The organism is Agrobacterium sp. ES01 (assembly GCF_050320885.1).
In the GTDB taxonomy this organism is placed as follows: Bacteria; Pseudomonadota; Alphaproteobacteria; order Rhizobiales; family Rhizobiaceae; genus Allorhizobium.
In genome coordinates, this window is the sequence record NZ_JBNQTH010000008.1 from 115343 (window position 1) to 173013 (window position 57671).

Genomic DNA, 57671 nt, shown 5'->3' on the forward strand with positions numbered 1-57671 from the left:
AGGCCGTCCTTGCAGACCGCGCTCATCCTGCGTGTCGTGCTGGCCTTCGAAGTCTTCGCTGTGGTCGCAGCCCTCGGGGGCACACTCTTTCCCGTGCTCATGGGTGAGATCTATTCCTACCAGTTCAGTCTCCAGAACAATGGCGCGGCGGCGGCCCTGGCCCTGATCGTACTTGCCATCTCGATCGCCTTCACGCTGATCATTCTGCGCGTCTTGCGCGTGCCGAAGGGAGCCTCGATATGACCGCTTCCGTTGCGACCCCCGCGCAGGTTGCCTCGACCCGCAGAACCGGGCGCACTGTCTATGTCGCCTCGGTCATTCTGCTGTGTGCCTGGGTGATCGTTCCGCTCTATCTGCTGTTCATCAACACGCTGTCCTCACCGGAAACGGTCAACAGCTTTCCCAAATCCTTCATTCCTGAATTCGATCTTGGCAGCCTGACCTTCTTTGCCAGTTTCAACGGCATGCTCACTGCCTTGAAGAATTCGATTCTCGTCGCCGGAATGACAATGGTGCTGTCGATCGCCATCGGCGCGCCGGCAGGCTATGCCCTGTCGCGGTTCGATTTTCGTGGCAAGGAAGTGTTCCGTATGTTGATCCTTCTCACCCGTGCCTTTCCGCTGCCGCTACTGGCGCTTCCGCTTGCGGTCCTCTTCATCCGCACCGGTCTCGACGACACGGCCTTCGGGCTTGCCCTCGTACACACGACATTGGCAATCCCCTTTGCCGTCCTGATCACCTTTTCGCTGTTTTCCGGAATTCCGGTTGAGCTGGAGGAAGCCGCCTGGACGCTTGGATGTACGCGGTTTACCGCCTTCACCAAGGTGGTCCTGCCTCTCATCCTGCCCGGTATCACGGCGTCTGCGATCTTCGCCTTTGTAATCTCGTGGAACGAGGTTTTTGCCGCAGCCGTTCTGACCATCGAAAACCGCACCTTGCCCGCCTTTTTGCTGCAAACGCTCGGCGAAGCACCGCTGCATCTGAAATTCGCAGGCGGCTTCATCCTCGTTGTCCCGGCGCTGATCTTTATTTTCGCCGTGCGCAAATACCTCTTCGCCATGTGGGGCATCGCCAACCGCTGAGCGGAGCGCGCCTAGACAAAGGAACCAGTCAAATGGCTGAAATTCGTATCAAGAACGTCGCCAAGACCTTCGGCGCTTACCAAGCGCTTCATGATATCAACCTGACCATTGCCGATCAGGAATTCATGGTCCTGCTCGGTGCCTCAGGCTGCGGAAAGACAACGCTTTTACGCATTGTAGCGGGACTTGCGACGGCCAGCACCGGCGAAGTCTGGATCGGGGGCAGGCGCGTGGACCATCTACCGCCGAAAGACCGGGGCATTGCCATGGTGTTCCAGAACTATGCGGTTTTTCCCCACCTCACGGTGTTCGAAAACATCGCCTTTGGTCTGCGCATGAAGAAGATGCCGAATGATGAGGTCACGCGGCGGGTCGAGCGTACCGCGACGCTCATGCATATCGAACAGCTGCTGAAGCGCTATTCAGGCGAATTGTCGGGCGGGCAGCGGCAGCGTGTTGCCGTCGCCCGAGCGCTCGCAATGGAGCCGGACGTTATCCTGATGGACGAGCCGCTGTCCAATCTCGATGCGCTTCTGAGGCTCGAAATGCGCGCCGAACTCAAAGGCGTACTCGCCGACAGCAAGACGACGGCGATCTATGTCACGCATGACCAGGTGGAGGCCATGAGCCTTGCCGATCGCATCAGTGTCATGCACCAGGGCAAGATCGTACAGGCGGCGACGCCAATTGAGGTCTATCGCAGTCCTGCCGCAGAATTCGTCGGCAGTTTCATTGGCAACCCGCCGATGAATTTCATCAAGGCGACACCCGCCGGTGACGGAAAATGGCGTGTTGCCGGTGAAATCATCGATGGTCCGCGCACCGATAGGCCGGCATTGCAATTTGCAATCCGTCCGGAAGATATCCGCCCTGCCGAACACGGATTGACCGCAACGGCAAAGGTGGTGGAGCCGCTGGGTGCGCATCTTCTGGTCACCTGCGACGTGGACGGCAGACCCTTCCGCGCGGTGCTGGACAGCGATCTGACCGTGCGCCCGGGCGATACTTTGACCTTGGCGCCGCAAGCCGATCGTATACGCTGGTTCGATCCTGAAACCACCCTAGCCTTGGCCTGAGATACAGATGAGAGATGCATTGATCGAACAGGCGGTGCAGGTGCTGCGCCGCAACGACCGGGGTACGTATACGGTGCCGACCCACGGCCTCTATCCGTTCCAATGGAACTGGGATAGTGCGCTCAGCGCCCTCGGCTTCGCCCATTTCGACGAGGTTCGGGCCTGGACCGAGATCGACACGCTTTTTGCCCATCAATGGGAAGACGGCATGGTGCCGCATATCATCTTTCATGAACGCGACGAGGGCTATTTTCCCGGACCCGATGTCTGGGCAACTAGCCGAAAGGTTCCCACGTCCGGCATCACCCAGCCCCCGGTGGCTGCCTTTACGGTTCGTCGCCTGTTCGACCGGGCAAAGGACAAGACCCTGGCCAGAGAGAGAGCCAAGGCCCTGCTGCCTCAGCTTCATGCCTGGCATCAATGGTTCTTCCGTGCCCGCGACCCCAAGGGGAGTGGTCTGGTCGCTATCATTCACCCGTGGGAGTCCGGTCGCGACAACTCGGTGGACTGGGATATCGCGCTTTTGCGCGTACCGACGGACGGTGTCGAACCCTTCACACGCCGGGACATCCAGCATGCCGATCCGGCACATAGACCGACCCGGGCGCAATATGAGCGCTATATCTGGTTGGTGCAGACCTTCCGCAGCCTTGGGTGGGATAACACCAGACTGCATGATGCCTCGCCGTTTCAGGTCGTCGATCCCGGCTTCAACGCCATCCTGATCCGCTCTTGTGCGGACCTCGCGGATCTCGCGGATCAACTGGATGAACCGGATATCGCTCGGCAGTCTCGCGACTTGGCAGAGCGTGGCAGTGCCGCCATGGAGACGCTTTGGAGCAGGGCGCATGGACAGTATCTCTGTCTCGACCGGACTACCGGCAGCCTGATCGACAGCCCCTCGGTCGGCGGACTTCTGGCCGCTTTCGCGGCGATTCCGGCGGACAGGGCCGCGAGCATTTCCCGACGTATCGAAAAACTGGGTGAAGCCGCACAATTCCTGATCCCCAGTCATGATCCTACGACGGCCGAATTCGATGACCTGCGCTACTGGCGTGGCCCGGCCTGGCTGATCGTCAACTACATGATCGCCGACGGACTTCTCGCTGCTGGCCAGAGTGACATGGTCGATCGCATCATCGCCGACAGTATCCGCTTGATCGAACTCAGCGGCTTTGCCGAATATTACAGTCCGATCACCGCCGCGCCCTGCGGCGGCGCGCATTTTACCTGGACAGCCGCCATGGTTCTCGAATTCCTGGCCAGTCCGACGACCGGTCCATCTTTGCCGCAGTTATCAGGCAGCGCGATGGGCTAGCACTGCCGTCGCATCATGGCAGCTTATGAATTCTCACATCCGGTACCACTGACTGGGCGATTTCGCACAGGTGCCAGTGATGGGTAAGATAAATGACCTGACCGACCTTCGACATGTCGCCCAGCAGACGAAACACCTCTTCAGAACGGGGATTGTCGAAGCTTTCCATGATGTCGTCGGCAATGAAGGGAACGGCGGGACGGACGGCTGCGAACTCCTCATAGCCGGCCAGACGCAAGGCGAGATATAGCTGGAACTGCGTGCCGGTCGACATGTCTTCCGCAAGCTTGGAGCTTCCGTCCCGGGCAACGCCGATCAGGATTTCCTTGTCTTTGTCAACCTGTGTGGCAAGGCCGGAATAATTGCCTCCGGTAATGAGGCTGAAGGCTTCCGAGGCCCTGTTCATCATCGAGCTACGGTGCTTGTCACGATAGATATGCAGGGCCTTTTCAGCTGCCAATATGCCGGTTTTAAGCGTCAGGTAACGGGTGGCCAGATCCTCTATCTCGAGAAAGATGGTCTTTCGCTTGGCTTCGATCCTGGCCACAGCGTCGTCTCCACCGACGGCGTCGAGCTTGTCCTTGGCGCGCGTCATGTCCGCATAGAGTTCTCGCGCCCGTTCGGTTAGGTCATCGATGCGGGTGGCAAGCTCCATTGCTTCTTGCTCTGTCGCTTCTGCGTCAATGTCTTGCAGGTGCTGCTGAGCCGCTTCAAAGCTTGGTACTCGCAAGCTTTGCGCGATCTGCTCGCGAAGTTCGGCCATGCGGGCCTCAACCCGTTCGCGCTCTCTGGCCTGATCCAGAAATCCTGCAACGGAGGCCAGAGTGTCCGTTCCGAAATAAGCCGTCAGTTCACCCTTGCGGGCGTTATGGACTGCAAGTTCTGCTGAAAGGTCTGCGCGCTCGGACAGCAGTTTTTCAAGATCCAGCTGGCGGTCAGATTTTATCTGTTGTTGACGGCGCGCGGCGTTTTGTCTTTCGAGCAATCGATTGGCGAGCGCCAGCGGGTCATCGATATCACGATCCTCATCAAGCTTGCCAAGCAGGTTTTCGAGATCGTGGCGAAATCTCGCCTGATCACGCTCCATGGCTGTGACGCGTTGCGTCAATTCCTGGCAGTCTTTCAAAATGGCGGGCAGCTTGGCAAGCTCTTGGAGAATATCGCGAATGGCGGCAATCGATCCGGCCTTGTCGGAAAGCCAGGTCTTTGACAGCGCCTGTTGCCAGGCCTCCTGCCATTTGTCGGCATCTTCCTGCGCCTCACTCAGGTCGCGCTCGCGCTCTGCGACGTCGCGCGCCAGATCGGCCATCGTTTTGGCGTGACCTGCCTTGGCAGCAGCTCCGGATTTGAGTCGCGTCACCAGTGCCGAGGCGGCCCGGCTCAGTTCCTGGGGCGTTGTCTCGTCACGATTATCCGCTCCAGCCGCAACCAGCGCAGTCTCCAACTCGGCGCAAACGCTTGTCAGCTCTGCGCTCAAGTCAGCAATGGTCGCTTCTACCTGCCCCAGATCGGTCCAGACCGACAGGGTGTCAGCACGTCTGCTGGACCAGCTTTCCAGCGTCGCCAGCCTCTGCAGCGCATCGGGTTCCGTCACAAGCTCGTCCGGCAACTGAGCGGCGATGCGCTCGCCAAGTGCGGACTGCTCGGTCGATGCCTCGTCCAGCAACTCCCGCTCTCGCTCGATTGCGGCCCTCGTCTCCGCAATCTTCTGATTGAGGTGGCGTAATTCTGCCAGTTCGTGGGCCCGTGCCAGGCGGTTGTGAGACAGAACATCGTCGCGGCGCAACGCCTCTTCGAAAGTCAATGCTGACGCTCTGTCCAGCGTCACGATATGGGCTTGCCATGCCGCATCCCGGTCTGCCCGTACCGATTGCGCTTCCGCATCGCCAATCGCGCCGCCAGCGGTGAAGGCGGCAAATCGTGCCTCTAAAGTCACCAGTTCGGTCGTGACAGCGCGGTGACGATCTCGGTGATCGGTCACACGTCGATCAATCGACGTCGCCAGATTGCGCCATAGCTCGATCTGCCGCGCGTCGACTGTCGGAGTAGCGGCAAGCTCTTCCCTGTTGCCAGACCATGGCGCGAGCATCAGCGCGTGGCTTTCCAGCTTGCGCTGCAATTGCGTGCGGGCACGCTCTTCGATGGCAAAACGCGAGACAAGATCCGATGCAGTCAGGCGTGCAAGCCCGGACTCCAGTTTGGCCAAAATGCCTTCGTCAAGTGTGTTGCCGATATCGTGGTCCGCGTCGTGGTCTTCCTCAATACGCCTGAGACTGTCGTGACTGCGCTGCAATTCACGCTTGGCGGCGGCAAGCCGTGCCTCAACGCCTGAACGTTTCTCCAGCAGGTCATGAATGATCGCCGTGACCGAAGTCGGCAGCAGCAGGCTTTCCGGGCTCTCGTCTGCCGGACGTTCGAGATCCACGAGCAGACGCGAAAGCGCCCCCTGTTGTTCAAAGAGAGACTGACGCCGTTTTGGCAGGTCGTTTTCGGCAGACCGAAACCGGGCAATGCCATCGCCGAGCATGTCCATCGCAGAGGCAATGGCGAGGCCCTTCTCGTCGATGACGATGGCATCGATTTCGCCTGAAAGCTGTTCGATGCCACGGTCCTTTTCCTGCAGCAGAGCCTGCAGCCGTGTCTCGTCGCGCGATAGCTGCGGCAGGAGCGCAAACCACTCGGATGGCGGTCGCGGCAGTTCGATCTGGTTCGCGGGGTCGTTTGCGAGCCGGGCCAGATCCAGGGCGAGCGGGAGGGCGGCCAGGATCCTTGTTAGCTCGGCATGCCGTGTTTTCGCGGCGGCCAGTTCAACCGCTGCGGCATCGTATGCGGATGTCGCCTGCAGATGCGTTGCAGAGAGCGCCGCATGTGCAGCTGCAAATGTGTCGATTGCGTTGCGCTCGGTCTTCAGCGTTTCAAGTGCACGCCTCAGTTCGGCAAGCCTGGTGCTCGACGACCGCTTCTTGTAGACGGATGCCGCCTCTTCTGTAGCCGCGGCGAGCGACTTGCTGAGGCCGGCAAGACCGGAGCTTGCGGAAAACAAAAGCTCACCCAACTCACCCTTGCTTTGGATGATCGCATTGCCACCTTCCTTGAGCGACTGGTCATCCAGCGAAAACATGGTGCGATAGGCGTCGCGCGTAATTCCGCCGAGAGCAGCGACGAGCAGCGCATCGTTGACTGGCGTTCCCCGCGCATCCACGAGACTTCCTGTCCGCTGTTTCAGCCGGGCAAGCTCGTGGACCGCGCCGTCGATATCCAGCTGCGCGCCGATGCGCATCGAACCGTAGGGATGCAGAAAATTGTACGGTGTCTGCTGGTGCATGCCAAACAGCAGGTCGAGATAGGCCGCAAAGGTCGTCGACTTTCCAGCCTCGTTGAGACCGTAGACGATGTGAAAATCCGGCTGCCCATTCTCGGCCTTGCCGAAATCGATCACATGATCGGTGAACTTCCCATAACGTGTGAGGTCAAGACGATTGAGGCGCATCAGTTGTCGTCTCTTTCGGCTGCGCTCATGCGTGCTGTAATATCATCGGTCCCTTGGGCCAGCAGGTGATCTATGAAGCGGTCAAACGCTGCTTCGTCATCACCGGCAAAGGTCCGGCTTTCCGGCGGCAGATCGGACATCATTTCCCGCACCATGTCTCGAATCTCAGTGCGAAAGCCGTCACCTGCAATCACGTCGTCACGCATCAGGTGACCGAGTTCGATGACGGGATCGGCACTTTCCTTGGCCGCTTCGCCGGGCGGGCGTACATCAAGTTCCAGTTTTTCAATCCATGTATTGCCAATCCGTTCGCCGCGCTGCTCAGCCTCGGCGGTCATCAGATCGATGTCGCGGCGAAGCTTGAAGGAAAGCAGTGTCTCGCCGGACATCCGCAAGCGGGCGACAAGATGGGGGGAAACGGTATGGTCGCGTTGCCTGGCAAGCGCCGTCTCGATTGCCTGGGCCGCTTGCGCCCAATCCGTCACCTCAGACAGATCGACATTCACGCGCTCGAACTGGGCGATGCCGGTCAGCCGTTCTTCCACGGTGACCTTGCGATCGTCGGCAATCGTCACCAGCGACACGGTTTTCGCACCGGCTTCGTTGATGTCGCGGCCCTGTGGCATGCCCGGCATGATCACGGTGCGGGCACCGAGATGATCGCTGCGTTGATGGATATGGCCGAGAGCCCAATAGTCGAAACCGGAGCCGTGCAAATCTGCAACATTGCAGGGGGCGTAAACATCGTGGCCAGGCGCGCCGGCGAGGCTCGTGTGCATGATGCCGATGTTGACCGCGCCAGAGACCGGTGATTTGTATTTCGGCAGCAGAGACTCCGGAGCCTGCGGCTTTGCAAAACTCATGCCGTGAATAGCAACGGAAAGCCCGTTTGAATCCGTTTCGATTGCCTCGGCTCGTCCGCCAAAGACTTTCACGTTGGGTGGTAGAACCAGTTCCTGCGTGATCCTCGACAAGGCGTCGTGATTGCCGCGAATGATGTAAACGGCAATACCGGCCTGATGCAGCCGCTCCATCTGGCCGGCGAGAAAACGAGCCGTCTTCATCGATGTCTGGTCGCCATCATATAGATCACCGGCGATTACCAGCGCATCGACCTGTTCCTCAAGGCATATATCGACGATGGCAATCAATGCCTGCCGTGTGGAATCACCGACCAGTTCCGCCAGTTCACCATTGCGCATTGCCAGCGAACGGAGCGGTGAATCGAGATGAATGTCGGCAGTGTGAACGAAGCGAAATGGCATTTGGGATTCCGGTGATTGTTTGCCCTTATAGGGCAGATCAGCCGGCCAATGCTACCTCATGATGACGTGGACATTCTGGAGCATCAGGCACTCCGGCGGAACTGAGCGAGCCTCGATGTCTTGTCTGGCCGCGCACAGTCTTTGAATACAGTGACTCCGACCCTGAGGCAGTTTGCCTCAGAGTTCGCTGTGGAACACAGGGTTTGCATCAATGGTGCCGGTGACAGGCAAGGGACAACTCACGCTGGCAAAGCCGATGTAAATCAACAGGTTTGTGTTCGTCTCACGCCTTGGTATCGAGCGAGTACAGTTCCATGAATACCCGATAGCGGCCTTCGTGCATGTCTTTGCTGGCCGGGTCCGGAAGCAATATATCTTCACCCGGTGTCAATTGTCCGGCGATCGACAATAGATCACCATCCGACTGCGGCCCCAGCGCTGCCACCGCAGCACCGAGAAGGACCGGTTCAGGCGCTTGTGAGAGCACGACGCGGCATCCTGTTCCATCGGCATAGAGCTTGCGCAGAAGCGGGGAACGGTTGTGTCCGCCACTTAAATGCAGAGTATCGATGGCGTAGCCGTTTGCATTCATCCGATCGATAATGAGCTTTGTGCCATAGACCAACGCTGTGGCGGCCGCCCAATAGACCTTGATGAAGCTCTCTTTGGGATCGTCCAAGGAAAGACCGGCAATCACGCCTCGAATGTCGGGATCGGCATAGGGAGAGCGATTGCCAATGAAGTCCGGCAGCACATGGGTGCGCGGCGCTGGATCATTACCATTTTCAAGACGTTCCAACAGCAGCGTCGACAGAGCATCATGCGGGTTGTCGCCAAATTCCTTGCCAGCAGAAAATAGTGCCACCAGATGGTCCAGCAAGGCGCCGCTGATACTTTGGCCACCCTCGTTTGCAACATAACCGTCGCATAGCGCACCGGGGTAAGGACCCCATACGCCGGGGACTTCCTGACGCTCCGGCTGGGCTGCAATATGGCATGTCGATGTCCCGGCGATAACGGCAACCCGTCTTGCGGGGGCATCTGTCAGGCTGCGTCCAAGCGTGCCCAATGCACCCGCATAGGCGTCGATCATGCCCACAGCGAAAATGCAATTGGTGGTCAGGCCAAGATCGTCTGCCGCCTCTTCGGTCAGCGGTCCAAGCGTTGCACCCACGGGCAAAGCCTGTTCGGGTAGTCCGGCCCGAACGATCACGTCTTCCATCGAGATCTGACGCAGAAAGTCACGATCCCAACCCTGGCCGGGACGCGGATCGAAAGTCCACTTGCAGGCCAGCATGCAGACCGAGCGTTCCCGCGAGCCGGTGCACTTGAAGCCGACCCAGTCACCGAGATCGCCAGCATAACCGATCTGCTGATAGAGATCAGGACGGTTGCGCTTCAGCCACATGAGCTTGGGCATCTCCATTTCCGGTGACATCACGCCACCCAGATTGGCAAGCGGTTTGGCGCCTGTTGCTGTGCATTCCGCCGCTTCCGCTGTGGATCGGTGATCCATCCAAACGATGATGTCCCATTTTTCATCACCATCGGACAGGCAAAGTGGCTGGTCATCCTTGTTCAGCAACACAAGCGAGCATGTGGCGCTGACGGAGACGCCCGAAACGCTCTCAGGCGCAATACCGGCATTGGTGACAGCCGTTCGAACCGAATAGCAGATTGATCGCCATATATCCGTGGAACTCTGCTCTACATGATGCTCTTGCGGGCGATTGAGGGCGATCGGCATCTTTGCCTCCGCCAGCATATTTCCTGCCCGGTCGAACACGCCGGCACGGGCGCTGCCGGTGCCGATGTCAATGCCGACGACGTAATCTTGAGTGCTCATGCTGCCGCTCCGCCTGTTAGGATTTCTTCAAGAAGGGTGCGCGCACGATCATGACAATGATCAGGAAGCCGCCCCAGACTGCGGTTGCGAGATGTTGACTGGCACCCATCAGGTTCATGCCCGACGCGATGACCTGCAGGCTCATCAGTCCAAGCACCAATGGCAGCACACGCCCAAATCCGCCGAACGGGTTTGAACCCGCCAGAAAGCAGGCAAGCACCGTGATCAACAGATAGCTTTCGCCATGCCCGATGCGGACCGAGTTGAAACGCGCAAGCATGACCATTCCGGCAAGTGCCGACAGCAGGCCGGAGATCATGTAGAGAATGATCAGAACCTTCTTCACGTTGATTGCGGAGTATTCCGTGGCCTTCAGGTTCGATCCCAGCATGTGAATGGAAAAGCCTGCTCGGGTGAACTGCATGAAGTAGGCAAGGGCTGCGGCGGCGCCGAGGAAGATCAGCATTGGTATCGGAATGCCGAACACGCTGCCGCTACCCATCGCCTGGAACGCATCCGGCATGCCGGAAATGCCGCCACCACGGGTTACAAATTCTCCGAGCCCGCGCAGAAAGATCATAGCCCCAAGCGTGACGAGGATCGGATGCGCGCCGACATAGGCGACGATCACACCGATCGTCAGGCCGGCAAGCGCACCGGCGACAAGCCCGCCGGCAATGGCCACTGGCATGGCCGCAATGCCGGCACCCACAAGTGCGCCCTTGACCAGCCATGCAGTCGTCAAGCCGGCAATATTGGCCGTGTAGGTGACGGACAAATTGAGGCCACCTGAAATGATCGGCACGAACATGGCCAGAGACAGAATACCAAGTTCAGGCAACTGGACCGCCATGGAGGAGAAGTTTCCGGCGCTCAGAAATCCAGGCGCCATGAGCGAAAACACGGTGATGCTGACGATCAGCAAAGCCAGCATGACCAGAAGCTCGACCGTATCCTTGCCGAGCCTGGGAGCAGGCTTGGTCGAGAGAGTGGTGTTCTTGACGTTGTCGGTTGCCATGATCAGACCTCCCTGCCCTTGGACTTGAACGGCAGGATATTGCCGAGATTGCTGGCGGTGATCGCGATCAGAATGATCAGGCCGACAATCATGCGGAAAGCGTAAGGGGTGACGCCCAGGAGATTGAGACCGTTCTGCACCACGGCAAGCAGCAGCACGCCGAGAATTGCGCCTGCAACGGTTCCGCGGCCACCGCCGAGCGTTGCCCCACCGAGGACAACGGAGGCGAGGATCGGAAGCTCTTCACCATTGAGTGCGTTGGGCACGGCTTCTTGAACGATATGCGCCTGCATAAGGCCCGCAACACCGGCACATATTCCGAGCCAGCCATAGGCAAAGGCAATCACCTGCCAGTCGCGCACGCCGGAACGACGGGCCGCTTCCGGGCTGGAGCCGAAACCATAGACAGCGCGGCCGAAGCCCGTGCGGTTCAGGATCAACCAGGTCACTGCGGCCATCACGATCATCACGGCGACGGGCAGATAAAGTGTTGCCGTGCCACGGTCGGCTGGAAGCGAAACGAGGGGAACGGCATCGTAGAGCCAGTCGGGAATGTCGTAGATCGACACCCCTTCCGTGAAATACATCAACAGGCCGAAATAGAGGTTGAACGTACCAATCGTCGCGATGATGGAAACAATGCGGAAGCGCTGGATGAGGAAGGCGTTGAACAATCCCAAAAGACCGCCAAAGAGAATGGCAAGCACAAACCCGAAAAACCAGTTTCCGCCCCCGATGGGCAAAAGCAGGCTGAGCACGACGTATTGAACGACAGAGGCCGCCACCGCGAACGAGATATCGATGCCGCCGGCGATCAGAACCACCACCAGACCAACGGCAAAGATGATATTGACCGATTGGTTGTTGAGAAGGTCGAAGAGGTTTTGCACGGTTGCAAAACTGTCTGTCGTCAGCCCCAGAACGATACAGAGGCCTGCGATCAAAAGGGCGAGCACACCTTCGGTGCCGAGCCTGACACTACGCATTGATCATCTCCTCCAATGCCTGTTCCGTGATGTCTGCAGGCCGGACTTCCGCCGCCATGCGGCCTTCGCGCAAGAGAATGACGCGATCGCAATTCTGCCAGACTTCACCGGCCTCGTCAGAGATGAGGATGATCGCCATGCCCTGTGCGGCCAGTTCCCGCACGATCTGGAAAATGCCCTCCTTGGCACCGACATCGACACCGACCGTCGGGCAGTCGAGGATCAGCACATCGGGCCTTGTGGCAAGCCACTTTGCCAGGACGACGCGTTGCTGATTGCCGCCCGAAAGCGATGACACCGGCAAGTCTGCATCCGAAACCTTGGTCTTCAGACGCTCGATCCAATCCGCCGTCAGTTGCCGAATACGTCGCGGCGACAGGTAGAAGCGCGGCTTTTCCAGTTCGGGCAGCACGGTCGCGACAGTATTCATATTGATCGACTGGCTCTGAACCAGACCGAGATTAAGCCGGTCTTCCGACACATAAGCAATTCCGGCATCCACAGCGTCGCGGTTGGACGACAGCTGCAGTGGCTTGCCGTCTTTCAGCATCTGCCCCGCAGTCGGCTGGGTCATGCCGAAGATGACATGGGCAAGCTCGGTGCGTCCTGCGCCCAAAAGTCCTGCCATGCCGAGGATTTCGCCGCGACGCAGATCGAATGAGACGTTCTCGAACTCGCCATGACGGCTCAAACTCTTCAACTCAAGCACTGTCTCGCCAAAGGTCGCGTCGGCAGCGCGTGGCTCCAGGTTCAGTTGGCGACCGGTCATCAGCTCCGAGAGCCTGGACTGGGTCATGCCTTCGGTTGGAAAAGTACCAACGAGCTTGCCATTGCGCAGCACCGTCACGCGGCTGCACACATCTAGCACTTCCGAAAGCCGGTGGCTGACGAAGACGATGGAAATGCCCTGCTCGGACAAGGAACGGGCAATCTTCAGGAGTACATCGACTTCGCGGCTTGTCAGCGAGGCGGTCGGCTCGTCCATGAATATGATTTTTGCGTCGGCGCGCATCACGCGGGCGATGGCAACGAGCTGACGTTTGGCAATCGTCAGATCCTGCACCAGGGCGTCAGGGTCGAGATCGACGCCAAGCCTGGAAATCACCTTGTGCGCTTCCGCGCGCGCGGCTTTTCGCGACAGCGGACGCAGCGGATGGGTGACATAGTCGTCGAATACAATGTTTTCTGCCACGGTCAGATGGGGAAAGACCGCAAGGTCCTGCCAGATGACGTGGATGCCGCGCGCGCGCGCATCATGCGGCGACATGGACTTCACCTGCTCGTCGCCGAACGTGAATTCCGCGCCGGCTTCAGGTGTGTAAACGCCGTTGATGATCTTGATCAGCGTGCTCTTGCCGCAGCCGTTCTCGCCGGCGAGGCATAGAACCTCGCCGCGGCGCAATTCGAACTCGACGTCTTCGAGAACACGCGCCTGACCGAAGACCTTGCTTATATGTCTGGCGTGGATTGCAATTTCTGTCATTGAATTCATGTCCTTGCCGGGACCTTATCGGTCAATCGCCCGGCATCGGGGATGCCGGGCGACCTGGATACAAAGAGATAGATCAGAGGCCAAGCTTGGCCAGATCGTCCACCGTGTCCTTGTTCAGCTCAAGGGGCTTGGAGGCGAAGAGAACCCTGCCTTCCATCTTGACCGGGCCGAGAACCGGCAGATCGGCGCCGTCCGTGACCTTGCCGCCCTTGACGAGCATGTCGCCGAGCGCAACGAAGGCCTTGCCGGCCTCAAGCGGGCTCCACTGGAAACCACCCGTGATGACGCCTTCGTGAACCAGACGCTTGCCCTGGCCCGGGGAGAAGAGACCGAGAACCGCAACCTTGCCGGCCAGGCCACGTTCCTTGACGGCGCGCGCCGCACCGATGGTGCCCTGGCTGCCGAAAGACATGATGCCTGTCAGGTCCTTGTGCGCACGGATCAGGTCGAGCGCAGTGTCGCGGCTGTCGTCAACACTTTCGGCAACACCGAAACGGTCTGCCGCCTGCTTCATGTCAGGGCAATTTGCCTTGAGCCAATCAACAGCTGCATCAGCCCAGGCGTTGTGTGCCGGAACGTTGAGGCCGCCGACGAAAATAGCGTAGGAGCCATTGCAACCGGTGGTTTTTGCCAGCAGTTTTGCATGTTCTTCGCCAAGCTGTTTGGCCGAGATCATTTCAAAGTCATAATCGATATTTTCAGAGTTCGGGCTTTCATGCGTGAGGACCACGATGCCCTTGTCTCGTGCCTTCTTCAGGACGGGCTCGAGGACCTTGGCATCGTTGGGTACGACGCCGATGACGTCGACGCCGCGTGCGATGAGATCCTCGACTGCGCGGACCTGAAGTGCCGGGTCAGCACTTGTCGGACCCACCATGAAGGCATTGACGCCCAGAGCGTCGCCTTCTTCCTTGATGCCTTTTTCCATGGCGTTGAACCACGGGATACCGCCCACTTTGGCAACGACGGCAATCGTCGGCTTGTCGGCCGCAAGGCTTGCGCCCGCGCTGATCATGGTACCCGCAATTGCGGCGGCCAAAATGAATGCTCTGCGTTTCATGGCGTCCTCCCAGACGTCGCCGACTTCTCATCTGTCGGCCAGGTTGCAAATTATTGCACCATCCTTTGTGCAAGGTTGCGCAATCGGTTGTGCATTATCTTCTTGCAGGTTTCGTTGTCAATGGTAATTTCCCGATTCACGTCAGGAGCCCTGTTTTGCGCGTAAACACCCCGAAACGTCTTACCATCTATGATTTAGCCAAACTTGCCGGGTCATCGCCCAGCACGGTTAGCGCGGTTTTGAACGGCACATGGCAGCGCCGTCGGATCAGCGAAAAGCTGGCCACGCGCATCCTCACGCTTGCCGAAAAAGAAGGCTTTTCGTTGAATATGCAGGCACGCGCGCTGCGCAGCGAGCGGTCCGGGATCATCGGGATGATCGTGCCGATGTATGACAACCGTTATTTCAGTGCCATCGCACAGCACTTTGAGACAGAGGCGAGAAAGCGGGGCCTCTTCGCAATCGTTTCCTGCACAAATCGCGACCCGGCACAGGAGCAGGCAGCAGCCCAGATGATGCTGTCCTATCGGGTCGAAAAACTCGTCTGCACCGGGACAACCGATCCCGACAGCATCGCGGAAATGTGCCGTGCCCACGGTGTCGATACACTCAATCTCGACCTGCCCGGAGAGTTGGCGCCATCGGTGATCTCGGCCAATCGTCAGGGTGCTCACGCTCTGACCGATGCGATTATCAAGCGGCTTGACGATGCAGGCAACAAGGGAAAACCGATCCTTTTTATTGGCGGGCGCAGCAGCGATCACAATACCCGCGAGCGTATAGCCGGCTTCGAGGACGCTCTGCGCGCACATGATCTGGTGGCATCGCCGAGTGACATATTGCCGTGTGGATATGCCGGCGAAAAGGCACAGGCGGCTCTGGAGGAATATGTCAGCAAACGCGGCGCGCTTCCGGCCGCCATGTTCGTCAATTCCACGATTTCGCTTGAAGGTATCGGCTCCTGGTTCCACCAGAGCGGGCATCAAATGGATGAAGTTATCTTCGGCTGTTTCGACTGGGATCCGCTGGTTTCGGTTTTCAGCCCCAAGCTTGTAATGGCACGCCAGAACGTGCCTGAGATGATCGCCGAGCTCTTTACATTGATCGGCGCGCCCTCACCTGATCCGAAGACCTTCATCGAGATCCCGCCAGAAATCGTCGGCCTTTGACCCGTTGGAGAGGCTGATCGTCAGATCCGCGTGCCTCAAGCTACCCGATGACATTCAAGGTCAGCGCGGCGACGGCCATATAGCGGACGAATTTGGCGATGGTCACAAGTACGACAAATGTCGCAAGTGGCTCGCGCAGCACGCCGGCAACGACGGTCAGAGGATCACCGACGACGGGTACCCAGCTCAAAAGCAGTGACCATTTGCCATAGCGCCGATACCAGTCTTTGGCCCTTTCGAGCATTTCTTCGCTGACTGGAAACCACTTGCGATCGCTGAAGCGCTCGACGCCTCTGCCGAGGAACCAGTTGACGATGGAACCCGCGACATTGCCGGCGGTTGCGACAAGCACCAAAGACCACGCCGAAAGGCCGCTCACCGTGATCAATCCGGCGAGAGCTGCTTCCGACTGCATCGGGAGGATAGAGCCCGCGGCAAGTGCGGTCAGGAACAAGCCTCCATAGGTCAGCAGACTTGTGATCACGGGCGGGTATCCTGGCGAAAGGAAGACAGAGGGTCCTTTACGCCTCGAAACGGCTGGGCACCAGTGCGCTTTGAAACCAGCGCACGAATGTTTCTATTGAAAATACTGGTAGTCCGGTTGCAGCGCGGATGTCTGCCGCATAGGGCACCATATTGGTGCATTCCAGCACGAGGGCGCCAAGGTCTGGATGTGCAGCCACGAGCGCGCGCGCCGCATCGATATTGTCGGCGCGGGCTGCCTCTACGTCCAGCTCGATCTCGTTGCCGAGAATGGCGCGCGTGAATTCCCGCCCGCCTTCCGTCGTTCCAATAGGGGTGCCGTCGGGCACGCCCGCCGTCTTCAGATGGGCAGGCGTCAATGTCGAGGCGGAGATCGTGAGAATTCCGGCACGGCGGCCGGGTGCCAGCAGCCGGTTGACCATGGCGACCTGCATCAAGGACGAGGTCGCGACCGGCACGGATAGGGCGGCGGCGAGCTCCTCCTGGAACAGCGACAGAAATCCGCAATTGGTGGTGACGCCATCGACCCCGTCATCCACCAGCTCGCGGGCTGCCGTGATGAACGTCTGCAGCAGGCCTTGCGCGCCCTTGCGCACCACGCGATCCGGTGAAGCGCCACGCACGACCTTGTAATGCACCGGGAACGGCCAGCTCGTGGCATTGCCCATATCGCCCGGAATGCGCGGAAACTGCGCCTCCAGCATCAGGATACCGACCGATGCGCCGTAAACCGCCTTGCCGCCCTTTACTTTCATTCCACACATTCCTCGTTCTGGAGACGACGCTCGAACAGTTCCTCGGGCCCGGCGACATAGATATTCGAATAGCCCTCGCGGACAGAGGCTATGATCTGATCCATGCGTTTGACGATATGGCCGCGCATGAGAAGTACTGCCGCATCCATGTCGCGGCGCTGAATGGCATCCATGATACGGCCGTGTTCTCCCTTGGTGCGTGTCACGGCGGCGGCCATATCGACCCAGCGGATGAAGCGGATCCTCTCGTTGATCTGCGCCAGTTGACGGTGAAGCTCACGGTTTCCCGACAGTCTGGCAATCGCCAGATGAAAGGCTTCATCGGCAGCACTGGCCTCGCCGATAGTGCGCCCCGCATAGAGCAGGCCGTCCTGATATTCGTTGTCGCGGAGGATGGAAATGTCAGCGTCACTGGCGCGTTCGCACAACAGGCGCACCGCTGTTTCCTCCAGCACCGCGCGGATTTCGTAAAGTTCGAAAATCGACTGGGCGTCGAGCTCGCGACAGAAGAAGCCCTTACCCGGCTGGAAATCGATCAACTGCTCGGCCACTAACCGGTTCAACGCCTCACGCAAGGGCGTACGACTGGCGTCAAGCTCACGCGCCAGCGCGACCTCGTTCAGGCGCTCGCCGGGACGAATGCGGAAGTTGACCGTCATTTCCTTCAGCTGCGCGTAGAGAGCCTCGACCCGTCCCTCGCTCATTCCCGCTCCTGCCTAATTTCATCGGGCCTTCTTGACACATGTCCCGTACATACTCAACATGCAGATCTGTATACAGTTCAGAATGCAAATATTTCGACGATCATTTCGCAAGGACCATCTCCAACATGACAGACCAGAGCCGCCCCAATACGCTGACAGCCGCCGAAGCGATGGTGCGCATGCTCGAGGCCCATGGGGTGACCCACATGTTCGGTCTGTGCGGCGACACCACGCTGCCCTTCTACGATGCCTTGGCGACTGTCGATCACGGCATTACCCATATCCTGACACGCGACGAGCGCCATGCCGGATACATGGCCGACGGATATGCTCGTGTCACCGGAAGGCCGGGCGTCTGCGAAGGACCGTCAGGCGGCGGTGCGACCTATATCCTGCCCGGTCTGGTGGAGGCCAATGAAAGCTCCATCTCGATCCTTGCGATCACCAGTGATGTGTCGACCAATTCGCGCGGGCGCTATCCCTTGACCGAGCTGGACCAGTTAGCGCTGATGCGACCGCTGACAAAATGGAATGCCTCGATTGACGATCCGTCCCGACTTCCGGCCATGGTGCGGGCAGCATTTCGGGCCATGACCACGGGCAGGCCGGGTTCGGCTCATATCGCCCTGCCCTTCGACACCCAGAAGGGCGCATCCGATCCAGGCGAGATCTGGGCCGATCCGCATCATCAGCTCTTTCCGACCGAACGGGCAGCGCCCGACCCACAGGCCATCACCGACGCCGCCGATGCGCTGCTGTCGGCCAAAACTGCCGTCGCCATTTGCGGCGGCGGCCCGGTCATTGCCGGCGCAGAGGCCGAACTCTTGCGTCTGGCCCGCCTGCTGGACCTGCCGGTTGCCACCACGGTTTCCGGCCAGGGTTCGATTGCAGAAACCGATCCGCTGGCAGTGGGCGTCGTGGGCTCTAACGGCGGCGTGCCGTCCACCCGCGCTGTCGTCGATGAGGCCGATCTCGTGCTGTTCATCGGCTGCCGTGCCGGCTCGGTAACAACCGAACGCTGGCGCTCTCCAAAGAAGCAGGCCCGCATCATCCATATCGACAGCGATCCGCTGGTGATCGGCGCCAATTATCAGACCGAAGTGGCCATCTGTGCCGATGCCAAACTGGCACTGGCAGCACTCTGCGAGGAACTGGAAGGCAGAATGCCTTCCGTCTCGCAAAATGGCGCAGCACGTGCCAAGCGCGCCTGGGATCTGAAACTGGCGGCCTTCACGCCGTTGGCCCAATCCAGTGACACACCCATCAAGCCGGAGCGAGTGGTTGCAGCCCTCAGTTCGCTGCTGGATGACGACGCGATCATCGTGGCTGATCCCGGTACGCCCTGCCCCTATTTTTCCGCCCATTATCGCTGGCGCAAATCGGGGCGTAATTTCATTACCAACCGCGCTCACGGCGCGCTTGGCTATGCCCTTGCCGCGTCGATGGGTGCCCATGTCGGCCGACCCGACGTCAAAACGGTTGCCGTCATGGGCGACGGTTCCTTCGGTTTTTGTTGCGGCGAATTCGAAACCATCGTGCGCGAGAATATGCCGATTACCGCCATTGTCTTTTCCAACGCCACCTATGGCTGGATCAAGGCGGGCCAGAACACCGGCTTTGGCAAACGGTTCTACAATGTCGACTTCAACCGCACCGACCATGCCGCTGTCGCCAGCGCCTTCGGCGTCAAGTCCTTTCGCGTCGAGGACCCCGAAATGCTGATCCCGGTTTTGACGGAAGCACTCAACCATGACGGACCGACACTGATCGATATCATTTCCCAGCCGCTGCATGAGGCCGCGGCTCCTGTCAGCGAGTGGGTTGCGTAATGACACCATCCGAACCAAAGCATGTCGTCGTCGTGGGGGCCGGCATCGTCGGAGTCTCGGCCGCCATCTGGCTGCAGCGGGCTGGACACACGGTAACGCTCGTCGATCGCCTGGGTGTTGGCGAGGGCACAAGCTACGGCAATGGCGGGGTGCTTGCCTCCTGCGCCTGTGTACCGGTGACGGTGCCCGGCCTGTTGCGCAAGGCGCCGCGCATGTTGTTCGACCCCAATCAACCGCTCTTCCTGCGCTGGCCCTATCTGCCGAAGCTCGCGCCATGGCTGATCCGCTATCTCAGCCACTGCAACAAGACGGATGTCGAGCGCATAGCATCCGCCATCCACGGCGTGGTTGGCGACAGCCTTGCCGACCATCAGGCACTGTCTCAAGGCACAGGTGCCGAACGCTATGTGGTCCCGTCTGACTATGTCTTCGCCTATCAGGACCGTGCCCATTTCGAGGGGGACGCCTATGGCTGGTCGATCCGCAAGGCGCATGGCTTCGGCTGGGATGAACTGGAGGGCGCCGCATTTCAAGAGTATGATCCCGGTCTGTCCAAGTCCCTCGGCCTCGGCATCCGGGTTGGCGGTCATGGCCTGATTGCCGACCCCGGTGCCTATGTGAAGGCACTGGCAGCCCACGCCCAGGCCGGCGGCGCGACATTCCGCAAGGGTGACGTCGATGACATCGTCCATGACCATGGCAAGGTGAGCGGCGTCCGCATGGGCGGCGAGACGCTTGCCTGCGACGACGTGGTGATTGCGACCGGTGTCTGGTCCAAGCCCCTTTCAAAGAAACTCGGCCTTGACGTGCCGCTCGAAAGCGAGCGCGGCTACCACATCGAACTGCTGGAACCCAATATCATGCCACGCTCTCCGGTCATGATCGCGTCTGGAAAATTCGTTGTGACGCCCATGGAGGGCCGTATCCGGCTCGCGGGCATGGTCGAATTTGGTGGACTGGATGCGCCGCCGTCTCGCGCGCCGTTCGCGCTTTTGATGCGCAATATCAAGGCGGCGATGCCCTCCCTGACATGGACAGAAACCCGGGAATGGATGGGCCATCGTCCGGCACCGGCGGATTCCATTCCGGTGATCGGCGCAGTGCCCAAGATAGCCGGTGCCTGGCTCGGCTTTGGTCATCATCATATCGGTCTGACCAGCGGACCGAAGACCGGTCAGCTCCTGGCACAGATGATCTCCGGGCAAAGATCGAATTTGGACCTTGCACCTTACGCACCGATCCGCTTTCAATAGCGGCACAATCAAAAAGGGGAATGACAATGAAAAAAACGATCGCTCTTCTCGCTGGCACCGCCTTCAGTCTGGCCTTTGCAACCTCGGCCTTCGCTGAAAAATGGGACATGCCGGTTGCTTATCCGGCCAGCAACTTCCACACCGAAAATGCGGTTGCCTTCACCAAATGTGTCGCCGACGGCACCAAGGGTGCGCTCGAGATCGTCGTCCATGCCAACGGCTCGCTGTTTGCCGGCAACGACATCAAACGCGCTGTGCAGACCGGGCAAGCCCCGATCGGCGAGCGCCTGCTTTCGGCGCATGCCAATGAGAACCCGCTCTTTGCGGTTGATTCCATTCCCTTCCTTGCCAGCTCGTTCGATGCATCTGACAAGCTTTGGGCCGCAGCCATCGACAAGGTGAGCGCCGCTCTGGAAGCGCAAGATCTGGTCTATGTCTATTCCGTCGCCTGGCCGCCACAGGGCCTCTATACGAAAAAGGAAGTCAATTCTGCAGCCGACCTCAAGGGCGTCAAGTTCCGCGCCTATAATGCGGCAACTGCCCGCATCGCCGAACTGGCCGGCATGGTTCCAGTGCAGATCGAAGCCGCTGAACTCAGCCAGGCGCTGGCAACAGGCGTTGCCGACAGCTTCATCTCGTCCGGTTCGACAGGCGTTGACTCCAAGGTCTGGGAGAGCCTGAAATACTTCTATGACGTGCAGGCCTGGTTGCCGCGCAATGTCATCTTCGTCAACAAGGGTGTCTATGACGGCCTCGACGATGCATCCAAAAAGGTCGTGATGGATTGCGGCGCCAAGGCAGCAGAAACAGGGGAAGCAACCTCGCGCGAACTCACTGCCAAATATCTCAAGGAGCTTGCCGAGAACGGCATGATCGTCGGCGATCCCGGTGAACAGCTGAAGAGCGATTTCGAAGGCTTTGGCGCAACCATGACCGAAGAGTGGCTCGCCAAGGCTGGTCCGGACGGCAAGGCCATCATCGACGCCTACAAGGCCAACTAACAAGATCTGACGGAACGACAGCCCGGCGTGACGCGTCTGGCTGTCGCTCACAATTCGCCGCGTTCAACCCAATGTGTCCGCTGCGCTTCCTCTCTGTTTTGGTGCATGCCATCGCCCCCGAAGATCACGCCCGATTTGGCGTGACATGCTTGAATGTCGAAGGGACGTCATGAACGGATCGATCCGCAAAAACCCGGTGCGCCTGGTTCTTGACCGCGTCTACGATGCAGCAGGTGTCCTTGCCGCCATGTGCATGATCGCCATACTGGTGGTGATCGTCGTTCAGATGGTGGCTCGCTGGTCGAGCATGACCTTTCCGGGCGGCGCTGAATATGCGGGCTATCTGATGGCTTCGGCCTCGTTTCTGGCCTTTGCCCACGCCCTCAACCATGGCGCTCATATCCGCGTCAACCTTCTGCTGACGGCCCTCGGTCGCAACAAGTTCTGGGCGGAACTATGGTGCCTGCTCATAGCCACGGCTGCCTCGACCTATGTCGCATGGTATGCCGTCAAGCTGGTCTACTGGTCGCGACGTTTGGGCGACATCAGCCAGGGTCAGGATCAGACCATGCTGTGGATCGTGCAATTGCCGATGGCGGTGGGTGCGATCCTGCTTGCCATCTGCTTTGCTGACAATCTTGTCACCCTGATCTTCACCGGCCGGGACAATATCGCATCGGATTTGGCCGAGCAGAGCCACGGCGAATAGGGGCACCATCATGATCGCAGAACTCGCCCCCATCGCCATATTCCTCTTTGTGCTTTTCCTTCTTCTGGGAACCGGTGTCTGGGTGGGGCTGGCCCTCCTGGGCGTTGCCTGGTTCGGTATGGAGATCTTCACCAGCCGTCCGGTGGGCGACGCCATGATGACCGTTCTCTGGCGCTCCTCCTCGTCCTGGACACTCACCGCCTTGCCGCTGTTCATCTGGATGGGCGAGATCCTGTTTCGCACCCGATTGTCGGAGGACATGTTCAAGGGCCTCTCCCCATGGATGGCCAGGCTGCCCGGTGGATTGCTGCATACCAATGTCGTCGGCTGTACCGTTTTTGCAGCCGTTTCCGGGTCGTCAGCGGCAACGCTCACCACGGTCGGCAAGATGTCGATTCCGGAACTTCGCCGCCGAAATTATCCCGAAACGATGGTGATCGGCACGCTTGCGGGCGCCGCAACGCTTGGCCTGATGATCCCGCCGTCGCTGACCCTGATCGTCTATGGCGTCACGATCAACGAATCCATCACCAAGCTTTTCATGGCCGGCATCGTGCCCGGGCTGGTCCTGGCGGTGCTGTTCATGGGCTATGTGGCGATCATGTCAAAGCTGTCCAAGAGCTATCGTCCGGATGCCGAGCCGGAGATGACGTTCAAGGAAAAGCTGATCAATTCACGCTTTCTGCTGCCGGTCATTTCGCTGATCCTGGTGGTCATCGGCTCCATGTATATGGGTTTTGCCACGGCCACCGAAGCTGCCGCCTTCGGCGTCATCGGATCGCTGTTGCTGGCGCTGGCGCAAGGATCGCTGAACCGCAAATCGCTGACGGAAAGCCTGATGGGGGCCACCCGGACTTCGGCCATGATTGCACTGATCCTCGCCGGAGCCTCCTTCCTGTCCTTGTCGATGGGGTTTACCGGCCTGCCGCGGGCACTGGCCGAATGGATCGCCTCACTGCAACTCAGCCGGTTCGAACTGCTGATGGCCCTTCTGGTCTTCTACGTCGTCATCGGCTGCTTTCTCGACGGTATTTCCTCGGTTGTTCTCACCATTGCCGTAGTAGAGCCGATGATCCGCCAGGCAGGAATCGATATCGTCTGGTTCGGTATCTTCATAGTGGTCGTCGTCGAGATGGCGCAGATCACCCCACCCATCGGCTTCAACCTGTTCGTCATGCAGGGCATGACCGGCCACGAGATGGGCTTCATCGCCAAGGCAGCCTTTCCCATGTTCCTCATCATGGTGGCGATGGTCTTCATCCTCATCCTGTTTCCCGATCTCGCCACCTGGCTTCCGGAAAACATGCGGCAGGGACCGGCAGGCTAGGACCGGATATTGACCCAGGACCTTCTTTCCTCGCCGCTTCTTCTGGCTGCGGTGTTTGCCATCGTGGTTGCCGCGGCAATCGTACAGGCGGGACTCGGCATGGGCTTCGGCCTCACGGCAGCACCGCTTTTGGCACTGATAGACCCGCAACTGGTGCCGGCCCCCACGCTCTTTCTCGGCATGATCACGGCAGTCTGGGGCGCATGGCGCGAGCGTGACGCAATTGTCTGGAGCGAAGTGGGCCTTGGAGTGACCGGCCGCCTCTGCGGCGTGTTTGCAGCCACCTTTGTGCTGGCAGCGCTGCCGAACCGCGACACCTTCACACTGTTGTTCGGTCTGATGATCGCAGCTGCGGTGCTGTTATCGGTAATCGGCTGGAAGCTTGTCTTCAACCGCACAACACTGCTGGCGATGTCTGTGATTTCAGGTCTGTTGGGAACGATCACCTCGGTGGGTGCGCCGCCGCTGGCGCTCATCTATCAGGATCGCTCGCCGGCGCAGGCGCGCCCCACTCTGTCCGCCTTCTTCGCCATCGGCTGTATCCTGTCGCTGGGCGGGCTCTATGTGAGCGGATGGGCCGGCCTGCATGACCTGATGCTGGCCGCACTCATGCTTCCGCCAATGTTGCTCGGCACCTTTATCGCCCGTCAATTTGGTGCCCGCTTCGATAAGCGCTTCCGACCTGCCTTGCTGGCCGTTTCGGCAGCAGCAGCGCTGATCCTGATCTTGCGAGGCGCTCTGTGACCCTGCTGTACCCGGCGCTTCATTTTTTCGCACGCCATGGCCGTTATGTCCTGGTCGCCGGATTGGTGGCGGGCATCGCCTTCCCCGCCCTCGCGGCACTCTTGCGACCCATGATCCCGGAAATGGTCGCCGTCATGCTGTTTGTCGCAGCCTTGCGGATCGGGCCGGCACAGGCCTTTGGCAAGCTGACCGAGATACGCGCGTCTCTCGCCATGGTGGTTCTTTACCAGATCGCTTTACCCTGCGGCCTGGGGCTTGTCTTTCTGGCCCTCGGCCTCAGCGGTCCGCTCGTCACAGCCGCCGTATTGGTCACCGCGGCATCGCCGATTTCCGGCAGCCCAAACCTCACGCTTCTGACAGGCAATGATCCGGCACCTGCTCTGAGACTGCTGATCGTCGGCACAGCGCTCCTGCCGCTCACGGTGCTGCCCGCCTTTGCCCTGTGGCCGGCATTCGGCACGGCCGGCACCGTCATCTTTGCCTCGCTGAAACTTGTGGGGTTGATCGGCCTTTCGGCAGCCCTTGCCTTCGCCATCAGGCATTTCGCCCTGCCGCGACCAAGCGCTGCGACAATGACGGCAATCGATGGCTTCTCGGCACTGGTGATGGCCGTCGCTGTCATCGGCCTGATGTCGGCGATAGGCCCGGCTTTTGCCAACCATCCGGGATCACTGATTACAAGCTTGGTTGCTGCTTTTGCTGTGAACTTCGGCCTGCAATTGCTGGTCTTCGGCGCCATGCGCGCACGCGGACCGTCTGCATCGCTTACGGCCTATTCCATCATCGCGGGGAACCGTAACGCAATGCTGTTCCTGACCGCGCTACCTGCCTCGGTTACCGAGCCCTTGCTGCTCTTCATCGCCTGTTATCAGGTGCCGATGTATCTGACGCCAATTCTGCTCGGGCGGCTTTATGCACCGGTCAGGCACTGAGTGAGTTGACCAGGGGCGGGCTGAGGTCAGTGCGGCAATTCAAGGGACGCCCGCCTCACTCATATCCCGTCATTTCCAGATATCCCTCGCCTGTCGAACTCCCGTCAAAGGTGATCGGCCCTTCCCAGTACGGCGTTCGAGTTGCCATCCAGGACTGGTCGTTCAACGGAGTCGTCGTCACGTCGAAACCCCGCTCGGGGATTTGCACCCGCCAGGCCACCGGGATATCTCGGTCCCCAACATGGGCCGAGCGTACGGGTGACATCTCAACCGATCCGGGTGGCAAAGATGTCGGCGTGCCATCGGCAGCGATCCAGGTCGCGGATGTGTAACCTTCACCACTATCCCGCAGGCGGAAGGCCATCAGTTTTTCGCCGCTGTCCAGATGCAGGGAGAACCAGTCCCATCCCGTCTGGTCTTTGGCCAGTGGTTGTGACGACCATTCTCGGTCGAGCCAGGCTTTTCCATGGACCCGAATGGTCCTGGCCCCAATGTTGAGCGACCCCGTGACCTCGTAAAAAGGCTGTGAATAGTAATAGCTCGCCTGTCCTTGGGCAGACTTGACCGAAAAACCGTGATCGCCCTGCAAGACCAACGGCCCCTTGGCTGACATGGCCAGTGTGTAGCTGAAGCCTTTGCCGGTTGCGTGCAGGCTCACATCATCCAACGGGTCGCCGCCGGATGGTGCCATGCCGTTCAATTGCCAGTCGTCGATCCAGGCCGAGAATGGCGCGACATCCACTCCCGCCTGACCAATGCCGCCACGGGCCAGTTTTTCCGCCACGAGATGCTGGTCCTTCGTGGTCAAGGCGGCATGGCCCATCCAAAGCTGAGGATCGGACCAACCCTCTTCGCTCTTGGGTGCAAGTGCAGAGCGAAAGAGTGTCCACTGCACCCCGTATTGCGCTCCGTCCTCGCCAGTCAGGTTGGCTGTCACGTACCACCACTCGATCCGGTAGTCAGTATGTGCGCCATGGTCGGCGGGAAACTGGATCGGGCTGTCCCGACGTGGAATGGCAAAGCCATTGGCCGTCGACCCCAGCCCGGCGAAGCCTTGTGCCATGGCAGTCATGGGCTGCGCGATGCTCAATGCAAGAGTTACAAGAACTGCCAATATCTGTTTAGCGTTCATTGGTGAAAACCCTCAGCAATTCCGCTGGACCGATTTTTGCCAGTCTGCGTATCGGGATAAAAACCGAAACCAGCGCCGCCAGGAGTGCAGCCAGGCCGAGTATCAGCCAGTCGAGGGGAAAGATCCTGAGCGGCAGGCGCCAACCGAATGCCTCGACATTGACGATCGCCAAAAGCACCCAGGCCAGTCCAAGGCCAACAGGCACTGCGGCGACGAAGGTTGCAAACCACAGTGCCAGAGTGCGCAGGACTTCGAGCAGAGCCAGATCGCGACGGCGGATACCCATGGCCCAGACGGGCGCAAGCTGTGGCAGACGAATGCCCGACAGCGTCAGAAGGCTCGAAAACATCGCAAAACCCGCAACACCCAGCGTGAAGACATTAAGCGCACCGGTCACGGCAAACGTCTGATCGAAGACCGCGCGCGATTGCCTCTTCAGCGCGGCCTGATCGATAATATTGTCGGCGGGAAGACCGAATTCAGAGGTCAGCAGGCCACGCAGGGTTGGTGCTTCGGCGGGATCAATGCGCACACCATATCTGAGCTTGGCAACATCGGGGTAATGGGCGGTCAAAGTGTCGATGCCGATAATGACCTGTCCCTTCGGATTGCCGTAGTCGGAATAGACGCCCACAATCGGAATGTCCCAATCTCCAGGCATGGCCAGCGTGTCGCCGACGGAAAGCCCCTTGCGACGCCAGAGCTGCTCATTGATCAGCGCGCCTTCGCCATCTGCCACGCGATCCCAGACATCGGCTGTGCCAGACAGAAGCGGCCAGTGGTCCCGGTAGGTCGCATCGCTGGCAGCAGCACCGTAGATCTGAAGCCGGTCGCCCAATATCTCGCCTTCCACGCTCCAGATCGGCAGCACGGATGTCGAATGGGACGGAAGCCACGCTCTTAGTCGCGCTGCCTCATTTTCATCGCGGGCTGTCACATAAAGCTCCGCTGCCAGGCGTTGATCCAGCCAGCCGACAAAAGTGAGGCGAAAACTGGAAACCATGGTTCCGACGCCCACATTGGCAGCAAGTGCCAGAAGCAGTGCCATCAGGGCGAGAGATAGACCCGGAAGCTGCTGGCGCGTATCAGCCCAGAACCAGGTGATGAGCGCGCCCGAAGAACGCTTTTGCATCGCGGCAAGTACCGCCGACAACAGGCCCGGCAACAGGAGCGCAGCCCCCAGAAGCAAGGCCCCCAACACCGCAAAGCCGATGACAAGCCCGTGTCCGAATACCGCCAGAACCACCGCGGCGGCCAGCAGCGCCAGACCGGACAGGACCTGAAGCTTCAAACCGAGGGCAGTCGCCCGTGCCCAGGCGCGTGGTTGCGCAGCGGCCAGCAATGGCATTTTGTGCAGCCGCCACAGGCTTTGCACGGACGAGACAAATGTTCCGCAAACTGCAATGCCAATACCGGTTGCCCACCATTCGGGCCGAATGGACAAGGTGCCCGGAACACTTGCACCATAAAGCCCTTGCAGGGTTGCCGCCACGCCTGGAAGAAGCAGCGAGGCGACAAAATACCCGGCAGTCACACCGACAAGTCCGGCCAGCAATGACAGAACCAGGAGTTCGCCGATGACCAGTAAAATCAGCGATGACAAAGGCAGGCCGAGTGCACGCAAGGTCCTGAAGGTCGCTCTTCGCTGATCAAAGGCAAGGCCGATTGCGGCGTAAACGATGAACAGGCCAACGGCAAAGGCAAGGAAACCAAAGGCCGTCAGATTGAGATGAAAGCTGTCAGTCAACTGGGCGACGTCGGGTCGCTCGCCGGCAGGCCTGGTAACGATCTCTGGCGCAAGCGTTTCAAGCGAAGGCAGATCGGGACGTTGGTCCGGTGAGACCACCAGCCGGCTGAGCTCGCCAGGTCTGTTGAGTATGCGCTCGGCGATGCCGATATCGACAAAGGCGGCACCGTCCGGCATATCGGGCGAGACCTGAACGGCCATCTCGGTTTCGCCTTTGAGCCGCACCGCAGTCGCCGGAGACACCATCAAGATTCCCGGCTCGCTTATGAATGCGGTCCGCTTGTCTGCACCGCCAGTCTCAAACCCGCTTTCCCTGGCAGGCATGGTCAGTGGGTCCATCCCGATGATGCGTACGCGCCGGGTGCCAAAGCGATGATCACCCTCAAGGACTGGCGACACATTCCATCCCGCCCGCCGCAATTTGGCGTAGGTGCTGAGCGGTATTGTCTCACCGTCCCGGGGTACCAGTTGGGTCAACGCGTTTTGATCCAGCACCGAGGCAGCGCGCGCATAACTTGCCCTTGCCTCTGCATTGATTGCCTGGACGCCGGACCAAAGCGCGGTCGCCAGAGAAAGCCCGAGCAGAAGCGTGGCAAGCTGTAACGGGCGACGTCGCCAATGCGCCAGAAGGGCCGTGGCTGCGGTCCAGAGCATCAGGCAATCTTTCCGCGGTGCAGGTGAACCCGGCGATCGAGCTTCCCCGCCAACCGCAAGGAATGGGTCACCATCAGCAATGCGGCACCTGCACTCTTCGTCAGGGACAGCATGACCGAGAGGACAGCATCGCCCGTTGCCTCATCCAGATTCCCGGTCGGTTCGTCGGCCAGCACCAGCGGCGGCTTTGCAGCCAGCGTTCGGCCAATCGCCACCCGCTGCTGCTGTCCCCCGGAAAGTTGCTCCGGGTAGCGCGAAAGAAGTGTCTCGACCCCCAGAAGCGCAACGAGCTCGCTTTCCCATGCCGGATCATGCCTGCCGGCGAGCTTTGCATGGAAGGAGATATTGGCCGCGACATCGAGCGATGGAATGAGGTTGAACTGCTGAAACACAAGGCCGACGGAGCGGCGCCTATATTCGGCCCGTCCTTTGTCATCGAGTCTGGCAAGCGAAAGCCCGCTGGAAACGATTTCGCCGGCATCGGCCCGGTCCAGTCCGGCGGCAAGGTGCAGCAGGGTACTCTTGCCGCTCCCGGATTCGCCGGTCAGTGCCACGCTTTCCCCGGCATCGAGATCGAGGTCGATGCCCCTCAGGATCTCTAACCGTCCCTCGACGGTGGTGTAGGATTTCGTGACATCGCGAAGAGTGAGCAGCATGGGGCCCGGATCAAGCTATGAAGGATGCGAGCATATGTAGGCCCCGCGTGCGCTATTGTAACCCGAAGAGAAAGGATTTTGGCCGCCCGGTTCAACAGGGACGGGCGTGCCCTTCGCCTTTGCTATTCCATCGCCAGGATCATGTTGCGCACCACCGGATAGATTTCCGTCTCCCAACGCCTGCCGTTGAAGACGCCGTAATGGCCGACATTTGCCTGCAGATGATGTCGCTTCAAGTGAGGGCGCAGCGAACGGCACAATTCGTGGGCGGACGATGTCTGACCCAGTGCGCAGATATCGTCGCGTCCCCCTTCCACGGTCAACAAGGCCGTGTTGCGGATATGCGCCGGATCGACCTTGCGGCCATGATGGGTAAAGTGGCCGGTTGCCAGTTCCGCTTTCTGGAAGACCCGATCAATCGTCTCGATGTAGAACTCCTCGGTCATGTCCAGAACGGCAAAATACTCGTCATAGAAGGTTTTGATTTTCTCCGCCTTCTCGACCTCGCCCTTTCCCAGATGCTCGAACAGGTTCCGATGGGCCTGAAGGTGGCGTTCCATATTCATGGACATGAAGGCGACCAGTTGCAGGAAGCCCGGATAAACCCGTCTGCCGCCGCCGCCATGGCGGTGGGGCACCGTGCTGATGAGGGTGCGTTGGAACCAGGAGAGCGGCTTGGATACGGCAAGCTCGTTGACCTTGGTCGGGCTTTCGCGCGGATCGATCGGTCCGGCCATCAGTGTCATGGTGCGTGGTGTTGCCGGATGATTGTCCTCAGACATCACCGCGACCGCGGCCAGCGCCTGCACGCAGGGCTGACAAACGGCCAGCACATGTGCGCCCGGCCCTATTTCCTCCAGAAAACGCACGACATAATCAACGTAATCATCGATGCCGAAGCGCCCGGCGGAGACCGGAACGTCACGGGCATTGGCCCAGTCCGTAATATAGACATCATGATCTTTAAGCAGGGTCTGGACTGTTCCCCTGAGAAGTGTCGCGAAATGTCCGGACAGAGGAGCAACCACGAGGACCCGAGGTCGCGGCGTGTCGACATCCACGGCAAAGTGCAGCAGCTTGCCGAAGGGAAGGTCCAGGACTGTCTCGATCGTCACCGGCGCATCCTGATTGCCGATCAGAACTGATGAAATTTCAAAGGGCGGTGCTGTATGGATGATCTCGAAGCGAGAAATCAGTTCCATTGCAGCACCGAAATAGCGCGACATTTCGGCGACCGGCTCAAACAGGGTTGCGGGCGTAAAGCTCTGCAGTCTTCGGGCGAGGTCGCGCATCGGCGCCATCAGATCGTCCTGAAACTGGTAGGTTTGGTAGAGCATCATCGAAAAACCCCGTAGCAACGCAATTGCTGCATTGCAAAAAATGCTAGTGCATTAGATCCCGCTATGCGAGAACATTGTTGCAGCACGCATAAGATTTCCGACAGGGATAGACTTCGATGTCACAGGCGACACTCACAATCTCCTCCAAGAACTACTCTTCCTGGTCATTGCGAGGTTGGCTGTTGTGCAAGATGGCAGGACTGGACTTTACCGAGATCCTGGTGGAGCTGGATGACGAGGCCCGTCAGGAATTGCTGCTTCTGTCGCCATCCGTTCTTGTGCCGCGCTTGACCCATAAGGACGTGGCGGTATGGGATACGCTGGCAATCGCCGAATATCTCCACGAACTGGCTCCAGAGGCGGGACTGTGGCCCAAAGACCAGGCGGCCCGGGCGCGCTGCCGGTCCATCTCCGGCGAAATGCATTCCGGCTTCCACAATCTCAGGTCCGCCTTGCCGATGAACCTGAAGTCCACCCATAAAAGCTTCAAGATTTTCTCAGGCGCGCGACCGGATGTCGAGCGTATCAAGACAATATGGACCGAATGTCTGGAAAAGAGCGGCGGACCGTGGCTGTTTGGCACGACACCGACCGTCGCCGATGCCATGTATGCACCGGTCTGCAGCCGCTTTCGCACCTATTCCGTAGATCTGGAGCCGCTGCTGGCTGCCTATTGCGAGACCGTGTTTTCTTGGCCGTTAATGGTCGAGTGGACCAATGACGCCATCGCCGAGCCGGATGAAATCATAGAGCTCGAGGTCGAATTTTAAGGGCTTGGTGATCTGCCAGCACGGCAAAGCAAGATGCGGCCGCTGATTTTCAGCGCGGTTCATGGTCCTTTACGGCGACCGTTTCATCGGTCGGGCCACTCTCAAACGTCTCATCCTGATCCACAGTGAGATCCAGCTTGCCCCATATCGAGGGCTTGCCGGTATCAGACTTTATTTTACGGGATGTCTTTCGCTCAATGATGAACGTCTTTTGTTGCTGACGCATAAATCCTCCAGGCGACGAATCGCGGGTAAACGATAGCGCAGGTTTCAAAAGGCGCAAGGGCGCGACAGAGCATTGGGTGCATGCGTTGAAAATAAGCTGTAGCTATGTCGCATCCTGAACGCGGGTATTGATTTATATGCAGCCCGGTGCTGACTTTTGCGGAGCCTTTGCGGGCTGATCGGTCTCGCCGATAGCTGAAGATTAAACTTCGTCCATCTGGAAACCTTCAGACATCTGTCGCGTTCGATTTCCTAGCGAACCGCAGGAGGCCCTCCATGACTGACAAGATCACAAATCCTGAATCCGAGGGGCCCGCAGGCGGCTGGGGCTCGTTGAAATCCATGGCCCGTATCTATGGAGATGCCTGGCCCACTCCCGCTGCGATAGACACGCTTCGCCGCCAGAACAAACCGGGCGGGTATATGTGTGCCTCCTGTGCCTGGCCCAAGCCTGCCAATTACAGCGCATTCGAATTTTGCGAAAATGGCGCCAAGGCTACCCTTTGGGAAACGACTAGCGCTCGGTGCGGCCCGGATTTTTGGGAGAGCCATACTGTTGGCGACCTGAGATCGTGGAAAGATCATGATCTCGAAATGACCGGCCGGCTCACTCACCCCATGCGCTATGATACGGCGACGGATCGATATGTGGAAATCAGCTGGGACGAGGCATTCACCGCCATCGCCGCGACGCTCAACCACCTCGACCCCAAAGACGTCGTCTTCTATTCGTCCGGCCATGCTGGGCTGGAGGCATCCTATTTATACGCCCTGTTCGCCAGGCTTTACGGCAACAATAATCTTCCGCAGAGTTCAAACATGTGCCACGAGACGACGTCGGTCGGGCTCACCAAAGTCATCGGCTCCCCGGTCGGCACCATCGTCTGGGACGATCTGGAAAAGACGGATTGTTTCTTCTTCTTCGGCCAGAACCCCGGCTCCAACAGCCCTCGTTTTCTGCATCCTCTTCAGGAGGCCAAGCAGCGTGGAGCCAGGATCGTCACCTTCAATCCGGTGATGGAGCAGGGCCTGGTCTCCTTCGTCAATCCGCAAAGCCCGACCGACATGCTGACAGGACACGAGACCCAGATCTCCGATCAGTATCTCCAGGTCCGCAGCGGCGGTGACGTGGCCGCAATTATGGGTCTTTGCAAGGTCGTGGTCGAGGCAGACGATCTGGCCAGGGCAAATGGCGAAAAGCGCGTGCTGGACTTGGACTTCATCGATCAGCACACGACCGGTTTCGAAAAATTCATCGACTGCGTGCGTGAAGCGCAATGGAAGGACATTGAACGCGAGAGCGGCCTCTCTGAAGACGCCTTGCGCGCGGCTGGTCAGGTCTATGTCGAGGCGGAGCGGGTAATCGGCGTCTATGGTATGGGGCTCACCCAGCATGCCCACGGCGCTCTCAATATTGCAATGCTGGTCAACCTGCTTCTTCTCCGCGGCAATATCGGTCGCGAAGGTGCCGGCTGCTGTCCTGTCCGCGGTCACTCCAACGTTCAAGGTCAGCGCACGGTCGGTATTGCCGAGAAAGCCAAGCTGGTCCCCATGGACAAGCTGAAGGCCCTGTTCGACTTCGATCCCCCGACTGAGGACGGCACCCATATCGTCGATGCGGTGAAGGGTTTGATGTCGGGCGAGATCAAGGCATTCATCTCCCTTGGCGGCAATCTGCTCCGTGCCGTGCCAGAACAGGAAGAGATGGAACGGGGCTGGGCAGCGCAAGAGCTTTCGGTCATGGTCTCGACCAAGCTCAACCGCAGTCATCTGTTCCCGGCGAAAAAAGCCTATATCCTGCCCTGTCTTGCGAGATCGGAACTCGACGAACAGGCAACCGGTAATCAGGCGATCACCATCGAGGACAGCTTCTCTCATATCCATGGTTCGACCGGCAAGCGCACGCCCGCGTCCAGGCAGTTGAAGAGCGAACTGGCCATCGTCGCTGGCCTTGCCGACGCGACCCTGAAACCCAATCCGAAACTCAAATGGTCGGAATGGGGCGGTGACTACAGTCTCGTCCGCGATCTGATCGAACAGACCTATCCGGAAGATTTCGCGGATTACAACAAGCGGATATTTACCCCCGGCGGCTTTTATCGCGGCAATGGCGCTCATGAGCGGATCTGGAACACGCCGGAAAAGAAGGCGATCTTCACCAGCCCTGAACGGCTCAACTCACTCGCATTCACCGACAAGCCCGGGCGGTACAGCCTGCTGACCATGCGCTCCAATGACCAGTTCAACACCACGATCTACGGGTATTCGGATCGCTTTCGCGGTATAGAAGGCACCCGCGACGTCGTGCTGATGTGTGAAGCGGATATCGCTGAAGCTGGCCTGGAGCCGGGCCAGACTGTTCGCCTGGTCAGCGACTATGACGACGGTCGGCGTCGCGTTCTCGGTGGCTTGAAAGTAACCCCGCACAAGCTGCCGAGAGGCACGATCTGTTCCTACTATCCCGAATGCAATGTTCTGATCGCCATCGACCATCATGACGCTTTGTCGAAAACGCCGGCATCCAAGTCGATCCCCGTATGCATCGAAGCCGAGGCCTGATCGGGTCGCGTTGCCACTGAAAGCGAGACAAGATCGAGCGTTGTTCTAAAGTCTGGACACTCAAATTCCCGTCGGGTTTCACTGATGGAACCTGGGGCTATATCGTGAAGGCCGCGCGAAATGCCTCGAGTGCGTCTTGCGGATCGCCTTTGGCATAGGCCTCCATGGCGACCGGACCGCGATAGCCCATCTCATTGAGAGCACGCGCGATAACAGGATAATTGATTTCGCCGGTTCCCGGCTCGCAGCGTCCGGGTACGTCAGCCACCTGGATTTCTCCGACCCATGGCAGGCAGGCACGGCAGGTTTCGATCAGGTTCCCCTCACCGATCTGGGCATGGTAGAGGTCGAGATTGAGCCTGAGCCGCGGATGGTCGACGGAGGAGACAAGTGCCAGTGTGTCTGCGGCGCGGCCGAAGGGCGTGCCGGGATGATCGACCGGCAGGTTGAGATTTTCCAGGGTGAAGATAACGTCTTCCTGATCCGCCATGTCGGCAATGCGGGCCAGCGTGTCGCGCGCCTTCAGCCACATGGCGCCGGTGACGATTTCGCGGGGTATCGCCGGTAATCCGCCCTCGCCCAGACCCGTGCCATGGAGGTTCAGACGGGCCACGCCGAGCCGCTTGCCGACCTGAGCAGTCTCGCGCGCCGAGCGCAGCAGTTCATCGGCCCCTTCGTCGTCGGCGAGCCGACCGGTCAGATAGCCGTTCATGATCGAAAATGTGGCACCGGATTTTTCCAGCGCGGCCAGGTCGTGATCCGGCCAGTTCCAGAGGCCGACTTCAAAGCCCATTTCGGCAAGGCGTGCCGCGCGCCATTCGATCGGTCTGTCGCGCCAGAGCATTTCGGCACAGGCGGCAAGGATGAAGGGCTGTTCCATGGTCGAACTTCCTGAGAAAAAGGTCTGGGATCAGCGCATCAGATGCTCGACCGGAGGGGCCGCGACGAAGCGCCATTTCCGCAAGGGGCCGGCCATGACGTTGAGATAATACATCTGGAAACCATGCGGCGCGCCACAGGGATGGTGACCACGCGGCACGCAGACCACATCGCCGTCATGCACAGCCATGGTTTCGTTGAGCTGCAGGTCGTCGGTATAGACGCGCTGCACACCGAAGCCATCAGCCGGGTCGAGCCGGTGATAATAGGTTTCCTCCAGATAGGTAATCCGCGGGAAATCATCCTCGTCATGGCGATGACTTGGATAGCTCGACCAGTGGCCTGCAGGAGTAAACACCTCGGTTACCAACAGCGAGTCGCAATAGTCCTCGTTTTCCATGGCGATATTGTTGATGTAGCGCGTGTTCGTGCCCTCGCCCCGCTGTGTCAGCGTGATGCCATCGGGACCGATGCGGCGGGCGGCGTGACCGCCCTTTCCGGGCGCCGAGCAGACTGCGATGACGCAGTCGGTCTCGGCCACAGCCTCCCAGTCCGTGCCGTCTGGCAGATAGAGGCAGTGCGGCGGCGTTTTCTCGAACACATTCATGCGCTCGCCCAACACCCCCCAGTCCTTGTCTGCCCCCCGGATTGCCGCCTTGCCTTCCACCATCACCAGAATGACTTCCCGGTCGCCGGTCACCTCGCATGCCTGCTCGCCTGCGCGCAGCCGATAGAGCGAAAAGCCGACATAACGCCAGCCGGCGGAGGCCGGGGTGATGTCATGCACCTTGCCGTGGCTGCCGAAAGGGCGGTGGAGAAGATTGGCCATGGTGGGTCTCCCTGTGGTGGTTTTCAGATCAGGCCGGTCTCGGCCGCTGCGGCCTTCAGCGTTTTCAGGCCCAAGGATTGATATTCGAACGGGTTGTGGACATCCGGATCCTGTTCAGCCTCAATGACGATCCAGCTGTCATAGCCTGCCTCCTTGAGGATCTGCAGCAATGGCGCGAATTCGACGCCGCCTTCTGCATCGCCCGGAACCGTGAACACGCCGGCACGCACGCCGTCCATGAAGGACATGCCTGTTTCGCGCACCTGGCGCATGACTGAGGGGCGGACATTCTTGGCGTGAAAATGGCTGACACGATCGGCATATTTGCGCAGCACCGGCGCTGGATCGCTGCCATTGCCACCGAAGAAGCAATGGCCTGCGTCAAAGAGCAGGCGCGTCGCCGGGCCTGTCGCCGCCATGAAAGCGTCGATCTCTGTTGGGGTTTCCACCACTGTGCCCATATGATGATGATAGACAAGGGCAATGCCTTGAGCCGCAGTGAAGGCAGCCAGTTCCTCGACCTTTGCACCGAAGGCCCGCATCTCGTCTCCCGAAAGAACCGGGCTTTGTGACAGCGGTGTCTGGCTGCCCTGAATGGTATTGGAGGTTTCGCAGACGATGCAGACCGTGCAGCCATTATGCTTGAGCCTGTCGAGATGCGGCTGGATTGCCGTCTTCTCCGCCTCAACGGATTGCGCCAGCAGATTGAGCGAGTACCAGCCGGAGATGAACGCAAGTCCATAGGAGCCAAGCAGTTGCTTCAGTTCTTCGGGATCAGCAGGCCAACGATGGCCATTCTCGATTCCGTCAAAGCCGATCCTGGCGGCCTCGCGCAGGATCTGGTCGGTTGGGATGTTGGCGCCCAGGGTCTGGTCGTCGTCATTGGCCCAGGCAATGGGGTTGGTGCCGAAACGGATCATCGTCTGTCCTTAATTCACGAGTTTCTGGCGTACTGCACCCTCAAGGTAGCGCGCATAGGCCTGGCTAAGCTTGTCTGTGGTGCCCACCTGCGGCACGGCCACGTCCCACCAATGTCCGGCGTCGCCAAAACCCGGACCTGGCATAGGATCGGTGTCGATGACGATGACGGTGGGAATGTCGCGTCCGCGTGCTGCGGCAATCTGGGTCTCGAGATCGGCGATATCGGCTGCCTTCACGGCATGAGCGCCCATGGCCGCTGCGTGAGCGACGAAATCGATATGCGGCTGCTGTTCGACATTGCAATCCTTGTAGAGATTGTTGAATTGCTCGCCGCCGCTGGCCTGCTGAAGCCGGTTGATGCAGCCATAGCCACGATTGTCCGTCAGGACGACGGTGAACGGCACCTTGCGCATGACGGCGGTTGCCAGTTCGGAATTGGCCATCATGTAGGAACCATCGCCAACGAAGCAGATCACCTCCCGCTCGGGGCGCGCCAGCTTGAGGCCCATCGCACCGGCGATTTCGTAGCCCATGCAGGAAAACCCGTATTCCATGTGATAGCCACCCTGGCTTGGCTGCCAGAGCAGCTTCAGCGCGCCAGGCATCGTGCCGGCAGCACACATGGCGATCGCATCATCGCCGGTCGCGCGCTGCACCGCGCCGATCACCTGCGCATCTGTCGGCAGATCGCCTGTCGCGTCCTGACCAGGCGCTGCACAGTGGCGATCGACTGCTGCCAGCCATTCGGCTCGCGCTTCTTCGTCCGGTGCCGGCGCCTGGTGGTCGCCCAGCGCCGCGCACAATGCCTCAAGCGCGACCCTTGCATCGGCGACCAGTCCGAGCGCGCCATGCTTGTCGGCATCATAGCCATGCACATTGATCGAGACGAGCTTGCGGTCTTGCGCCTCGAAAAGCGACCACGAGCCGGTGGTGAAATCCTGGAAGCGCGTGCCGACGCCAATAACCACGTCTGCCTTGCGGGCCAGCGCGTTCGCCGCTGCCGATCCGTCAACACCAGCGGCACCGAAATTCATCGGATGGCTTTGTGCCAGAGAGGATTTGCCCGCCTGGGTTTCGATGACAGGAATGGCGTGGCGGGTCGCGAAATCGGCCAGCACCTGTTCAGCTTCGCTGTAGATCACGCCGCCGCCGGCGACGATGACGGGATTGCGCGCAGCGCGGATGACTGCTGCGACATCCTGAATGTCCCTGCTGTCGGGTGCCGGCCTGCGAATACGCCAGACCTTGCGCTCGAAGAACTCCTCTGGCCAGTCATGGGCCTCGGCCTGTACGTCCTGGCAGAAGGACAATGTCACTGGCCCACAATTGGCAGGATCGGTCATCACCCTCAAGGCGCGTGGAAGTGCGGTCAACAGTTGCTCGGGCCGCATGATACGGTCAAAATAGCGGCTGACCGGTCGCAGGCAGTCATTGACGGTCACGGTGCCGTCGTCGAAATCTTCAATCTGCTGCAGGACCGGATCCGGCCGTCGATTGGCAAAGACGTCGCCGGGGATCAGCAGCAGCGGCAGACGGTTCACATGGGCAAGCGCTGCCGCTGTCACCATGTTTGTCGCACCCGGTCCGATGGAGGATGTAACCGCCTGGGCGCGGCGGCGCTTCTTTGCCTTGGCATAGGCGATTGCCGCATGGGCCATGGTCTGTTCGTTCTGGCCTCGCCAGGTCGGCAGGCTGTTGCCGGCCTTCTGCAGCGCCTCACCAATCCCGGCCACATTGCCGTGGCCGAAGATTGCCCAGACTCCGTCTATGAAACGTTCGCCGTCTTCGGTCATTTGCGCCGAGAGCCATTTTACCATGGCTTGTGCTGCCGTCAGTCTGATCGTGTTCATGCTGCCTGCTCCCGTGCCTTGCCACGCGCCGCATCCCAGATTTCACAGAGCCGCGCATAGCGCGTCACCATTTGTTCGACGGCAGCGGTATTGTCGATCTCGCCCTTCAGCCAGGCCCGTGCTGCATCGCCAAAGATTGTTCGACCGACGGCAAACCCTTTGACCAGATCGAAGCGCGCTGCGATCTGGAAGCTGGCCGACAGGTCCTGCTCCGGCGCGTCCAGGCCAAGGACGACAATGCCGCGTGTGTGAGTGTCATGGCTTTCGATGGCCGCTATGGCATTCTCCCAGCCACCATTGGTCTTCATCGGCTCCAGTTTCCACCAGTCCGGATAGATGCCCGCCTGATAGAACTGCTGGATCAGGGTCGCAGTGGTGTTATCGTCCACCGGGCCGACCTTGGAGGGAATGACTTCCAGCAGAAATTCCAGCTTGTTGCGGCGGGATGCCGCGAACAGACGCTTGACCGTTGCTTCCTGCTCGCCGCGCATCTCGGCTGTGTCGTCCGGATGGCAGAAACACAAAACCTTGACCACGTCCTCGCGTGCCCATTCCGTGAGCGTCCCGCAATCGCTGCCCAGTTCCGGCTCCAGATTGAGCGGACGGGAGCCTGGCCATTCTGTCGGTCGCCCAACCCAAAGCCCCGAACCGGAGGCGCGGTGCAAGGCCGAGCGGCCGATGCGGTTGTCGCAGAGAATGCCGTAGCCATGGCGGCCCGCCTGAACTTTCAGCGCCGCATCGAGGCAAAGCTCCTTGAAGGCCGCGCCCTTATGCAGGCTATAGCCCTCCATCTCCTCCAGTTGCGCCCGATGATCGAAGGCAAAGACGCGCATGGTCGACCAGTCGCCGTTCACGCGCTTTTGCCGCGTCGTGGACCAGTGGATCTGCTCGAGTTCGGCATCATTGCGCAAATCGGGTTGAACAACGCCGCGCTTGAGGAAAAATTGCAGCTCTTCCCAGCTTGGATAGGCCGGTGTGCAGCCGTGGCGGCTGACCGCAAAGGCGCCGCAGGCATTGGCGAATTTGAGTGATGTCGGCCAGTCCTGGTCCGTCATCCAGCCGCGCAACAGACCGGAGAAAAACCCGTCGCCCGCGCCCAGGACGTTGAACACCTCGATTGGAAACCCTTGACCGGACTGTCCGTCATCGAGGCTGCCGGGAATATCGGCCTCGAAGGCGACGGCACCCAACGGGCCGCGCTTGCACACGAGGGTCGCCTTGCTGACGGAGCGCACAGCGCGCAGTGCCGCAAGCGTATCTGTCGATCCGCCGGCGATGTGGAATTCCTCTTCGGTGCCGACGATCAGATCGAAATAGTAAAGCGTGGCCTGCAGTTTGGCTGTTACCTTTGCGCTTTCGACGAAACGGCTTTCGCCGTCGCCATGACCGGCCACGCCCCAGAGATTGGGGCGGTAGTCGATATCCAGTGCGGTGCGCAGGCCGTGCATGCGCGCCAGCTTCAGCGCCTTGATGACGGCTGCTTCCGTGCTCGGATTGCTGAGATGGGTGCCGGTGACCACAACGGCACGCGCCGAAGCGATGAAGTCTTCATCGATATCGTCTTCGCACAGCGCCATGTCGGCACAATTCTCGCGGTAGAAAATCAGCGGAAACTGCTCGTCGTCACGGATGCCGAGGATCACCAAAGCGGTCAGACGGTCCGGATCGGTCTTCACGCCTTGCGTGGACACCCCTTCCCGCTTCAACTGCTCCAGGATGAAGCGGCCCATGTGCTCGTTGCCAACGCGGCTGATCAACGCGGTCTTCAAGCCGAGCCGCGCACTGCCGCAGGCAATATTGGTGGGGGAGCCGCCGATATATTTCTCAAACGATCCCATGTCCTCGAGACGGCCGCCGATCTGCGCGCCATAGAGGTCGACACCCGCTCGACCGATGGTGATGACATCCAGTGTTTTCGTCATACCGATTACCTTTCAATCCGTATGGCAGCACCATGGGAGGCGGCCATGGCGTGAATGACCTTTTCGATCTCAAGTCCTTGTGCGAAATCAGGTCCGCAGGCTGGTCCACCGGCAATGGCGCTCAACAGGTCGCGCGCCTCGATCACCTTTTGCTCGTTGAAGCCGAAATTATGTCCGGGTGCCGGGCAAAAGGCTGTAAAGTCAGGCTGCTCGGGTCCCGTCAGATGCCTGGTAAAGCCGGCCTCGCCTGATCTGTGAACCCATAGCTCATTCATGTTTTCCTGGTCGAACACGATGCTGCCTTCGGTGCCATGGATCTCCCATTGCAGCCGGCATTTGCGCCCCCGAGCGACGCGCGAAGTGGCAAACGACCCATGGGCGCCGGAAGCAAAGCGGATGAGCGCCAAGGCGCTGTCTTCATTCTCGACAGGCTTTGGTCCATCGGGGGATGGCCGGTTGGCTACGACAATCTGTGTCTGGGCGGTAATCTCGCTCACCGGCCCCATCAAGGCGGTCATAAGGCTCACGAGGTGGCAACCGAGGTCGCCCAGTGCGCCCAGACCGCCACCTTCGTGAGTCATCCGCCAGGACCACGGGAGGAGCGGGTCGGCGGAATAGTCTTCGTCATAGACGCCGCGAAAAGCCATCGGCTTGCCGATCTCGCCGCTGCTGACCATGCGCCGCGCCGCCTGAAATGCCGGGCTTCGCAAATAGTTGTATCCGAGGATCGTCATCTGCCCCGAATGCGTCGCGGCGAGGGTTGCCATGGCGCGCGCGTCGTCAAGCGTGAGTGCCATCGGCTTTTCCAGCCAGACATGCTTGCCGGCCTTCAGCGCGGCTTCCGCCATCGGGCGGTGCATGCCATTGGGCGCGGTGATGGAGACGATATCGACATCGGGATCGGTCGCGGCATCTTCCCAGCGGGCGGTTGCCCGCGCAAAGCCGAACTGTGCGGCAAAAGCCGCTGCCTGCGCATCAGTCGCGTCGGCCAGAATTTCCAGCCGCGGATGCGCACCACCAAAGACGGTCGCCACGTTACGCCAGGCCATGGCATGGCATTTGCCCATGAAACCAGTGCCGATCAGGGCGATACCAAGAGGTTTTTGAGGCATTGGATGCGACATGCTATCCCCGTTTTCCATGTAAGGACGGACGGCCTGCACGCCGTCCGCCATTCGATCAGATGGTCCCGCCGAGCGAGCCTTCCAGTTCCGCCATTTCCTGTCCGCCGGCCATCAGGTCCTGCAATTCGGACGCGGTGATCTCGCCCTTGGTGGCGGTGCCGAGCGTCTGGCCGCGATTGAGCACGGTGAAGCGGTCGCCCACGGCCATGGCATGGCGCACATTGTGCGAGATAAAGACAACGCCGATGCCTTGTTCACGAACCCTGTTGATGGTGGCCAGAACATTGGAGGTCTGGCGCACGCCGAGCGCCGAGGTCGGCTCGTCGAGGATCAGAACCTTCGCACCGAAATAGACCGCGCGGGCGATAGCGACCGTTTGCCGTTCGCCGCCGGAGAGCGTGCCGACCGCCTGGTCGGGACCACGCAGGTTGATGCCCATCTTGCGCATCTGCTCCATGGTGATCTCGTTTGCGGTTTCCAGATCGAAACGCTTGAACAGTCCCCGCCCCTTCGTAGGCTCCCGCCCCATGAAGAAGTTGCGGGTTACCGACATCAGCGGGATCATTGCAAGATCCTGGAACACGGTGGCAATGCCAGCCTCCATGGCGTCTCGGGGACTGTCGAAGGACAGTGCCTTGCCTTCGAAAGTGATCGTGCCCTCGGTTGGCTTGTGGACGCCGGACATGGTCTTGATGAAGGTCGACTTGCCGGCCCCGTTGTCGCCCAGCAGGCAATGGCATTCGCCTGCCGTGACGTCGAATGTCACACCGTTCAGCGCAATGACATTGCCATATTGCTTCTTGATGTTTTCCATATGAATGATCGGTGCGGTCATGTCAGCGCTCCCCGGTCACGCGTCTGCGGATGACGTTGTTGAAGATCACCGCGAGCAGAAGCATTCCGCCAAGGAAGATCTGGAACCAGTCCTGATCGAACTTGGTGTAGGTGAGGCCGATGGTCACCATGCCGAATATGATTGCGCCGAAGAAGGCACCAATCGCCGATCCGTAGCCGCCGGTCAGAAGGCAACCGCCAATGACCGCGGTGATAATGGCCTCGAACTCCTTCATGAAGCCGCGACGCGCATCGGTGGAGCCCGCATCGATGACTGTGATAATGGCAACCAGCGCGGCCGCCATCGCGGTCAGCATGAACAGCGAGATCTTCACGCGCTTGACCGGCACGCCTGAATTCTGTGCTGCAAGGGAATCGCCGCCGGTTGCAAAGATCCAGTTACCGGCAGGCGTGCGCAGCAGCACATAGGTCGCCACCAGCGCAAACAGGACGAACCAGACAATCTCCACCGGAACGCCAGACACTTTCGGCGCGCCGGATTTAAACGTCTCGACCACACCGATATCGGCCAGCCATTTGAACAGGAAATCGAAGGCGTCGCCGGAAAAAATCGGCATCAGGAAATCGCCCTCGACCGCTTCGCGAATGCCGCGCAGCTGGGTCGAACCGCCGGTGAAAATCTTCAGGCCGACAAGCGCTGCGCCGCGCAGGATGAAGAGACCTGCCAATGTGACGATGAACGAGGGCAATCCGGTACGGATGACAATCATCCCGTTGGCCGCGCCCAAGGCTGCGGCAAACCCCATGGTCAGGGGAATGGCAATGATCAGCGGCATGCCGATATTCACGGTGAAGGCGCCGAACAACATGCCGGAAAATGCCACCATCGAGCCGATAGAAAGGTCGAATTCGCCACCGATCATCAGCATTGCAGCGGCGATGCCGAGAATGCCGAGCTGGGCTGCAGGCGTCATGAAGTTCATGATGCCCGATAGAGTAAACATCGTGCGGTCGGCAGTGATCAGGAAAAAAACGGTGACGAGGATAACGCCCCCGATGGCCCCCAATTCCGGTCGTTTCATCAGCTTGGTGGCAAAGGACTCGGTCTTGATCCGCTCGTCCGCTTGCACCGTTGTATCGGTCGACATGGCTTCCTCCCCGTCGTTGACCAGGCCGCGCGACAAACACGCGGCCTGGATGACTGTGCTTAGCGGATACCCTTGGCAGACAGGTCGATGACCTTGGCTGCGCTGTCCTTGGTGACAAGGTTCGGGCCGGACGGCACGTCACCGCCAGGCATCAAACCGTATTCCGCGTTGAGCGCGAGGAAGACCACGGGCAGATAGCCCTGCAGGAATTGCTGCTGGTCGATTGCAAAGGCGGCCTTGCCGTCAGCAACATCCTGCAGGAAGCCCGCCGAGAGATCGAAGGATGCGATCAGAACCTTGTCGCGACCGAGAGCCTGCGCTGCCTTGACGGCAGGTTCGCCGACAAGCGATGCACCGAGACCGAGAACGGTATCGACATCGGCATCGGATTCAAGCGCGGCACGAACCTTGGCTTCGACCTCTGCCGGATCGTTTTGGGTCGGGATAACCGTTACAGGATGAGCAAAGCCCTTTTCAAAGCCCTGGCAACGCAGATCGAGCGACACATTGCCCACTTCCTGGTTGACGCAAATGCCCTTGGTTCCACCCATTTCGGCCAGTTTCTTGCCGGCGATTTCGCCAGCGTCGAATTCCGACTGACCGACATGCAGAAGTGCGCCAAGCTTGTGCGACACGTCGGAGCCGGAGTTCATGGTGATGACCGGAATGCCGGCTGCGACGGCGCGTTCAATCGACGGACCGAGCGCATCTGCGTCGGGCACCGAAACCACGAGGCCATCAGGCTCCTGATTGACGGCAGCGTCGATCATCTGGCTCATCTGCACCATATCGAAGGTCTCAGGCGAACGAAACTCGACGTTTGCGCCTGTGTCCTTGCCGGCCTTCTCGACACCGTTTTTGACCACCGACCAGAAAGGGTCGTTGGCCTGGCCATGTGCGACGACGACGATGTCGGTGGCAAAGGCTGGCCCGGCTGCCGCGATCACGGCAGCAGTTGCGACAGCTGCTAGAAATTTATTCATGCTATCCTCCCATTTGAGTTTCATTGGACGCCACTCCCGAGCGTCCACTCCCTCCGGCCCCTTGGCCCGGATACTGATGTCGGAAGCGCCTCCATCCCGGCATTCCCGATCATTGGTTTGCGGCGTCGCCTGGACGCCACTTGAATTCAAAGCGCCAGCTTGACCGGTTGCCCGGACTTGGCCGATTGCGTTGCCGCCTCGGCGAGCGCCAGCGCCGCAATGCCGTCTTCCAGCGAGACCGGCAGCGGCGTGCCATTGACTATGGACGAGACGAAGGCGTCCCACTCGATTGCATAGGCGCGCATGTAGCGTTCGAGAAAGAAAAACTCGGGCTTGGCGCTGGTGACGCCCGCTTTCGTTGCCTTCGAAACCGTGTTTTCCAAGATATTGGCGGCCGAAAGCAGTCCCTCCGAGCCCAGCAGTTCCAGACGCTGATCATAGCCGTAGACCGCCCGACGACTATTCTTGATGACCGCAATGCGACCATCGGTATAGGTCAGTGTCACCACGGCCGTATCGACATCGCCGGCTGCCCCGATCGCCGGATCCACGATCGACGTGCCAACCGCATGGATTGAAGCCGGCGCGCCGCCCATCATGAAATTCGCCATGTCGAAATCATGGATCATCATGTCGCGGAACAGGCCGCCTGAGACCTTGATATAGCTGACCGGCGGCGGCGCGGGATCGAACGACGTGATCGACAGCAGTTCCGCCTTGCCGATATCTCCGGCGGAAAGAGCCGCCCGGACCGCTGCGAAGTTCGGATCGAAGCGGCGGTTGAAGCCGATCATGACCGGTTTCCCGCTGTCGGCGGTTTTCGCAAGGCAGGCCTTGGCCCGCTCCAGCGAGAGATCGACGGGCTTTTCGCACAGCACTGCCTTGCCGGCAGCTGTCGCCTTTTCGATCAGATCGGAATGGGTATCGGTCGATGTGGCAATCAGGACCGCATCAATCGAAGCGTCCGCGAGAATGGCATCCGTGCCAAGCGCCCGAGCACCATAGGCCGCAGCAAGAGATTGCGCAGCCTCTTCATTCACATCGGAGACGGCGGCAAGCGTAGTTGCGGCATGACCAGCGATATTTACAGCGTGGACGCGGCCAATTCGGCCCGCGCCGAGCAAACCAATTTTTAGCAATTTTTCCTCCCGGGCAACCAGTTTGTTGCCATCCTCACCATCACTATTGCCAGTTTTGCTCGCGGGAGCAAGTGCTATTTGCTCGCGGGAGCAAAAAATGTTTCGGGTTAAGTGCAAAGGGCGCTATCAATCGTATTGCGGGGTCGGTACATGGAGAGCGGGAGACAGGTATGCCAGACAAGAAACAACCCGGCTTTACTGACCATGTCACTGCCGATGATGTGGCGCTTGCCGCCGGCGTGTCGCGCTGGACGGTCAATCGGGCCTTCCGCAAGGAAGCATCGATTTCGCCGAAAAGCCTGAAGAAGGTCATGGCGGCAGCCGAAAGCCTGGGCTATGTGCCCGATCTCAGGGCCGCGAGCCTTGCCTCGGACCGCTCGCATCTGGTGGCGCTGCTGATCGACGACTTCGCCAATCCGCACAAGCTGATCATGATGGAACGCCTTACCCGTATTCTGCGGCGTGAGGGATGGGATATCCTGCTGGTCAATACGCTCGACAGGGACGACGCCAGCCACGCGCTGCTGAACGCCAGCCAGAGACGGGTCGATGCGGTGATCCTCATCGGTATCCAGTTCGACGATGAAGTGCTGGAAACGGCACTTCATGCCCGACGCTTCCGCAAACTGATCATTTTCGCGCGGACGTCACGCAATCCGAACACCATTTCAATCGCCGTGGACGACATCCATGCGATGAAGGAAGTGGCCAATTATGTGCATGGCCGCGGCTATCGCAGGCCGATGTTTCTTGCCGGACCGCGCACCTATTCCGCCCATCTTCTGCGCCAGGAAACCTTCATCGATTATTGGCGGGAGCATTTCGGCGTAGAGCCTATCACGGTCAGCGTTTCGGCTTATGATCCGGCACTGGCCGCCGATATTGTCAGCGAAACGCTGGTCGGTCGCGCCCCAGAAGCACTGCCGGATATCATTGTCTGCGAAAACGACGCGCTTGCGATCGGCGCCATCGATGTCATCCGACACAAGCTCGGCCTGCGCGTGCCTGACGATATCGCCGTCACGGGTTTCGACGATGTTCCCCAAGCCGAAAGCGTCAACTATCGCCTGACGACCTACCGCCAACCGCTCACCGAAATGGTGGAATACCTGGTGGAAGTGCTCGGCAGTTCCGAGGACCGCGATTTCGACCGTCTGTTTCAGGGAAAGCTGGTGCCGCGCCAAAGCGCCTGAGCCTTGTCTCGATCCTCAAATTAATCTCGCGCCAAGCAATGCGTCGCAGTGCGCCAGAATGGCTCGGCCGAAGGTCTTAAAAATATCGACGCGATGATCGCCGGTCTGAACCGGCTGAAAATATATTGGGCGCGAAGGACGGTTGGCCGTCGGTCGCCAAGCGGCAAAGGCGGGTCAGAAAGATCGGCAATACTGGCCGCGCCGCCGACGATACGATCCCTTCCCCACCCCACTTCAAACTTTGCCTAGCTCGCAGGCGTGGAAACGCGGGCCAGAATTGCCATCGCCTGACTGGCGAGCGCCATGGGGTCGAAGGGCTTCGAGATCACTCCGGCAGCCCCCAATTGCATGAAATGATCCATATCCGAGGGCTGTGTGCGGGCGGTGATGAAAATCACCGGAATATCGACGCAGGTGGGCAGTTGCCGCAGGTTTTGAAGCGTCGTGGGGCCATCCATGCCCGGCATCATCACATCCAGCAGGATCAGATCCGGTTTCCAATCGGCAGCGATTTTCAAGGCTTCATGCCCGGATGCCCCCAGCTTCACGGCCACACCCTCGTTGAGTTCGAGCGCGATTTCGGCGACTTCGCGGATATCGTCCTCATCATCCACATAGAGGATCTTCGTCAGTTCAGTCATGATAGCCCTCGATAATTTCGCGATCCGAAACACGTGCCGATGTGTCAGGTGAATTCCGGAGATCGGGTCGTGCGGATTGGTGCTTCGCCTGTGAACTTGGCCTTCGATTTTGCCGACAATATTGACAGGATTGTCTCGACAATTCGCGCTTCCGACACGCGAGACTTCGTCACCACGGCAGCCACCCGACGCCGAACGTCCTCCGGCACTTCATTCGCGGTCAGGAGCATGATCGGCATCTCGGGTATGTCCATCCAGTCTTTCAGTTCCAGGAGTTCTAGGCCGGAGCCGTCCGGCATGCCGATATCGAGAACCATCATGTCGAAGCGCTGCTGGCTCAGGAGCACTTGAGCGGCCTTGAGGCTGCCGACTGGTACCATCTGCACCTGGCCTTGCAGCGAAAGCGCCAGCATTCGTCTGAGGTCGTCGTCATCTTCGACGTGAAGGACCGTCGGTATCGCGCGGGTATCGCTGTCGTACGACCCCTGTGCCTCCAGGATCATGTCCGGCGCCGTGTCAGGCGTTTCGACGGCCATTGCGAACTCAACCCAGAAACGCGTTCCCTTTCCCTCTTCCGTGGTGAAACCAATCTCGCCGCCCATCTTCTCGACGATCTGCTTGGTGATGTGCAAGCCGAGCCCGCTTCCGCCCTTCACCCGGGTTGAGGAAGAATCGCTTTGCAGAAACTTGCCGAAGATTTGCGACTGGAATTCCTGCGGAATACCCTGTCCCTTGTCTTCGACCGTGATGCGGATACGGTCGCCATTCAAGCAAGCGTCGAGAGTGACATAATCGCTCTGGTCGGAGAACTTCGCCGCATTCGATAAAAGATTGGCGAGGACCTGTGCAAACCGCTCTGCATCGACCTTGATCTCCAGCCTTTCGTCGACCGGTGAAAGCCTGATATCGACGCCGTATTTTTCAGCGTAAGGCTGGTTCACTTCGACGGCATTTTCCAACATGCCAAGAAGATTTTCTTTCTTCATGTCGAAGCGCATCTTGCCGGATGCGATCTTGTCGATGTCGAGAATATCGTTGATCAGAACAGTCAGTCGCTCGCAATTCTTGTGGGCTATGTCGAGCAAACGCTTTGCCTTGTCGGGCAGATCCTTCGACATCGTGCCCACAACCAGACCGAGCGAGCCGCGAATGGAGGTTAATGGCGTTCGCAATTCGTGGCTGATGATCGATACGAATTCGTTCTTCAGACGATCGACTTCCTTGCGCTTGGTAAGGTCGACCATGACACCGAGATAGCCTTTGACGCCATTTTTCTCATCGTGCATGGACGTGACGGTCACGGCGGTGGGAAAACGCGTGCCATCCTTTCGGATTGTCGTGCACTCATATTCATCGATACCGAATATATCGACCTTTCTGACAAGGGTTGAGAAACCTGCGGCGCCGACAGTTCCAAGTTCTTTGTCAAGTTCCGCATTGCGCAGGCGCAGTTCCTCAGGATCCCGCCACAGGGCCGGCGTGGCCTTGCCAATCACTTCGGCTGCGGAGTAGCCGAGATTTTGTTCGGCTGCATCATTGTAGAGTATCACGCGCCCCTGAAGGTCCGTGGCGACGATCATATAGGCGGTACTCTTTAAGACAGCAGATTTCATCATGTTGGATTCGCGAAGGGCCCGCTCCGCCGCGACGGCTTGGCTGGTGTCGCGAATGGTCGCGACGAAACTGCAGGTGCCGTCGAGGACCATTTCGTTGACCGACAGATCCATGGGAAAAATGCTGCCGTCCTTTCGACGTCCGGTGAACTGGCGTTCACTTGCAATTTCACTCGCTCCGCCGCTTTTGCCGAAGTAGCCAATTTCTTCGCTATCGTTGTCAGGGGCATGCATGAGGACCTGGAAGTCCCTGCCGATCAACTCATTCAGCGCGTAACCGAACATGCGCAGGCCGGCAGAATTGATCGTCTCGATGGTGCCGGTTGCGCTTACAGTCAGCAGGCCGTCCAGCACCGTATTCATCACCGTGGAATTATGGGTCGATTCCCGTTTGATGCGGCGGTTGGATTTCTCCAGATAGCGTGTCTTCAGTCGAGAATTGACGCTTGCATGAGCAACGATTGCAGACAGCATGGCAATGACCAGGCCTGCGATCAACACCAGGTCCGGCAGCGGTGTACGCTGCGAGGCCAGAAATGCCTTCGTTGGCGAAATGCTGATATTCCAGTTCTTGTCGTAGAGCCTGATCGGCGTCTTGATCGTCCAGTCGAGTGCTGCTTCGTCATCGACACTGCCGAATGTGTAGACGGATGTGGTTTCGAAGTTCACTTCGAATTGATAATGCGCGCTGGCGTCTGCAGAAATTGCCCCTCCAAAAAAGCCCTCGACGGAAAAGAGAGACACCAGATATCCATCAACAGTTCCGTCGATCTTCAAGGGTGTGCGAATCTCAAAGGCGGGATCGCGGTTCGACAGCGCAAAAGGCGCGCTTGCAACCTGCAATCCTGTCCTTGCCATATTGTCCAGTTCTTCCGGGGGGATGGTCCACGCAATGTGATCATCCGAATATTCGTAGTTTGAGGATGCAAGGCGTTCTCTGGTGATCACATTGTAATCGCGAGTCCGTAACTCGAGCGCTTCGAGGCCGACCATCTCCGAGATGTAGTTGCGTGCGTCACCGCGCCAGATATGCAGAGGGGTCCCCCCTGCCAGCTCCCAGCGAGACGCCATACGGTCAAGTGCCTGCAATTTGGCTTCGGTCTGGAACTTCAGCAAAAGCTCCATCTTGGTGGTTTCGCTGCTGATCAGCGTCTTTATGTAATTCTGCTCCTTTGTCTCCAGGCTATTATAGAGAGAAACGGAGCCGGTTATCAGGATGATGAATACCGCCGATGGCAAAAGAAACGCCTTCTTTCCATCGATTGCCTCGACGGCATCATTGTCGCGCAGCGTTGTGAAGAAGAGAAACAGGCCGAAGAGAATAGTGAAGAGAATCCCTGAAACCAGAATAATCAGCGGATTGTCACTCTTGGCATTGTATTCAAACGGTAGCGTGCTCTCCATCAACACGTACCAGTTCTGCTGCATGACCTCGATCTGCTCGACCTTGGAGAAAACAGGGTTGCTGTCATCCCCTCTGTCTGGCCCGCTGTCGTAAATCAGTGCCGCTTCATCCTGCGTGGTACCGTCGTAGACGCGCAGGCGAACCGTGTTCGCCTGACTGCCCGTCAGGTTCTTCATGAAATTCTTGGCAACGAAAGGTGCGTAGATCCAGCCTTGGAACGCCCCTCGCCGTTGCAACTCCGTCGCCTTTGGTGCGCCAGATCTGTACATCGGGTGGAGTAACAGGAAACCGGGCGTTTTGGCATTGTCTTGCACCAGGACAATACGCTTTGTCATGGCGGACTGGCCGCTGTCGCGGGCCAGATCGGCAGCAGCTTTGCGGTTCGTTTCAAAGGCGATATCGAGGCCAATCGCCTGCAGGTTGGCCTGTTCGGGCTCGATGTAAGAGATCACATAATGAACATCGGCGTCTGTCTCTGGGTGAACATTGAATTTCTGGGCGCCGCCGGACCGCATCTCCCGGACAAATGCCGGCAGGCTTTCAGTGGTGTGCGGAGCAATCCAGCCTATGCCGTTGATGCCGGGAAAACTTTTGTGGAGGTTGAGGACGTTGACATACTGGCGCCATTCGGATCGCGTGACATTCTGGCTGCCTTGAAAATATGCGGTGCCGCTCACCAGTGCGTTGTCATAGGAGGTCAGGCGGTCGAACAGGGCTTTCTTGGTCTCCACTGTCAGGGAGTGGAACTGGATTTGTCCTTTTTCGAACGCCGATTCGGTGGACACTTTCCAGGCGTAGAATGTCAGGACCAACGGAATGAGCAAGACCAGAAGGGATGAGATTGGAAGATTGCCGAGTGTCCTTCCGCGCCATGAAACCCGTTGTGGGCCGGGTGCCAGCAAGATAAGGGGCAAAAAGACAAGAACACCAAACAGGTCTCCGGTCCACCACGTCAGCCAGTTCTGGAAAAATGCCTCTCCGCTCACCACACCCGCCATATAGAGCGAGCAGACACCGACACTTGCGGCGATCAGGCAGGGCAAAGGTCCCGTCATGACCACCAGCCGAAGCACGTCCTTCAGGCTATTGATCTGAATCGGCAGTCCGCTGAACCGGCGCACGAGCAGATGGGCGACCAAAACCTGCCATGTGGAGCCCAACGCAATGGTGAACGCGACGGCCATCTTAATGCTGTCGAGCCCGGCATCCGGCGAGTAGGCGCCGGCTATGTAACAATTGACCAGGAATGAGCCGAGCAGGACACCGGGCCAAACGCTCGCGCCGAGGATAAACAGCGCCCCGATCGCGATGCCGGAAGGCGGCCAGATCACCGTCGCATATCCGGGTGGGACAGCCAGGTACAAGCCCAGACGTCCGGAAACCGCATAGCATGTCGCGACGATGAGCACCTTGGCCAGATAGACGCCGAGTGATTTGATATCCATGAAATCAACCTGGTCCGCTTTGGCAACCATCCCCATTAAGTAAGATCTACCTAAAGTAGGGGGCAGTTATTAATTAATGCTTGTGATCGCGCTTTGCGTCTTCATCTTTTGTGGGCAGCTTTTTGGGCGATCGTCACAGGTTGCTATCAACCGGGTCCCGGTTTCCCAGGGCCGCGATGCCGCTTCAAAGGGACTGGCGCGAATGCGATTTAATCTTCACTCAAGGCGTCGAGATGTGCGAGGACTGTGTTGAGTGCCGGGATCCACTCTTCGCTGAAACCTTCCGACTGGCGCAGCAGTCTCTTGGTGGCAGCCGTGGCTTCGCTTAGCTCGCGATAGCCGAAGATTCCGCCTGTTCCAACGAGGGAATGGAGCACCGGTATCACTTCCGCGCGGAAGGACTGGGGGTCGTCACGATGGACGTTCTCTTCCAGTCGTGCTCGGATCATCTCGGCATTGTCCCTGCAGCGAACGATGAAGAGAATACGCAATTGCTCAATGCGGTTGCGTGCGGCCTCAGGCAACGGGTTTGGTGCAATTTTAGATGCCGTTTCGCTCGTCATCGACTGTCGTTCCTTCGTGATAGCCTAATGGTGCTTTTGCTGGGTTTGATGGTTTCGGGGCCTCTTCGCAGTGCGCGCTCAACTGTCTGGGTCGCAGAATTCCACTCCGACCTCATTGTCGACGTGCCAGCATTTTCGAACCTTCCTGAAGGGTCCTGTGTCGGAGATTTGCAGCAAAAAATACCGGGGCAGCGGCACCGGCCCTTCCATCCGAAGGCGCGCCCCGGTGTCGGAGATATTGCGCACCGTGCAGCTGATGCGCGAAGACCATTCTTCCATGGAGATGACGGCCGATTTGAAAACCCTTTTGCGCGGTGCGCGGCGGCGTTCCTCGCCGGTCAGCGTATCGATGCCGGGCTGCGGAAGCACCTTCCAATCCTCCGGCTTGCTTTCGCCGGCGTGGATTTTCTGCTGTTCAATTTCGGATGTCAGATAGCTGGAAATTTCCTCCAGAGTCCCGCCATGCTGCGGATACACGGCATATGCCAGCCTGCTCGTGATCTGAAGTTTTGCCGACTTGTGGAAATGCGTGAATGAAAGGTCGCTCTCGAAGCGCTGCGTGCGTTCCTTGAGATAGGAAACGGATTGGTTGCGGCTGACGATGTAATAGAATGTATCCTCGTCCCAGCGCCCGCAGAAATCCTCCTGTCGTATCGTCTGGCGCAGTCTGTTGGCAAAGACGCGCAGGACTTCATCACTGCATGTCGGCCCCAGTTGGGTCACTATTTGCTCATGTTCGGTCATGTGGATGGCAATGATGGCAAAGGGAATATTCTTCAAATCTGCCGCGGTCTTGATGGTCGCCAGTTTGTTGTCGAGTTCTTCGCGCCGGTATAAGCCGGTCAGGTCGTCGAACATGGACTTCTTGCGCAGCATGTCGATCTCATGCCGATGCGCGATGACCATCTCATGCCGGGCGATCGACCGGCGAATGGCGTATGTGACCTGATCCAGGTGGAGATTGCGCTTGGGCAGAAAGTCTTGAAGGCCAAGACGGAAGGCCTTGATTGCTGTCCGCTGGGATTCATCCGCCGACATCATGATCACAGGTGCCAGATTGGTGAAACGCTGTTGCAGCTGTTCATGCATGCGGAAACCATTTTCCAGGTCGAGTTTGTAGTCGAGAAGAATACAGTCCGGCATTTCCTTTTCGAGCACGGCAATCAGACTTGCACTGTCGAAAGCCTCCGTGATGCGCAGATTGGTCTGCCCCAGGGAGATCGCCAGGTGCTTGCGGAACAGCTCGTCGTCATCGACCACACAGACGGATCGTCCATCGAGGATGATATCGTCTATTTCATCGCTGATGGCTTCGTAATTTACTTTCATGGTCTTTTGCCTTCACCGAGATTATTCTCTTCGCGATTGCGGGAAATGCTGGACTGAGCAGGTGCTGATAAGCCTGCGAGATGATGGCGCTGCATCAGACTGCTCCACGTTTGCGTCTGGACACGGGTGCGGCTTCCACATCGGCGATCTCGGCGATCTCGACACGGTTGCGGCCCGAATTTTTTGCCAGGTAGAGAGCCTTGTCTGCCTCGGCGAACACCATTTCCGGCTCCGCACCCACGACACTGCCGGCAATTCCCGCGCTCAGTGTCATGGAAAATTGTGTCGGTTCGCCATCGAAGACGATCTTGGAAAAGTGAATGCGGAAATTGTTGATCACCTCGAAGACGACTTCAGGCGTGGTATCCAGCATCAGCACGGCAAATTCTTCGCCGCCATATCGCCCCACCACGTCGGTCTGGCGTACCCAGCCGACCAGCGAACGCGCGAGAATGGACAACACCTTGTCGCCGATCGGATGGCCCCAGGTGTCGTTCACTTTCTTGAAGTGATCGACATCGATCATCACGATGCAGAACTGCTGCTTGCTGCGGTTGAAACGGATCTGCTCATAGCTTACCCGCTCCTTGAACCGCTTGTGATTGACCAGTCCCGTCAACCCGTCTTTTTCGATCAGCCCTTGCATCACGCGTGCGCGTTCCACCCGCAATTGGACAAGGGCCACGAGAGCATCGAAGTCAGCGCGCTTGGAGATGAAGTCATCGCCGCCGAAGCGACGGGCCTGCATCTGGATGGTCTTGTTCTCCTCAGACGAGAGAAAGACAATCGGGATGGAAAGATAGTTCTGGTGCTGGCGAACGACCTTGGCAATCTCGATGCCATCGGTATTGGGCATCTGAAGATCCATGATGATGATGTCGAAAAAACCGCGGTCGAGTGTGTCTATGATCTTGAGCGGATCGTTTTGAACCTTGACGGTCATGCCGCTGGCGCGCAGCATTTCGGCATAGACTTCGGAAGACAGCGGGTCGTCATCGACAAGGAGGATGGAGGCCGGTTGTTGACCGATCATGCCACCGAGATGCTCGAGCCACAGAATCAACTCGTTTGGATCGACAGGTGACGCAATGATCGTGCTGATATTGGCGCGTGCGCATTCCACCCGGAATGTCAGATCGGTATTGTTCGACACCAGGATTTTGGGACAATCGTCGACGAATTGAGCGCATATGTTGAGGGCTTCGGGGATCGCGCCGTCGATAACGATAATGGTTGATCCCTCGGAGTGCGGCGTCTTGCTTCTGGCCTCGTAGGCTGCACTGTAATTGAGAGGCCGAAGGACCGCAGAGACGTTGTCCAGAAATGTCTGATCGCCAATTACCTTTACCGAAGGACGGGAGGAATTGACGAAAATCGTCTCCTGCAGCGGAAGCCCAAGCGTCCGGTCGTTCCTCTTGGGTGATGACCTGCTAGACATATGAAATTCCTACTTCCTTCGCCCTGACTCATTCTGCGATGGACCTGTCCTGGAAAGCCTCGTTATGTCCAAGCTCCTTCAGTGGCGCAGGTCCGCCCGATCTGCGGATATGTGGCATCTCTCCGGTCGGCCGCGCCCTATTGGCCGATGACGACAGAGAGGTGCATCTGTCAACATTAGGGAACAATAACTAAGCGAATATTAAATTAGCTGTTGTTTCGCAGCTGCGACCGCTGCCGACGGAACGCCGCTCTTGTTTGGCCGGCGGTCGGGCGGAAGGGATTGGGGGGGGCGTGAACCTTTGAGGTCGCAGGGGAGGCCCTCCCCTCCCCTCCCCTTCTGTCTCGTAAAATGTCTGCGCCGTTACCGATTGATTTGATTTGGGGGTATCAAAGCAAGTGGACGTCATGAGCCCGCAATGAGAGTGGGCCCATGGTCACCATCATGGGCCCGCTCCTAAGTCTCAGGCGGCTTTCTTTGCCCTTGCATTTGCAGAGGCAATGGCAAGCTTGGTCAAAGCACTGTCGGTCTTGGATTCTTCGTCCAGTGTCTGGCCAAGAAGGTCGGCTGCTTCTTTGTAGCCCAGTTCCGTTGCCCAGCGCTTCAACGTGCCGTAGCGTGTCATTTCATAGTGCTCGACAGCCTGTGCTGACGAAATCAGGCCAGCATCCAGCGCAGATGTCCCCTTGAATTCATCGATGATCTCCTCGCCTTCGGCGATGATGCCTTCGATCGCATCGCAGGTCTTGCCGCGCGGTGCCTTGCCGATCAATTCGAACACCTTGACCAGCCGTTCGATCTGGCCTTCGGTTTCGTCGTGATGTTTCTCGAAGGCCGACTTCAGCTCTTCGGATTCCGCCGCACGCTTCATTTTAGGAAGCGTTTTCAATATTTTACGTTCTGCGTAGTAAATGTCTTTCAGAGTATCGTGAAAGAGGTCTTCCAGTGTTTTTTCTTTCGACATCGGTTCCATCCCTTTGAAAACAGCACGTCTCCTGGCGTGCTTTCCTAGCAAGCCACAAAGCCGGTCTTTTGTTCCGTGCAAAGGTGCAGGACACGCTCATTCCGTGTGGTGCCAAGAGCGGAGACGGATCGCACAAACGACAAAACGGGCGCTGAGTTCGCAACGCCCGTTCATCTGCCTGCTTAAAGCGCAGGCGATATCGATCTCTTTTGGTCGGTCGACTATCCGCGTGCGGCGTCGTAGGCCGCAATCGTCGTCTTGGCCCGTTCTTTCACCTCAGCCGCAGTCATGCCCGGCTTGTAAAGACTGGTGCCGAGACCGAAAGCCTTGATGTCGGCCTTCATGTAGTCGGTGAAGTTCTGGTCGGAGACACCGCCGACGGCTGCAATCAGCAGATCCTTGGGGAGGATGGAGCGAATGGCATTGATGCCTGATGCTCCAAGCACGCTTGCCGGAAAAAATTTGAGACCCGTTGCGCCCGCCTTGGCAGCGGCCAGCGCTTCCGTTGCGGTGAAAACGCCCGGCAAGGTCACCATGCCCTTTTCGTAGGCGGCGCGGATAACCTCCGGCTCGACATTCGGGCTTACCATCAGCTTTCCGCCGGCGGCATCAAGTGTCGTGACATCCTCGACGGTCAGCACTGTGCCGGCGCCGATCAGGCAGTTGGCGGGGGCTATCTTGGCGGCAATCTCGATCGACTTGAACGGATCGGGAGAGTTGAGCGGAATCTCGATGGCGGTAAAGCCGGTTTCGATCAGCCCGCCGACAACGGCTTCGGTCTCTTCGGGTTTCAAACCACGCAGAATGGCGACCAGTGGATAGGTCATCTCGGGAAACGGAATACGGTTCATAAATCTGGTCCTTGTTA

At 59.0% G+C, this 57671-nt stretch carries 48 protein-coding genes (2 of these 48 running past the window's edge); 15 read left to right on the forward strand and 33 right to left on the reverse strand.

Annotated elements, in window-relative coordinates; all coding sequences use genetic code 11:
- The 4 genes in view from ACQQ2Q_RS19475 to ACQQ2Q_RS19490 are tightly spaced (at most 32 nt apart) and all read left to right on the forward strand, a layout consistent with a single transcriptional unit that may run on beyond the window.
- Positions 1 to 243: the 3' portion of a carbohydrate ABC transporter permease gene (locus tag ACQQ2Q_RS19475; RefSeq protein ID WP_428188790.1), read on the forward strand. It extends 603 nt beyond the left edge of the window; the window shows 243 of its 846 coding nt (coding positions 604-846); the start codon falls outside the window, past its left edge; the stop codon is at positions 241 to 243.
- Positions 240 to 1082, forward strand: coding sequence for a carbohydrate ABC transporter permease (locus tag ACQQ2Q_RS19480; RefSeq protein ID WP_428188791.1), 843 nt, complete (start codon positions 240 to 242; stop codon positions 1080 to 1082). The genes ACQQ2Q_RS19475 and ACQQ2Q_RS19480 overlap by 4 nt, the downstream gene beginning before the upstream one ends.
- A gap of 32 nt (positions 1083 to 1114) precedes the next feature.
- The gene (locus tag ACQQ2Q_RS19485; protein ID WP_428188792.1) at positions 1115 to 2158 is read left to right on the forward strand and encodes an ABC transporter ATP-binding protein; all 1044 of its coding nucleotides are present in this window, start codon (positions 1115 to 1117) and stop codon (positions 2156 to 2158) included.
- 7 nt (positions 2159 to 2165) lie between these two features.
- The gene (locus ACQQ2Q_RS19490; protein WP_428188793.1) at positions 2166 to 3476 is read left to right on the forward strand and encodes an amylo-alpha-1,6-glucosidase; all 1311 of its coding nucleotides are present in this window, start codon (positions 2166 to 2168) and stop codon (positions 3474 to 3476) included.
- Between the two features lie 13 nt (positions 3477 to 3489).
- Here the strand turns inward: ACQQ2Q_RS19490 and ACQQ2Q_RS19495 are convergent, their stop codons facing one another.
- The 7 genes from ACQQ2Q_RS19495 to ACQQ2Q_RS19525 form a co-directional block, all read right to left on the reverse strand.
- A complete protein-coding gene (locus ACQQ2Q_RS19495; RefSeq protein WP_428188794.1) occupies positions 3490 to 6966 on the reverse strand; it encodes an AAA family ATPase in 3477 nt (1158 codons plus the stop codon).
- Positions 6966 to 8231: a metallophosphoesterase family protein gene (locus ACQQ2Q_RS19500; protein WP_428188795.1), complete on the reverse strand. Its 1266-nt coding sequence runs from the start codon at positions 8229 to 8231 to the stop codon at positions 6966 to 6968. The genes ACQQ2Q_RS19495 and ACQQ2Q_RS19500 overlap by 1 nt, the downstream gene beginning before the upstream one ends.
- A 283-nt stretch (positions 8232 to 8514) precedes the next feature.
- Positions 8515 to 10077 (reverse strand): FGGY-family carbohydrate kinase, encoded by a 1563-nt coding sequence (locus tag ACQQ2Q_RS19505; RefSeq protein ID WP_428188796.1) that lies wholly within the window; start codon positions 10075 to 10077, stop codon positions 8515 to 8517.
- A gap of 16 nt (positions 10078 to 10093) precedes the next feature.
- Positions 10094 to 11011: an ABC transporter permease gene (locus tag ACQQ2Q_RS19510; protein ID WP_428188843.1), complete on the reverse strand. Its 918-nt coding sequence runs from the start codon at positions 11009 to 11011 to the stop codon at positions 10094 to 10096.
- Between the two features lie 86 nt (positions 11012 to 11097).
- Positions 11098 to 12081 (reverse strand): ABC transporter permease, encoded by a 984-nt coding sequence (locus tag ACQQ2Q_RS19515; protein WP_428188797.1) that lies wholly within the window; start codon positions 12079 to 12081, stop codon positions 11098 to 11100.
- Entirely contained in the window at positions 12074 to 13564 is a 1491-nt protein-coding gene (locus ACQQ2Q_RS19520) for a sugar ABC transporter ATP-binding protein (protein ID WP_428188798.1), read from the reverse strand. Before ACQQ2Q_RS19520 ends, ACQQ2Q_RS19515 begins: the two co-directional genes overlap by 8 nt.
- Positions 13565 to 13646: 82 nt before the next feature.
- Positions 13647 to 14633, reverse strand: a complete 987-nt coding sequence (locus ACQQ2Q_RS19525) for a substrate-binding domain-containing protein (RefSeq protein ID WP_428188799.1) — start codon at positions 14631 to 14633, stop codon at positions 13647 to 13649.
- 155 nt (positions 14634 to 14788) lie between these two features.
- Between ACQQ2Q_RS19525 and ACQQ2Q_RS19530 the strand changes: the two genes are divergently transcribed.
- Positions 14789 to 15802: a substrate-binding domain-containing protein gene (locus tag ACQQ2Q_RS19530; protein ID WP_428188800.1), complete on the forward strand. Its 1014-nt coding sequence runs from the start codon at positions 14789 to 14791 to the stop codon at positions 15800 to 15802.
- A gap of 40 nt (positions 15803 to 15842) precedes the next feature.
- Here ACQQ2Q_RS19530 and ACQQ2Q_RS19535 read toward each other — a convergent pair whose 3' ends face one another.
- Genes ACQQ2Q_RS19535 through ACQQ2Q_RS19545 form a run of 3 tightly spaced genes read right to left on the reverse strand, consistent with a single transcriptional unit; the run spans position 15843 to position 17744 of the window.
- Positions 15843 to 16283, reverse strand: a complete 441-nt coding sequence (locus tag ACQQ2Q_RS19535) for a YqaA family protein (protein ID WP_428188844.1) — start codon at positions 16281 to 16283, stop codon at positions 15843 to 15845.
- Positions 16284 to 16323: 40 nt separating this feature from the next.
- On the reverse strand, positions 16324 to 17040 hold the full coding sequence (locus ACQQ2Q_RS19540; RefSeq protein WP_428188801.1) for an aspartate/glutamate racemase family protein: 717 nt from the start codon (positions 17038 to 17040) through the stop codon (positions 16324 to 16326).
- Complete coding sequence (locus ACQQ2Q_RS19545) at positions 17037 to 17744, reverse strand: GntR family transcriptional regulator (protein ID WP_428188802.1); 708 nt, start codon at positions 17742 to 17744, stop codon at positions 17037 to 17039. Before ACQQ2Q_RS19545 ends, ACQQ2Q_RS19540 begins: the two co-directional genes overlap by 4 nt.
- A gap of 125 nt (positions 17745 to 17869) precedes the next feature.
- On the opposite strand from ACQQ2Q_RS19545, the gene ACQQ2Q_RS19550 reads away from it, so the two are divergent.
- The 7 genes from ACQQ2Q_RS19550 to ACQQ2Q_RS19580 all read left to right on the forward strand — a co-directional run bounded on the left by ACQQ2Q_RS19550 (position 17870) and on the right by ACQQ2Q_RS19580 (position 25539).
- Complete coding sequence (locus ACQQ2Q_RS19550; RefSeq protein ID WP_428188803.1) at positions 17870 to 19573, forward strand: thiamine pyrophosphate-binding protein; 1704 nt, start codon at positions 17870 to 17872, stop codon at positions 19571 to 19573.
- On the forward strand, positions 19573 to 20826 hold the full coding sequence (locus tag ACQQ2Q_RS19555; RefSeq protein ID WP_428188804.1) for an NAD(P)/FAD-dependent oxidoreductase: 1254 nt from the start codon (positions 19573 to 19575) through the stop codon (positions 20824 to 20826). Before ACQQ2Q_RS19550 ends, ACQQ2Q_RS19555 begins: the two co-directional genes overlap by 1 nt.
- Before the next feature lie 26 nt (positions 20827 to 20852).
- Positions 20853 to 21827, forward strand: a complete 975-nt coding sequence (locus tag ACQQ2Q_RS19560; protein WP_428188805.1) for a TRAP transporter substrate-binding protein — start codon at positions 20853 to 20855, stop codon at positions 21825 to 21827.
- A 169-nt stretch (positions 21828 to 21996) separates the two neighbouring features.
- Complete coding sequence (locus tag ACQQ2Q_RS19565) at positions 21997 to 22536, forward strand: TRAP transporter small permease (RefSeq protein WP_428188806.1); 540 nt, start codon at positions 21997 to 21999, stop codon at positions 22534 to 22536.
- A gap of 10 nt (positions 22537 to 22546) precedes the next feature.
- Complete coding sequence (locus tag ACQQ2Q_RS19570) at positions 22547 to 23863, forward strand: TRAP transporter large permease (RefSeq protein ID WP_428188807.1); 1317 nt, start codon at positions 22547 to 22549, stop codon at positions 23861 to 23863.
- A gap of 9 nt (positions 23864 to 23872) precedes the next feature.
- The gene (locus ACQQ2Q_RS19575) at positions 23873 to 24607 is read left to right on the forward strand and encodes a TSUP family transporter (protein ID WP_428188808.1); all 735 of its coding nucleotides are present in this window, start codon (positions 23873 to 23875) and stop codon (positions 24605 to 24607) included.
- A complete protein-coding gene (locus ACQQ2Q_RS19580) occupies positions 24604 to 25539 on the forward strand; it encodes a hypothetical protein (protein WP_428188809.1) in 936 nt (311 codons plus the stop codon). The genes ACQQ2Q_RS19575 and ACQQ2Q_RS19580 overlap by 4 nt, the downstream gene beginning before the upstream one ends.
- A gap of 55 nt (positions 25540 to 25594) precedes the next feature.
- Here the strand turns inward: ACQQ2Q_RS19580 and ACQQ2Q_RS19585 are convergent, their stop codons facing one another.
- From ACQQ2Q_RS19585 to ACQQ2Q_RS19600, 4 genes are all read right to left on the reverse strand, one after another.
- Positions 25595 to 26671, reverse strand: coding sequence for a lipocalin-like domain-containing protein (locus tag ACQQ2Q_RS19585; protein WP_428188810.1), 1077 nt, complete (start codon positions 26669 to 26671; stop codon positions 25595 to 25597).
- On the reverse strand, positions 26661 to 29072 hold the full coding sequence (locus ACQQ2Q_RS19590) for an ABC transporter permease (protein ID WP_428188811.1): 2412 nt from the start codon (positions 29070 to 29072) through the stop codon (positions 26661 to 26663). Before ACQQ2Q_RS19590 ends, ACQQ2Q_RS19585 begins: the two co-directional genes overlap by 11 nt.
- Positions 29072 to 29728 (reverse strand): ABC transporter ATP-binding protein, encoded by a 657-nt coding sequence (locus ACQQ2Q_RS19595; protein WP_428188812.1) that lies wholly within the window; start codon positions 29726 to 29728, stop codon positions 29072 to 29074. Before ACQQ2Q_RS19595 ends, ACQQ2Q_RS19590 begins: the two co-directional genes overlap by 1 nt.
- A gap of 122 nt (positions 29729 to 29850) precedes the next feature.
- Positions 29851 to 31065: a polyhydroxyalkanoate depolymerase gene (locus ACQQ2Q_RS19600; protein WP_428188845.1), complete on the reverse strand. Its 1215-nt coding sequence runs from the start codon at positions 31063 to 31065 to the stop codon at positions 29851 to 29853.
- 119 nt (positions 31066 to 31184) lie between these two features.
- Between ACQQ2Q_RS19600 and ACQQ2Q_RS19605 the strand changes: the two genes are divergently transcribed.
- Positions 31185 to 31838, forward strand: coding sequence for a glutathione S-transferase (locus ACQQ2Q_RS19605; RefSeq protein ID WP_428188813.1), 654 nt, complete (start codon positions 31185 to 31187; stop codon positions 31836 to 31838).
- A gap of 49 nt (positions 31839 to 31887) precedes the next feature.
- On the opposite strand, the gene ACQQ2Q_RS19610 is transcribed toward ACQQ2Q_RS19605, so the two are convergent.
- Entirely contained in the window at positions 31888 to 32064 is a 177-nt protein-coding gene (locus ACQQ2Q_RS19610; RefSeq protein ID WP_428188814.1) for a hypothetical protein, read from the reverse strand.
- A gap of 275 nt (positions 32065 to 32339) precedes the next feature.
- Here ACQQ2Q_RS19610 and ACQQ2Q_RS19615 point away from each other — a divergent pair, with 275 nt between their 5' ends.
- Positions 32340 to 34622, forward strand: coding sequence for an FdhF/YdeP family oxidoreductase (locus ACQQ2Q_RS19615; RefSeq protein WP_428188815.1), 2283 nt, complete (start codon positions 32340 to 32342; stop codon positions 34620 to 34622).
- A 97-nt stretch (positions 34623 to 34719) separates the two neighbouring features.
- Here ACQQ2Q_RS19615 and ACQQ2Q_RS19620 read toward each other — a convergent pair whose 3' ends face one another.
- The 10 genes from ACQQ2Q_RS19620 to iolG form a co-directional block, all read right to left on the reverse strand.
- On the reverse strand, positions 34720 to 35502 hold the full coding sequence (locus ACQQ2Q_RS19620; RefSeq protein ID WP_428188816.1) for a TIM barrel protein: 783 nt from the start codon (positions 35500 to 35502) through the stop codon (positions 34720 to 34722).
- A 30-nt stretch (positions 35503 to 35532) separates the two neighbouring features.
- The gene (gene iolB, locus ACQQ2Q_RS19625) at positions 35533 to 36330 is read right to left on the reverse strand and encodes a 5-deoxy-glucuronate isomerase (protein WP_428188817.1); all 798 of its coding nucleotides are present in this window, start codon (positions 36328 to 36330) and stop codon (positions 35533 to 35535) included.
- A gap of 23 nt (positions 36331 to 36353) precedes the next feature.
- Entirely contained in the window at positions 36354 to 37250 is an 897-nt protein-coding gene (gene iolE / locus ACQQ2Q_RS19630; protein ID WP_428188818.1) for a myo-inosose-2 dehydratase, read from the reverse strand.
- 9 nt (positions 37251 to 37259) lie between these two features.
- Entirely contained in the window at positions 37260 to 39101 is a 1842-nt protein-coding gene (gene iolD, locus ACQQ2Q_RS19635; protein WP_428188819.1) for a 3D-(3,5/4)-trihydroxycyclohexane-1,2-dione acylhydrolase (decyclizing), read from the reverse strand.
- Positions 39098 to 41023 (reverse strand): bifunctional 5-dehydro-2-deoxygluconokinase/5-dehydro-2-deoxyphosphogluconate aldolase, encoded by a 1926-nt coding sequence (locus ACQQ2Q_RS19640; RefSeq protein ID WP_428188820.1) that lies wholly within the window; start codon positions 41021 to 41023, stop codon positions 39098 to 39100. Before ACQQ2Q_RS19640 ends, iolD begins: the two co-directional genes overlap by 4 nt.
- A 5-nt stretch (positions 41024 to 41028) precedes the next feature.
- Positions 41029 to 42135: a Gfo/Idh/MocA family protein gene (locus ACQQ2Q_RS19645; RefSeq protein ID WP_428188821.1), complete on the reverse strand. Its 1107-nt coding sequence runs from the start codon at positions 42133 to 42135 to the stop codon at positions 41029 to 41031.
- Positions 42136 to 42202: 67 nt separating this feature from the next.
- Entirely contained in the window at positions 42203 to 42982 is a 780-nt protein-coding gene (locus tag ACQQ2Q_RS19650) for an ATP-binding cassette domain-containing protein (RefSeq protein ID WP_428188822.1), read from the reverse strand.
- Between the two features lies 1 nt (position 42983).
- Positions 42984 to 44090: an ABC transporter permease gene (locus ACQQ2Q_RS19655; RefSeq protein ID WP_428188823.1), complete on the reverse strand. Its 1107-nt coding sequence runs from the start codon at positions 44088 to 44090 to the stop codon at positions 42984 to 42986.
- 59 nt (positions 44091 to 44149) lie between these two features.
- The gene (locus ACQQ2Q_RS19660; RefSeq protein WP_428188824.1) at positions 44150 to 45073 is read right to left on the reverse strand and encodes a sugar ABC transporter substrate-binding protein; all 924 of its coding nucleotides are present in this window, start codon (positions 45071 to 45073) and stop codon (positions 44150 to 44152) included.
- Positions 45074 to 45219: 146 nt separating this feature from the next.
- Positions 45220 to 46212 (reverse strand): inositol 2-dehydrogenase, encoded by a 993-nt coding sequence (iolG, locus tag ACQQ2Q_RS19665; RefSeq protein ID WP_428188825.1) that lies wholly within the window; start codon positions 46210 to 46212, stop codon positions 45220 to 45222.
- Positions 46213 to 46382: 170 nt separating this feature from the next.
- Here iolG and ACQQ2Q_RS19670 point away from each other — a divergent pair, with 170 nt between their 5' ends.
- Positions 46383 to 47405, forward strand: coding sequence for a LacI family DNA-binding transcriptional regulator (locus ACQQ2Q_RS19670; RefSeq protein ID WP_428188826.1), 1023 nt, complete (start codon positions 46383 to 46385; stop codon positions 47403 to 47405).
- Between the two features lie 245 nt (positions 47406 to 47650).
- Here the strand turns inward: ACQQ2Q_RS19670 and ACQQ2Q_RS19675 are convergent, their stop codons facing one another.
- The 8 genes from ACQQ2Q_RS19675 to ACQQ2Q_RS19710 form a co-directional block, all read right to left on the reverse strand.
- Positions 47651 to 48046 (reverse strand): response regulator, encoded by a 396-nt coding sequence (locus tag ACQQ2Q_RS19675; RefSeq protein WP_428188827.1) that lies wholly within the window; start codon positions 48044 to 48046, stop codon positions 47651 to 47653.
- Positions 48047 to 48090: 44 nt separating this feature from the next.
- The gene (locus ACQQ2Q_RS19680; RefSeq protein WP_428188828.1) at positions 48091 to 52509 is read right to left on the reverse strand and encodes a CHASE domain-containing protein; all 4419 of its coding nucleotides are present in this window, start codon (positions 52507 to 52509) and stop codon (positions 48091 to 48093) included.
- A gap of 209 nt (positions 52510 to 52718) precedes the next feature.
- Positions 52719 to 53072, reverse strand: coding sequence for an Hpt domain-containing protein (locus tag ACQQ2Q_RS19685; RefSeq protein WP_428188829.1), 354 nt, complete (start codon positions 53070 to 53072; stop codon positions 52719 to 52721).
- 78 nt (positions 53073 to 53150) lie between these two features.
- Positions 53151 to 54401 carry a diguanylate cyclase domain-containing protein gene (locus ACQQ2Q_RS19690; RefSeq protein WP_428188830.1) on the reverse strand — a complete coding sequence of 417 codons (1251 nt, stop codon included), beginning with the start codon at positions 54399 to 54401 and terminating at the stop codon, positions 53151 to 53153.
- Positions 54402 to 54495: 94 nt separating this feature from the next.
- On the reverse strand, positions 54496 to 55839 hold the full coding sequence (locus tag ACQQ2Q_RS19695; RefSeq protein WP_428188831.1) for a GGDEF domain-containing response regulator: 1344 nt from the start codon (positions 55837 to 55839) through the stop codon (positions 54496 to 54498).
- Positions 55840 to 56302: 463 nt separating this feature from the next.
- Positions 56303 to 56803 (reverse strand): ferritin-like domain-containing protein, encoded by a 501-nt coding sequence (locus ACQQ2Q_RS19700; RefSeq protein ID WP_428188832.1) that lies wholly within the window; start codon positions 56801 to 56803, stop codon positions 56303 to 56305.
- A 221-nt stretch (positions 56804 to 57024) separates the two neighbouring features.
- On the reverse strand, positions 57025 to 57654 hold the full coding sequence (locus ACQQ2Q_RS19705) for a 2-dehydro-3-deoxy-6-phosphogalactonate aldolase (RefSeq protein WP_428188833.1): 630 nt from the start codon (positions 57652 to 57654) through the stop codon (positions 57025 to 57027).
- 14 nt (positions 57655 to 57668) lie between these two features.
- Positions 57669 to 57671: the end of a 2-dehydro-3-deoxygalactonokinase gene (locus tag ACQQ2Q_RS19710; protein WP_428188834.1), read on the reverse strand. Its footprint extends 942 nt past the window's final position; only the last 3 of its 945 coding nucleotides appear in the window; the start codon falls outside the window, past its right edge; its stop codon occupies positions 57669 to 57671.

Excerpts from the sequence above, each read along its gene's own strand:
- ACQQ2Q_RS19480 (WP_428188791.1), top strand. The coding sequence starts at position 240 with ATGACCGCTTCCGTTGCGACCCCCGCGCAGGTTGCCTCGACCCGCAGA.
- ACQQ2Q_RS19485 (WP_428188792.1), top strand. The coding sequence starts at position 1,115 with ATGGCTGAAATTCGTATCAAGAACGTCGCCAAGACCTTCGGCGCTTAC.
- ACQQ2Q_RS19490 (WP_428188793.1), top strand. The coding sequence starts at position 2,166 with ATGAGAGATGCATTGATCGAACAGGCGGTGCAGGTGCTGCGCCGCAAC.
- ACQQ2Q_RS19495 (WP_428188794.1), bottom strand. The coding sequence starts at position 6,966 with ATGCGCCTCAATCGTCTTGACCTCACACGTTATGGGAAGTTCACCGAT.
- ACQQ2Q_RS19500 (WP_428188795.1), bottom strand. The coding sequence starts at position 8,231 with ATGCCATTTCGCTTCGTTCACACTGCCGACATTCATCTCGATTCACCG.
- ACQQ2Q_RS19505 (WP_428188796.1), bottom strand. The coding sequence starts at position 10,077 with ATGAGCACTCAAGATTACGTCGTCGGCATTGACATCGGCACCGGCAGC.
- ACQQ2Q_RS19510 (WP_428188843.1), bottom strand. The coding sequence starts at position 11,011 with ATGCTGGCTTTGCTGATCGTCAGCATCACCGTGTTTTCGCTCATGGCG.
- ACQQ2Q_RS19515 (WP_428188797.1), bottom strand. The coding sequence starts at position 12,081 with ATGCGTAGTGTCAGGCTCGGCACCGAAGGTGTGCTCGCCCTTTTGATC.
- ACQQ2Q_RS19520 (WP_428188798.1), bottom strand. The coding sequence starts at position 13,564 with ATGACAGAAATTGCAATCCACGCCAGACATATAAGCAAGGTCTTCGGT.
- ACQQ2Q_RS19525 (WP_428188799.1), bottom strand. The coding sequence starts at position 14,633 with ATGAAACGCAGAGCATTCATTTTGGCCGCCGCAATTGCGGGTACCATG.
- ACQQ2Q_RS19540 (WP_428188801.1), bottom strand. The coding sequence starts at position 17,040 with ATGAAAGTAAAGGGCGGCAAGGCGGTTTACGGCGCATCGGTCGGTATC.
- ACQQ2Q_RS19545 (WP_428188802.1), bottom strand. The coding sequence starts at position 17,744 with ATGAGCGAGGGACGGGTCGAGGCTCTCTACGCGCAGCTGAAGGAAATG.
- ACQQ2Q_RS19550 (WP_428188803.1), top strand. The coding sequence starts at position 17,870 with ATGACAGACCAGAGCCGCCCCAATACGCTGACAGCCGCCGAAGCGATG.
- ACQQ2Q_RS19555 (WP_428188804.1), top strand. The coding sequence starts at position 19,573 with ATGACACCATCCGAACCAAAGCATGTCGTCGTCGTGGGGGCCGGCATC.
- ACQQ2Q_RS19560 (WP_428188805.1), top strand. The coding sequence starts at position 20,853 with ATGAAAAAAACGATCGCTCTTCTCGCTGGCACCGCCTTCAGTCTGGCC.
- ACQQ2Q_RS19565 (WP_428188806.1), top strand. The coding sequence starts at position 21,997 with ATGAACGGATCGATCCGCAAAAACCCGGTGCGCCTGGTTCTTGACCGC.
- ACQQ2Q_RS19570 (WP_428188807.1), top strand. The coding sequence starts at position 22,547 with ATGATCGCAGAACTCGCCCCCATCGCCATATTCCTCTTTGTGCTTTTC.
- ACQQ2Q_RS19585 (WP_428188810.1), bottom strand. The coding sequence starts at position 26,671 with ATGAACGCTAAACAGATATTGGCAGTTCTTGTAACTCTTGCATTGAGC.
- ACQQ2Q_RS19590 (WP_428188811.1), bottom strand. The coding sequence starts at position 29,072 with ATGCTCTGGACCGCAGCCACGGCCCTTCTGGCGCATTGGCGACGTCGC.
- ACQQ2Q_RS19595 (WP_428188812.1), bottom strand. The coding sequence starts at position 29,728 with ATGCTGCTCACTCTTCGCGATGTCACGAAATCCTACACCACCGTCGAG.
- ACQQ2Q_RS19600 (WP_428188845.1), bottom strand. The coding sequence starts at position 31,065 with ATGCTCTACCAAACCTACCAGTTTCAGGACGATCTGATGGCGCCGATG.
- ACQQ2Q_RS19605 (WP_428188813.1), top strand. The coding sequence starts at position 31,185 with ATGTCACAGGCGACACTCACAATCTCCTCCAAGAACTACTCTTCCTGG.
- ACQQ2Q_RS19610 (WP_428188814.1), bottom strand. The coding sequence starts at position 32,064 with ATGCGTCAGCAACAAAAGACGTTCATCATTGAGCGAAAGACATCCCGT.
- ACQQ2Q_RS19615 (WP_428188815.1), top strand. The coding sequence starts at position 32,340 with ATGACTGACAAGATCACAAATCCTGAATCCGAGGGGCCCGCAGGCGGC.
- ACQQ2Q_RS19620 (WP_428188816.1), bottom strand. The coding sequence starts at position 35,502 with ATGGAACAGCCCTTCATCCTTGCCGCCTGTGCCGAAATGCTCTGGCGC.
- iolB (WP_428188817.1), bottom strand. The coding sequence starts at position 36,330 with ATGGCCAATCTTCTCCACCGCCCTTTCGGCAGCCACGGCAAGGTGCAT.
- iolE (WP_428188818.1), bottom strand. The coding sequence starts at position 37,250 with ATGATCCGTTTCGGCACCAACCCCATTGCCTGGGCCAATGACGACGAC.
- iolD (WP_428188819.1), bottom strand. The coding sequence starts at position 39,101 with ATGAACACGATCAGACTGACGGCAGCACAAGCCATGGTAAAATGGCTC.
- ACQQ2Q_RS19640 (WP_428188820.1), bottom strand. The coding sequence starts at position 41,023 with ATGACGAAAACACTGGATGTCATCACCATCGGTCGAGCGGGTGTCGAC.
- ACQQ2Q_RS19645 (WP_428188821.1), bottom strand. The coding sequence starts at position 42,135 with ATGCCTCAAAAACCTCTTGGTATCGCCCTGATCGGCACTGGTTTCATG.
- ACQQ2Q_RS19650 (WP_428188822.1), bottom strand. The coding sequence starts at position 42,982 with ATGACCGCACCGATCATTCATATGGAAAACATCAAGAAGCAATATGGC.
- ACQQ2Q_RS19655 (WP_428188823.1), bottom strand. The coding sequence starts at position 44,090 with ATGTCGACCGATACAACGGTGCAAGCGGACGAGCGGATCAAGACCGAG.
- ACQQ2Q_RS19660 (WP_428188824.1), bottom strand. The coding sequence starts at position 45,073 with ATGAATAAATTTCTAGCAGCTGTCGCAACTGCTGCCGTGATCGCGGCA.
- ACQQ2Q_RS19670 (WP_428188826.1), top strand. The coding sequence starts at position 46,383 with ATGCCAGACAAGAAACAACCCGGCTTTACTGACCATGTCACTGCCGAT.
- ACQQ2Q_RS19675 (WP_428188827.1), bottom strand. The coding sequence starts at position 48,046 with ATGACTGAACTGACGAAGATCCTCTATGTGGATGATGAGGACGATATC.
- ACQQ2Q_RS19680 (WP_428188828.1), bottom strand. The coding sequence starts at position 52,509 with ATGGATATCAAATCACTCGGCGTCTATCTGGCCAAGGTGCTCATCGTC.
- ACQQ2Q_RS19685 (WP_428188829.1), bottom strand. The coding sequence starts at position 53,072 with ATGACGAGCGAAACGGCATCTAAAATTGCACCAAACCCGTTGCCTGAG.
- ACQQ2Q_RS19690 (WP_428188830.1), bottom strand. The coding sequence starts at position 54,401 with ATGAAAGTAAATTACGAAGCCATCAGCGATGAAATAGACGATATCATC.
- ACQQ2Q_RS19695 (WP_428188831.1), bottom strand. The coding sequence starts at position 55,839 with ATGTCTAGCAGGTCATCACCCAAGAGGAACGACCGGACGCTTGGGCTT.
- ACQQ2Q_RS19700 (WP_428188832.1), bottom strand. The coding sequence starts at position 56,803 with ATGTCGAAAGAAAAAACACTGGAAGACCTCTTTCACGATACTCTGAAA.
- ACQQ2Q_RS19705 (WP_428188833.1), bottom strand. The coding sequence starts at position 57,654 with ATGAACCGTATTCCGTTTCCCGAGATGACCTATCCACTGGTCGCCATT.